The sequence below is a fragment of the Legionella sp. W05-934-2 genome (assembly GCF_964199965.1).
Classification (GTDB): Bacteria; Pseudomonadota; Gammaproteobacteria; order Legionellales; family Legionellaceae; genus JAFIFT01.
The window spans coordinates 173015-230685 of sequence record NZ_CAXMZT010000002.1 but is presented as its reverse complement, the minus strand read 5'-3'; the positions used below and the strand labels follow the sequence as shown (position 1 = coordinate 230685).

The window sequence follows — 57671 nt, the reverse complement described above, 5'->3', positions numbered from 1 at the left end:
CCCATTAAATCCTTTTCAATAAACGACTCCGCTTGCATTTCATTGGCAGAAAGAATACGGTAATCCATATAGACTTGATCGTCGATGCGAAAGTGTTGGCGCCTTTCATGTACTGGCATAATCTCTCCTTGATTTGTCATTGGCTGCATGAACAAAATATCCCTATTTATCCAAAAAACATGTTTTTATTATAAAATATAGCTTGTTTTCCATAATTTATACAAATTGCGTTAAAAAAATATTTTTCAATGTCTGACATTTATTCTTAGCCATAAATTGTCTACAATAGATATTTTATTAAATGAATCGTTAATAATGTTTAAGCCTCTACCAATATTTCTTGGCCTTCGTTATACCCGGGCAAAAAAAAAGAACCATTTTGTTTCTTTTATTTCGTTAAGTTCCATGCTTGGCATTGCAATGGGTGTGTTGGTATTGATAACCGTTTTATCGGTCATGAATGGCTTTGATGAAGAAATTCACAAACGGTTTTTTGGCATGGCTCCGGAAGTAACGATTAACAGTCCCAAAGGAACAATCGCCGGTTGGCAGAAGTTATCGACGGATCTGACTAAAATGCCAGATGTTGTCGCTGTTGCACCTTTTGTTGGCGGGCAGGGCATGATTACCTATAGTGGACAGGTTGTGCCTGTCGTCGTCACAGGAATTCAGCCGGACGCTGAGAATAAGGTTTCTAATCTTGAACAAAAAATGATTGCTGGCTCGTTAGCGAAATTACCCCATTTTGGCATGGTGATTGGACGTGGATTAGCCGATATGTTGGGGGTTAAAATTGGCGATAAAATCAGTTTAATGATTCCACAAGCCAGTGTGACACCGGCTGGCATGATTCCTCGATTCAAACGGTTTACCATCGAAGGGGTGTTTTCAGCTGGCTCAGGATTCAACTTCGATACGAAACTAGCCTTCATCAGTTTGCATGATGCCCAAGTTCTCTTCCAGACCGGGGAAGATGTGACAGGATTAAAATTAAAAATTAAAAAAATATACCAAGCCCCTGAACTGGCACAAGAAATCGCCAATCAGTTAAGTGATGAATATTCTGTTGGTGATTGGACCCAACAGTTTGGCGCTTTTTTTGAGGCAATTAAACTTGAAAAAACGATGATGTTTCTAATTTTACTTCTGATTATCGCTGTGGCGGCGTTTAATTTAGTTTCTTCGTTAGTGATGGTGGTTAATGATAAGCAATCTGAAATCGCTATTTTAAGAACCATCGGTGCCACACCACGTCAAATATTATCTATCTTCATTGTTCAAGGGATGATGGTAGGCATTATAGGGACACTGATTGGCTTAGGGAGTGGGATTATTATTGCTTACAACACCACTGAAATCGTGAATTGGATACAGTCGCTGTTCAATGTGAAAGTGTTATCTTCCAGTATATATTTTGTCGATTATTTGCCTTCAAAAATATTACTAAAGGATCTTATTCAAGTTACGATCGCGTCGCTGCTAATGAGCTTTCTAGCGACTATTTATCCTGCTTGGCGTGCTTCAAAAACAGTTATCGCGGAGGCCTTGCATTATGAGTAATACGATTTTGACTTGCACGGGGTTAGAAAAGAGCTATCACGATGGCCGTTATGAAGTCTCTGTGCTTCGAGGAATCGATTTAACGATTTCAAAAGGGGAACGAATTGCTATCGTTGGCCCTTCGGGGTCTGGAAAATCAACCCTTCTTCATTTATTAGGCGGATTAGATAATCCCACAGGTGGCGAGATTGCCATTTTCGGAAAAAAATGGCAAGCGTTGTCTGAAAAAAAGCGCTGCCAACAGCGTAACCGTCATTTAGGATTTATTTATCAGTTCCACCACTTGTTGCCGGAGCTCAGTGCTTTGGATAACATTGCCATTCCCCAGGTTATTGCCGGAAAAAGTGTGAAAGATAGTCAGCAACTCGCTAACCAAATTTTAACCGAGGTTGGACTTTCCCATCGCATTGATCATAAGCCAAGCCAACTATCGGGTGGTGAAAGACAGCGTGTGGCTATCGCGAGAGCATTAATCAATCAACCGGCTTGTGTATTAGCCGATGAACCGACGGGAAATTTAGATCACGCTACCGCAACCAAAGTATTTGACAAACTATTGGCATTAAACGAAACCCATAATACAGCGTTGGTAATTGTTACCCATGATAAATCGTTGGCCCAAAAAATGGACCGAGTTTTAACACTTGTTGATGGTATCATAAAAGAGTACAATGATTAGACTGAATGAGTACCTTTTTCGAAGCAGATAGTTTAAATACATGGATCATTCGAATTGGGTGTCCCATTCGCTAAAAAATGGATACAACACGATTGTTTTACCATAAGGAACGCATTATGCCAAACGAACTTAACAATGGCAAAACACCTGAACAACAACAAGATGAGATGACTAGCCAACCATCCCCTGTCGTCTCAACAAAATCAGTTTTTGCACAAAGCCCTGAATTTAAAAGGCTCAAAAAAGCCACATCAATCCATGAAGAACATATAAAAAATGAGTATGAGAAAGAGTGCCAATTCAATAGATCTCTTCGAGCTAACCCGCCAAGTCAAGAGGGTGATGAATCCGTGCGGCTACAAAATTTCCCTAATCTAATACCTGATATCGAAGAACAGCCGGAAAATCTCACCGGGGCTCTACCCTAAGACTTTGGATAAAATAGTTTCGCTGATGTTGACATCAATCAAAGCGATAATTTGCACCCCGTATTCGGCACAGCCAAAATACGGGATGCATTTCTATCAACTAGTTATATGCAATATGTCGCGTTCTAATAGCCTGCATGGCCTGGTGTTCTTGGGAATGGGATCACATCCCTGACATTACCTAGTCCTGTGACATAGCTAATTAGGCGTTCAAACCCCAGACCAAAACCCGCATGCGGAACCGTGCCATAGCGTCTCAAGTCTGCATACCAGCCATATTGCTCTTCACTTAATTGGTGCTCGGCCATCCGTTTTGTAAGAACGTCAAGTCGCTCTTCACGTTGAGAGCCACCGATGATTTCACCAATACCAGGCGCGAGCACATCCATTGCTGCAACGGTTTTGTCGTCATCATTTAAACGCATGTAAAAACCTTTGATGTCTTTGGGATAGTCGGTGATGATGACGGGCTTTTTGCAGTATTGTTCAGCGAGATAGCGCTCATGCTCGGATTGTAAATCTAATCCCCAATGTACCTCGAACTCGAATTTTTCTTTGGATTTTTTCAACACATCGATCGCATCCGTATATGTCATTCTGGCGAAGTCAGAATTAATAATATGCTCTAATCGCTCTATGCAACCTGGGGCGATATGTTGGTTAAAGAATTGCATGTCGTCATTTCGCTTTTCTAAGACTTGTGTGAGTAAAAACTTCAGCATATCTTGGCTAAGTTGGCACATGTCATTTAAGTCTGCAAAAGCAACTTCGGGTTCGATCATCCAAAATTCAGCTAAGTGTCGGGATGTATTGGAATTTTCTGCTCTGAACGTGGGCCCGAAGGTATATACTTTAGACATTGCCGAGCAATAGGTTTCAACATTGAGCTGGCCGGATACCGTTAGAAAGGTTTCTCGGCCAAAGAAGTCTTGTTTGAAATCAATGTTACCTTGTTCGTTTTTGGGCAAACTCATTAAGTCTAAGGTGCTCACTCGAAACAACTCACCCGCCCCTTCACAATCACTGGCAGTGATAATGGGGGTATGGATCCAATAAAACCCTTGTTGATCAAAAAATTGATGAATTGCTTGTGCAAGACAATGGCGCACACGGGTTACTGCGGAGATGGTATTGGTTCGAGGACGTAAGTGGGCGACTTCACGTAAATATTCGAGTGTATGGCGTTTTGGTGAAATCGGATAAGTATCGGGATTTTCAACCCAACCAACGACTTCAACTTGGGATGCTTGTACTTCATACGATTGTTCTTTTCCCGCTGATTCGACCAATTTTCCTTGGGCTCGGATAGAGCATCCACTGGTAATTTTCAAAATATCTGATTCGTAGTTTTCGATGGCCTGATCAACAACGAGCTGAATTGGGGAAAAGCATGAGCCATCATGCAAATGAATAAATGAAATACCCGCCTTAGAATCACGGCGAGTCTTAACCCAGCCTTGCAAAATTACATTACTACCGAGTGCAACTTCTCCAGATAGACATTGGCTAATTCGATAAATCTCTGTCATTATAAAGCTCTTGGTTGCTAAAAGGTTTGGTGCACATAGTTTATCAGGAGAAGGGATGTTTAGGGTAGTATTGAGTCTATTTTTTTTGGGGTTTAGTCTTAGTGGTATTGCAGCTGAAACTGAAAAGCGATTTTTTCAACCATTTACAGAAGGCGCAAATCAAGCCCCATTTAAAATCAAAGCAGTTTTACAAGGAAACTGTTTTAAACAGTCCAAATCGATGCGGCGCGAAGATGCATGGCAATGTCGAGCAAACAATCAGACATTCGATCCCTGTTTTAAAAAACCAGGCAGTGAAAAAACGTTGTATTGCCCTGAGTCACCTTGGAATGGTGATTCCACGGTGATTGAAGCAGATATCATTGTTGACAATCATTTATTTGATTTCATTAATATGGCTGAAAGCCTACCTTGGGTTTTGTTATTAGATAATGGTGTTCGATGTATGCGGACCCAACATCAATCAGTCTTTGACCAACAACCGATTGAATATGTTTGCCAAGATGAATCTATTTTGTTTGGTCGGCTGCAGCGTTGCCGAAATCAGTGGAGCATGCTACGTTATGATGGTTCATCAACAGATACGGTGAACATTCAACAGGTTTGGTTTTAATGAGGGACATTCCTGAGTGTTATAAGAAGGGATAAACGCTTAATTTGCTGAAAAGAAATACTTTTTATCGCTTTTCATTTGCTTTTTTACCATTTTCCAGCTTAAATTATTATATAAACAGGCTAAGGAGACAGTCATGCTCATGTCATATTTACATAGTTTTATGATTGCAAAGATTTTAGGTATATGGATGATTATCATGGCGCTTGCTTTAATTGGGAAGCGTGAATATTTCCGCCGTGTGATTAAAGGCATTGGCGAGGAAAAAGTAGCTGATTTTGCCTATGCATCCATGCTGATCTTTTTAGGGTTAGTGTTAGTGTGTTTCCATAATTATTGGGTCATGAACCAACTCCTATTAGTAACCGTTGCGTGCTGGTTGATTTTAATAAAGGGTCTTATATGGTTAACATTTCCAGAGTGGATGTTTCGCACATCAGCAAAATTAGTGGATAGCCCCTGGTATTGGGTAATGTCAATCATAACCTTAGCATATGGTATTGTTTTACTATCCTACTCAAGACATTTCTTAACTTTTTATGAGTTCCCTCAACAGATAGCTCAATAAGAAATACCCACGAAGATAAGCCATCTTTATGATGGCCTATTCCTACTAAATGGGCCAATTAGGGCTTCGTTGTTTCGAAATAAGGTAAAGTCATACAAGCCTCATAGATTGTTTCAATTCTTGGGTAGTTATTGAGCGGGAATTGAAATCGTTTTGCGTTGTAGACTTGGGGAACTAAGCAAATATCAGCAATACTAATATTCTTTCCAATGCAAACTAGTTCATTTGCTTGATGAGTTTCGAGCTTCTTTTCAATGGCATCAAACCCCAATGTTAACCAATGATGGTACCACTGCTGAACGTCATCCTCTTGCGCAGAAAAGTGAGATTTTAAGTAATTAAGTACTCTTAAATTATTGAGTGGATGCATATCGCAAGCGATTGTTAATGCAATGCTGTAGGCCAGACTTCGATCGAAAGCATTATCTGGAAAAACACTTGGGGTCGGGTACTTTTGCTCCAGATAATCAATAATTGCCAACGACTGATTAATACAATATTCCTCATCGATGAGTGTTGGTACTAATCCTTGGGGGTTTAGTTGTCGGTAAGCGGTCTGATGTTGTTGGCCGCCATCGTTTACTAGGTGAATTTCGTTTAACTTGACATCGATTCCTTTGAAGGCTAATGTAATCCGTGCCCGATAGCTGGCACTTGATCGAAAGTAATCATAAAGTTGCATCATATCGGACTACCTGTTGGTCAATCGCACCAAAAATGGATTGTTTTTTATCGTCAAACATCTCAATGCGAATTCGGTCCCCAAACTGCATAAAAGGTGTTTTTGCTTCACCGTTTTCAATGATCTCAAGCATTCTTCTTTCAGCGATACAAGAAGATCCTTTACTCCTATCTGTGTTGGAAACAGTGCCTGAACCAATAATCGTTCCTGCACCTAGATGACGAGTTTTGCATGCATGTGCAATCAGTTGTGCAAATGAAAATGTCATGTCAACACCCGCATTAGGTTGGCCAAATAGCGTATTGTTTAAGTAGCTCATTAATGGGTAATGCACTTTGCCATCCTGCCACGCTTTACCCAACTCATCAGGCGTTATTGCAACAGGGGAAAAGCTACTGGCTGGTTTTGAGAGAAAAAAGCCAAAGCCTTTATTCAACTCAGCAGGAATTAGCCCTCGCAGTGAAACATCATTGACTAACATGATAAGACGAACATGTTGTAATGCTTTTTCCGTAGGTGTTCCCATGGGGACATCATCGGTTATAACGGCTATTTCACTTTCAAAATCGATCCCATACGCCGTATCAATCACTTCAATATCGTCTCTTGGACCGATAAAGCTATCGGACCCACCTTGATACATTAACGGGTCGGTCCAAAAATTATCAGGCATGGTTGCCCCTCTTGCTTTTCGGACTAGCTCAACATGATTGACATAGGCACTTCCATCTGCCCACTGGTAGGCGCGTGGTAAAGGCGAGTGCACATCTTTTGGGTCGAAGGGAAAGCTATCTTTTAGCAAACCTAATTCGAGTTCGTTGGCAATTGCTAGGAGATCCGGATATATTTTAGGCCAGTTTTCAAGTGCATTCTGAAGATTGGGTGCGATCGCTGACACGATAACGGCATTCTCAAGTTGCTTATCAACGAGACAGAGTGTTCCATCTCGTGATGAGTCGTTTTTTAAACTTGCTAATTTCATCGATTTATCCTATTAGAGTTCTTGTAGAGTCCCTCGGCGAATTTGATCCCGTTCAATAGCTTCAAATAAGGCTTGAAAATTTCCTTCTCCAAATCCTTCATTTCCTTGACGTTCAATGATTTCAAAAAATACTGGGCCAAAAACATTTTCAGTAAATATTTGTAGGAGTAAACCGTGACGTTCGTCTTTTTCACCGTCAATTAAAATCTTTAATGCTTGTAGTGCGTCAACGGGCTTTTTATACCAAGGTAATCGGTCGGATATCATTTCATAATAAGTATCAGGGACATCTAAGAAATGACTACCATGCTCCACTAAATTTTGTACTGTGCTAACAATATTTTCGGTACTCAGTGCAATATGTTGAATGCCTTCACCGTTATAATCGTGTAAAAACTCTTCAATTTGAGATTGATTATCTTTGGACTCATTTAAAGGAATTTTTATTTTTCCGCAGGGAGAACCCATTGCTTTTGAAACTAATCCGGTTTGCTGTCCTTTAATATCAAAAAATCGAATTTGCTCAAAATTGAAAATGGATTGATAAAAATCAGCCCATTTTTCCATATTCCCTTGGTGGACATTATGGGTAAGATGATCAATAGTTGTTAACCCAAAGCCAAATGGGGTATCTGTTTTGCCTTTCAACGACATCCAGTCGTTGGCAAAGGGTTGATGGTGATCATCAACAAAGTAAATAACGCTGCCACCGATTGCTTTAATGGCGGGTAAATGATGATCATTATTTTTATTATCGATAAAGGCTTCAGCCCCATGATTGATAGCATATGAAAAAGCCTTTTCAACATCCTTTACCCGAAATCCCATTGCACAGGCGCCTGCGCCATGCATTTTTGCATGCGAGGATGCTTGGCAATTATCAATGTCATTAATTAAAAATTGAATATGACCTTGTCGATAGATTGAAACGGGTTGATGACTGTGTTCAGCCGTTTTTTGGAAGCCCATTTGTTGAAATTGGTTTTGGACAAAAGTGACATCAGGGCCTGAAAATTCTAAAAAGGCAAATCCATCAAGAAAACAAGGATTAAATTTCATATTGTACTCCTTACCATTGCATTTTAACGGGTTTCTAATGCTGATTGACCCGACACGTGGCATTTTTATTCAATTTTAATAACCACGCTGTCGTTTGTTAAATACAAAATCAACAAACACTAGATCGATGCGAGAGTCTAGACGCTTTTCGTTTAGGCATTTACCAGTCAGATGAATCATTCATCGGTCAATGCCTAAACTGTATTGAGCTATTTTTGTTTTGCGGCAGCTATTTTTTCACGTGCATATTGATCAGCAATCTCATTGACTGGCTTTTCTTTTCGCTCGCTGCGTTCGAAAAACTCCAATAAAGACGTTTTAATATTATTGACACGTTGTTCAACATGGCTTACTTCACGTTCATTATTATAGTGGCTATAGGCATATATTAACCCACCCGCATTAATGACGTAGTCCACAGCAAATAGAATTCCTCGCTCAAACAACGATTGACCATGATAGGAGTGAGCTAGCTGATTATTGGCAGCACCAGCAATAATGCCCGTGTTTAGCTCAGGAATAGTCTTGTCATTTAACCCCGCTCCTAACGCGCAAGGCGAAAAGACATCACAAGCGACTTGATGAATGCTATGGGTGTCAACCACCGTTGCTCCGAATTCTTTTTGTGCCTGCATTAACCTTGATTCCTTAATATCGGATACAGTTAATTTCGCACCTCGTTCATGGAGAAATTTAGCCAATTGGTAGCCGACATGTCCTAGGCCTTGAATGGCAATATGCAACCCTGATAGATTAGTTTGTCCTAACTTAAACTCAACAGCTGCTTCTATCCCTCTCAGAACACCAAGAGCGGTGTAAGGGGAAGGGTCGCCATTATGTTCTGATAAACTGGCCACATAGCGTGTATGCTTGCCGATTGTGTCCATATCAGCAAGCTCAGTACCGCTATCGAGCGCAGTAATATAACGACCATTTAATGATTCAATGAATTGACCAAATTCGTTAAAGTATGCTTCGCGATCAAAGGCATGAGGGGGTTTTATGATAACTGACTTTCCGCCGCCTAAAGGTAAATTAACGCAAGCGGCTTTATAACTCATACCTCTCGCTAACCGCATTGCATCATAAATCGCTGCATTTGAATTAGGGTATTCGATGAAACGACATCCGCCTAGCGCTGGTCCAAGGGTGGTATCATGAATAGCGATAATCGCCATCATGCCGGTTTTAGTATCAGTTTTTAAGTGAATGTCCCCAAAATCATGAGAAAGGGCATAGTCCATGATGTCAATTTGGGTTGAATTGTCAGAGTGATTTGTTTGGGAGAGATGCTGGCTAGCCATCATTTGGATTACTCCGGTTATTTTTTCTTTCCCTGTTATAGTCCTTTTTGCAAATGAAATCAACGGTCATGTTAAGAATATCTTTACATGGGATAAAAAATAAACGCCTATAAATCCTCGCATTTTGATTGATCACGAGTATATAATCTAATGAATTCAAAATCATGGGATGGAAGAATGAAAAAAGTTCTAGCGCTCCTAGCGATGGTCTTTGTTGGTCAACAGACCTTGGCTGGTGTTATTGAAAAGCCCGCTTTAGACAAAGTGTATTTAACCTTATCGGCAAAGCAATGGGTGAAAACAGAAACAGCGCTTTTGCAAGTGGTTGTCAGTGCAACTTTGAATGATGCTGACATGGTTAAAACGCGTGGCCAAATTATGACTCAGTTACAAACGATCGCAAAGGGTGAATGGAATATTACTCAATTCGATCGTTCACAAGATAGCTCGGGATTAGAAAAATTGACCGTTCAAGCACAAGCGCGGATCGAACAAACACAACTGAACCAAGTCTATCAACGTGCCAAATCAGTCAGTAAGCCAGGGCTTGCCTACCTCATTAGTCAGATTAATTTTGAGCCAGGGTTGGCTGATATCGAAAAAGGAAAAGTGAGTTTAAGACAGAAACTTTATCAACAGGTAACAATTGAAATTGACCAATTAAACAAACAATTTCCGGATCAGCATTATTCTTTAAACCAGTTAATATTTACTGAACCAGGCCAAGTTCAACCATTCCCAATGGCGCAACGGGCGAGAGAAAATACAATGGTGTTAACGGCACTGGCAAAAGCGCCTAGTATTGCTGTTTCTAACAAAATAACCATGCAAGCGCTCGTCGTTTTAGCGTCTAATCGTTCAGATTCTAGCGACAACAATAAATGATTGAGACCCTTATCGCGCATCGCGGGGCGTCAGGTTATGCCCCCGAGAATACGATTGCAGCGTTTGATAAAGCTTTGGCTTTGGGCTGTTTGATGATTGAGTTTGATGTCATGCTTAGTCAAGATGGCGAACCGTTTGTATTCCATGACGACAAATTAAAACGAACGACCAATGGTCGTGGTGAAATTGGTCAAGTGACAGCTGAATATTTACAATCGTTGGATGCTGGAAAATGGTTTCATCGTCAATTCAAAGGTGAAAAAATACCGCATTTGAAAGATGCGCTCAAATGGCTTAGTTTAACCAACATGAAAGCCAATATTGAGATTAAGCCCTATCCTGGTACAACAGAAGAAACAACGATGGTGGTATTAACCCACATCAATCGACATTGGCCGCATAACCGCTCGTTACCTTTAGTTTCAAGTTTTGATTATGAAGCGTTATTGTGCGCACGCTCCATTTCCCCTGAATTACCGTTAGGGCTTTTAATGCACGAATGGGATGATAATTGGCAGCAAAAAGCAGACTATCTATCGGCTTATTCTGTCCATCTGCATTATAAAATTGCCACCCGTGCTCACGTGACATCGATTAAGGAAAAAGGATACGCTGTGGCTGTTTATACCGTAAACCGTAAACGCCTCGCCAACAAACTCTTAAGTTGGGGAGTAGATGGCTTGTTTACCGATTACCCTGATCTATTATGACTATGATTCGTTTACTATCGATAATCCTCCTATGCCAATTTACCCCATATGTTTCTGCCCAAGAAACCCTGACAATATGGCATTCTTTTGCTGGTTCATTAGCACATCAGTTTCAGAGTATGGCCGATCAATTTAATAATTCTCAATCAGATTATCGTGTTAATTTGGTCTATAAAGGCAATTATATTGAGTCGTTGACCAGCTTTGCAGCGGCCTTTCATGCAGGCCATCCTCCTGATATGGTTCAAGTGTTTGAAGTAGGGCGTGATGCCATGGTTGCTGCACAAGATAGTTTGTCACCCGTGGACACACTTCTAACCCCTGAGCAAGTATCACGATTATTGCCAGCTGTGAAGCAGTACTACAGTCGTAACCAGATTTTAATGGCATACCCTTTAAATGTGTCAGTTCCGGTGATGTATTATAATAAAGAAGCTTTGCAAAAAGTTGCACCAAATCAACCTTTTCCCACAACTTGGCAAGCCTTTGAATTGGTGTTAACAAAGCTTAAAAAAGCGGGGTATGGCTGTGGTTATACCACCGCTTTCCCAGCATGGCTTCATTTTGAGTCATTTGCGAGTTTGCATGGGTTGTCCCTGATTGCGCCGGATAATCCAAAAGCTGTTCGCTATAAACAACCTGCTATTATCCATCATTTGTACCGATTAAAACGATGGCAGCAACAGCGTTTTTTCCGTTATGGTGGACGTGATAGTGATGCGACCCATTTGTTTACCAGTCAGACATGTGTGATATTCAGCCAATCTTCAGGGGCCTGGCAGAGCTTGCAGAAAATGGTTAAGTTTCCAGTTGGCATCGCGCCGCTTCCTGTTGATAAGGATATTAGCCACACGCGTTATGCGAATACGTTTGGCGGAGCGGCTTTATGGGTGGTCAAGCCAAAGAGTCCACAAAAAAAATCAGGCGTTCAGGCCTGGCTTTCTTTTTTAGCTCAACCTAATACCCAGTGGGATTGGTACCTAAACACCGGTTATTTGCCAATGGTGGATATCGAACATGTTCAACCCCAATCGGAATTACTTAAAATCGCCTCTCAAGACTTAATCCATGCGCAAACGTCTGCACCGATTACCTGGGGACCACAAAACCAGTTAAGAATTATACTTGACCAAGCGATGGAATCATTTTTCTCACAATCCGAATCGGTTGAGTCTGCGTTGGACTATGCTGAAAAGCAGGCAAATTACCGATTGCATCGATTTGATAAAAACTATCATCATTCATGAGCAGGAATGTTTCACTGCTAGGGTCTTTGACTGGGGGACGTTTTTAGTGGCACTCATAATTCTTATTACCAAATAGAAGGGTATTTCCATGAAACTATCCACATTCCTGTTAGGATGTAGCCTTTTTGCGCTATCCTTCTTTGCCTCTGCAGAAAACCCGAGCCCAAGTGCGCCAGAAAGCTTAAAAAACGCAGTTCGCCAGTATTATGGCTTTTCGCCAAACGACCAATTCATCTTATTGAATGTGAAAGGCTATCAACAAACAGAAGACTATACTTGCGGGCCATCAACGGCCATGCAATTAATGCGGTTCTATGGCATGTTATCTGACTCGCAAATGACTCGAAAAACAGAGCTAACCATTGCAAAAGAGATGGGGTCTAATAGTAATTCGGGAACGTCCCCAAAGCAAATCGTTACCTGGTTAAAATCGCACGGATTTAACGTCACCTATGGTGAAAACGGCAACCCAAAAATGCTGCATGATAATCTTAAAAAAGGGATCCCCGTCATTGTTGAGTGGATTGATTGGGGAGGGCACTGGGAGGTTGTGAGCGGGATAAATATGCCAGGAGGGAAGTTTGATCCCGCATTTGACAGCCTTATACTTGCCGATCCCGCGGCTCATTTTTTGAATCCTGCAAAACCCTTTATTGAAGGTCTCACCATGACCAATGTGGATCGATTTGACAGTATGTGGTTTGATGCCCAGTACTTTAAACCGGGGCATCTCGTCAAGGGAATATATATTATTGCAACGCCAAAATAAGGACTTATCGTTTTTCAAACTGATGTGCAAGTTGGATTAAACTGCGATAGCGGCTGGGATGGATATCGCCTTTTTCAACCGCTTCCATGACTGCACATCCACGGCTCGTTTCATGATTGCAATCTCGAAATTGGCACTTTTGGGTAATCGGGGCTATGTCAATAAATCCTTGGCATAATGTTCTTAAGTCCGTTCCCCAAAGACCAAATTCGCGAATACCTGGGGAGTCAATTAGAGCACCCCCTTGGGGTAAATGATAGTATCGAGATTGACTGGTGGTGTGTTTACCCAGTTGTGCGATGGTTGAGATGTTGGCTGTTTGTAGCGTTTCATGGGGTAATAATCGATTGATGATAGAGGATTTTCCAACACCGGATTGGCCGACAAACACGCTGACTTCATGGTTAAGGAAAGGGGTGAGTTCCGTATCAGCCTGCTGTTGATCAAGGGAGGTTTTCGTAAAGTTATAACCAAGGGGGCGATAAATATCCGAAATTTCTTGCAAGAGCACATCACAAGGCAAATCCGTTTTATTAATCACAATCGTGGGTTTTATATGATTAAGTTCTGCGACCACGAGATAACTATCTAACAACATGGCGGAGTAGGCTGGTTCCGGGGCAATAACAATCATTAATTGTGTCACATTCGCCGCAATTAATTTCTTCCGCCTAGGGCTTGAACGATATAAACTCGAATAGCGTGGCAGGCAACTGACAACGACGCCTTGATCGACTCCTTCGCTAACCCAGGAAATTCGATCGCCTGCAACAATATCCGGGATATTGGGTCGAATAGCACAAATGATGCGCTCAGCGCTTTCTGACTCAATTTCAGCAAGTTGCCCAAATCGAGCGATAACAAGTCCTGGTAGAACGCGCTCATTATCGAAGGATAATTTGTTTTCTTGAGCTTTGATACGCTCACGTTGTTGTTTTGAAAGTTTTCGTTTGCTCATAAAATTGTTATTATGCCAGTGGGTATATGCTTGATAGGCTGTGATAGATTATTAGTAAGTTTACATGATGAATGAAAGAAAGGTAAGGGCGTGAAAATTTATTTGGTCGGCGGTGCTGTTCGTGATTCGTTGTTAGGATATCCCTATACCGAAAAAGATTATGTTGTCACGGGTGCAACTCGTCAACAAATGCTTGATTTAGGGTATGAACAAGTGGGAAAAGATTTCCCCGTATTTTTGCACCCTAAAAGTAAAGAAGAATATGCCTTAGCTCGGTTAGAACGAAAAAAGGGCAAGGGATATTATGGATTTGAGGTCGATTTTTCACCCGATGTCACATTAGAAGAGGATTTAAAGCGACGTGATTTAACCATCAATGCCATGGCGATGGATGAACAAGGGAATCTCATCGACCCTTACGGTGGTCAGGCTGACTTAGAAGCAAAGCTAATCCGACATGTCTCAAACGCATTTATTGAAGACCCAGTGAGGGTATTACGTGTCGCACGGTTTATCGCCCGTTATTACCATATGGGCTTTCGTCTGGCAGACGAAACAAGGATTCTCATGGCGCAAATGACCCGCTCAGGGGAATTAGAAAACCTGGTTCCTGAACGAGTTTGGCAAGAATGTGAACGTGCTTTGAGCGAAAATAACCCAGAACAGTTTTTTGTGACGTTGCGTCAAATAGGCGCTTTAGCCATCATTTTTCCAGAGTTGGATAAGCTCTTCGGTGTTCCTAACAAAGTGACATATCACCCCGAAATTGATAGCGGCATCCACTCGCTCTACTCGCTACAAGCTTGCACCACGAAAACCAACAATAGTTGCATGCGATTTGCAGCACTGGTTCATGATTTAGGAAAGGCAGAAACCCAAATGTCTGATTGGCCAAGCCACCCAGGGCATGACGAGGCGGGAGAGCCTATTATTAGACAACTTTGCAAACGGCTTAAGATTCCCAATGATTATCAATCATTTGCCTTATTAGTCTGCCGTTTTCATTTATTGATTCACCGAGTGGATAAGTTATCCTCGGACGAGATTTTATTTGTTCTTAATCATGCGGATGCCTTTCGTCGCTCGCACCGGTTTGAGCAATTATTAGTTGTCAGTGAAGCCGATATTAATGGCACAGGGAGAAAGATGCCTTTTCCACAAGGGGATAAATGGCGGTATTTATTGTCAGAATGTGCTAAAGTGCAGGCCCAAGATGTGATAAAGCAGGGATTTAAAGACCAGCAGATTAAACTGGAACTGGATGCTAGACGATTAGCATGCATCGATATAATTCAAAAAATGTGGAAAGAGAATGAAAAAAAGTAGCAATTTAATTTGGATCGATCTGGAAATGACAGGCCTTGAGCCTGACACTGACCGTATTATTGAAATTGCAACGGTGGTAACGGATGCCCAACTGACTATCCTCGCAGAAGGCCCTGTGCTTGCAATCCATCAAAGTGATGTTGTCTTGGATGGAATGGATGACTGGAATACCAGACAACATAATGCTTCTGGTTTGGTAGCAAGGGTAAAAAGCAGTGATATTGATGAGAAGCGTGCAGAAAAGCAGACCATTGCCTTCTTAGAAAAATATATTGATAAAGGTAAATCTCCCATGTGCGGGAATAGTATCTGTCAGGATAGACGGTTTTTATATCGCTACATGCCGGAGTTAGCGAGTTTCTTTCATTATCGTAACTTAGATGTGAGCACCTTAAAGGAGCTGGTGAAGCGTTGGAAACCCACGTTAATGAATGGCATTACCAAAGAATCCAAACATTTAGCCCTCGATGATATTAAAGATTCGATTGATGAGCTAAAATATTACCGAGAACATTTTATTATTCCCTAAGGTCTGTTATGGCTGTTGAAAGAGAGAAATTAACCCTTCCTAATGATGCCGATAAATTATTACTGCATTCTTGTTGTGCCCCTTGTTCCGGTGAAGTGATGGAAGCTATCTTAGCCTCAGGAATCGACTTTGCGATATTTTTTTATAATCCGAACATCCACCCTGTTCAGGAATATGAAATGCGAAAGGAAGAAAATATTCGCTTTGCCAATAAGCATCAAATTCCCTTTATCGATGCTGATTATGATAAAGATAATTGGTTTGAAAGAATTAAAGGACTAGAGTGGGAACCTGAAAGGGGAAAACGTTGTTCTGCGTGTTTTGATATGCGCTTTGAGCGAACCGCTTTATATGCCTATGAGCATGGTTATCCTGTGATAAGCAGCTCACTTGGTATATCTCGCTGGAAAGATATGAATCAAATTAATACCTCGGGTGAAAAAGCCGCCGCTCGGTACCCCAACATGGTGTATTGGACCTATAATTGGCGAAAGCAAGGCGGCTCAGAACGAATGTATGAAATTGCTAAACGCGAAAATTTTTATAAACAAGAATATTGTGGGTGCGTGTATTCATTAAGGGATACCAATCGCTGGCGGAAGGAAAATGGCCGAGATAGAATCAAACTCGGTGTGAGCTACTACAATGTGGAAGATATTGTCCGTCAAAGTCAGGAAAATTCTTGATTTTTGTTGGCCTTATGTTGCACATAATCAGCGTTCTTGATAATCGCCTTTTTTTCTCTCTTTGAATCATTTCCTAATAGTCTAAAAACTGATTAAATAGTATTTTTATCATTTGTAGAAAGGAAAAAATGATACCGATTCGCTTACGACCTGTTACCGATAAAAGTATTGGGACAACCGCTTTTTTTCGAAACAGAATACTGTTAGAAACTGTCTGTGAAATGATATCCAGCATAGAAAAAAAAGAGATTCGTGTTTTATTTCATGCTTGTTCAATTGGCTCTGAAGTCTATTCTTTTATGATAACAACGGCTTTGGATCAACGATTAGCGGAAAAACGAATCAAAGTAGCTTGTTGTGATCAAGAAACTAGTTTTCTTGATTTTGGAAAAAGTGCAATTTATCCGTGCGAAGTATTGAAAGGGATGTACCCTAAAGAGCAGAATTTTTTTGAAAGGATTGATGAAAATTTAATACGAGTAAAACAAGAAATTCGAAACAATGTGACTTTTTTGCCTGCAAGTTCATTTCGAGACTTCATGTATCCTGAGCCATTTGATGTGGTCTTTTTGTTAAATGCGTTACTCTATTTACCAAAAGAAGATCAAGCAGTGGCTATCGATAATATAGCCAAATATAATAATAGCTTGTTCATCACAACGGGATTTCATTTTGATTGCATTAAGCAAGATTTACAGCGCAATCACTATCAACCTTATCTAGAAAATGCCAAACAAATACATGATGGTTGGGTAGACCGGCGCAAAGCGATAATGGATGCTAATGAAGTGATCCCGGGTAAAATATACCACCCATGGAGTCTAGCACCTTATTCAACAATCAAAGATTATGACTATCTCTATAGTGCTATCTTTTTAAAGCAGGGAAATGAGCGGCTAGGTTCTTGAGCGCCCTGATTATCAAGCAGCCATGGGAATAAGTGAATCATCAGCTTGCCATTAGGTTCCTTGCTTAAAATAAATTTACCTTGCCTTTTATAGCCTAAGGTGTTAATTTAATAAGCATAATTAACCTTGCATCTCTTAAATTGATTCACGTTGCCTCAACATAATGAGATAAATCATCGATGAAAATTACTCGCTCAAGTGATAAACCTTTGAGTGTCTTTACCTTGGTAATGATAAACATCATTGCCGTCGATAGCCTAAGAACGTTACCTATCAGTGCTGCTTACGGTTTTTCTCTAGTTTTCTATTATCTCATTGCGGCTTTCTTGTTTTTTATCCCTGTTGCCCTTGTTTCAGCAGAATTAGCCACGGCCATGCCGAAAACAGGCGGCATTTATATTTGGGTAAAGCAGGCATTTGGCCAGCGTGCCGCCTTTATTACCATATGGTTGCAGTGGATCTATAATGTTGTCTGGTACCCCACCATCATGGTTTTTGTTGTGGTTACCCTTGCCACATTAACCTCACCAATGCTGGTTAGTAATAAAGGTTGGATGTTGTTAACGGTGAACCTATTATTTTGGCTATTTACTCTACTCAATTGCTTTGGCATGCGCATATCCGGGTTTGTGAGTATCTTGGGTGCCATTGTAGGCACGCTGTTACCGATGGTGATAATTATCAGTCTTGGTATTATTTGGTTATTACAGGGGCATCCAGTTAGTATCCAAATGGATTGGCAGCACTTTTTTCCCCATCTGATGGATAATGATAACAATGAACTAATCCTATTAGGGGGAATTTTATTTGGTCTAGTTGGCATGGAAATGTCGGCGGTTCATGCTGGCGATGTCGAAAACCCTCAAAAAGATTATCCCAAAGCGTTATTGTGGTCGACGATAATTATCATCTTGACCCTAGTGATGGGTTCGCTTGCTATCGCAATGGTTGTGCCAAATGCCAAACTAAGCTTGGTATCGGGATTAATGGAGGCATTTGCTATCTTTTTTAATAGCTACCATCTGCCCTGGATGACGCAAGTGGTTGCTTGTTTTATTATTATCGGGGCATTGAGTAGTGTGAGTGCTTGGATTATTGGACCAACTCGAGGGCTGATGGTTGCTGCTGAGGATGGTTGTTTACCTCATTTGTTAGCTAAGACGAATCGCTTTGGTGCTCCGGTTAATCTATTAATGGTTCAAGCGGGGTTATTAACGCTATTAAGTTCGGTGTATGTCTTATTTGATGATATTAATGTTTCCTATTGGCTGTTATCCGATTTAACCGCACAGATGGCATTGCTGGTGTATGTCATGATGTTTTTTGCTTTCATTGAACTCCGGCAAAAACATTTATGTCAGCCGGGCCGTTTTACCATACCCGGCAATCTTTTTGCAAAATTCATCGCCCTATGCGGATTAATCATTTGCTTGCTTGTCATCAGCACAGGATTCATTCCACCCAAAAATTTATCAAGTCAAGCTATCTGGTTTTATGAGGCATTCTTAATTGTTGGTTTAAGTGGCTTTATATTGATACCTCTTTCTTGGCAACATCGAGGATAACTAGGTATTTTGGAAGTTTTCTAGTCCATGTAGCCCGGATGCAGGCGCAGCCGTAATCCGGGATTTTGGACTTCGAACATCCCGGATTTCGTTTCACTTCATCCCGGCTACGATCACTACGATCACTTCATGCCTGCCAAATACTTGATTGGTTAAACCATCTCTACGGCCACGGCAACCGCTTCGCCACCGCCGATACATAACGAGGCGATTCCTTTTTTGAGTTGGTTTTGTTTTAAAGCGTGTAACAAAGTCACTAAAATTCGAGCACCTGATGCCCCGATTGGATGACCTAATGCGCATGCGCCGCCATGGATGTTCACGCAGTCTGCTGATAAATCTAATTGCATCATTGCTGCCATAGTTACAACGGCAAATGCTTCATTGATTTCATATAAATCAACATCGTTAGCACGCCAGCCAGCGCGGTTTAAAACTTTGTTAATTGCATCAATCGGGGCGGTAGTAAACCATTCGGGGGCTTGGGCGTGAGAGCTATGGGCCACAATCCTCGCTAATGGTTGAATGCCATGTTTCTCTGCATCAATAGCGCGCATGAGTATAAGGCTTGCAGCACCATCAGAAATCGAGCTACTGTTTGCAGCTGTTACCGTACCATTTTCTTTAAAAGCGGGCTTTAATCGACCTATTTTTTCTAATTTAGCCGCATCGGGCCCCTCATCCTTATCAACCTTTGTTTCCCCTTTGCTTGATTTGATAGTGACGTGGGTCATTTCGGCATTGAATTTCCCTTTTTCAGTTGCTTCTAATGCGCGCTTCATCGAACGACTTGCAAACTCATCTTGCATCTCCCGCGTGAAATTAAATTTTTCGGCGGTTTGTTCAGCGAAAACACCCATCAATTGGCCTGGATTGTAGGCATCTTCTAGGCCATCCAGAAACATATGGTCGTAGACTTTGTCATGGCCAAGGCGATAGCCTGCTCGACCTTTTTTGAGTAGGTAGGGAGCATTACTCATGCTTTCCATGCCTGAAGCCAGAACAATGTTTGCTGAGCCGGCTTTGATCATATCATGGGCTAACATGACGGCCTTCAAGCCAGAGCCACACATTTTATTGATAGTTGTTGCGCCGACTGTTGTTGGAATTCCCGCTTTCAATGCCGCTTGGCGCGCAGGTGCTTGACCAATTCCTGCTTGTAATACGCATCCTGAGATAACTTCTTGTATATCCGAAATGGAAATATTAATTTCTTCCATGGCTGCTTGATGGGCAATCGCGCCTAAATCGGGTGCACTCAGTTGAGATAATGTGCCAAGCATCCCCCCCATGGGGGTTCTTTTAGCTGCAACAATTACAATATCATTTTTGTCCATAATATTTATCCTGTCGTTACTTAGTTTGTTGAAAAATTTCTCTGCCAATTAGCATTCGTCGTATTTCCGATGTACCAGCACCAATTTCATAGAGTTTTGCATCACGTAATAGCCGACCCGTTGGGTATTCGTTAATATAACCATTCCCGCCTAGAATTTGAATGGCTTGCAAGGCCATTTGCGTTGCTTTTTCTGCCGTATACAAAATGACACTGGCAGCATCTTTGCGATTCACATGGCCGCGGTCACAGGCGCTGGCCACAGCATGTAAATAGGCACGGGAGGCATTTAGCTCGGTATACATATCAGCAATTTTTCCTTGGATAAATTGAAACTCCCCAATGGCTTGGCCGAATTGCTTTCTTTCGTGCACATAAGGAATAACGACATCCAAACAGGCATGCATAATACCAACAGGGCCCGCTGCTAAAACAGTCCGTTCATAGTCTAGCCCAGACATTAACACCGCGACGCCACCGTTTAATTTGCCTAAGATATTTTCTTTAGGGACAAGACAATCTTCAAATACGAGTTCACACGTATTTGAGCCACGCATGCCAAGCTTATCCAACTTTTGAGCTGTTTTAAAGCCAGCAAATCCTTTTTCAATGATAAAGGCAGTTATGCCGCGGCTTCCAGCGGATTTATCCGTCTTAGCGTATACGACCAACACATTGGCATCGGGACCATTGGTAATCCACATTTTGGTGCCATTTAAACAAAAATGATCGCCTCTATCTTCCGCCGATAATTGCATACTGACCACATCTGAACCGGAATTCGATTCACTCATTGCCAGCGCACCAATATGTTCACCACTGATTAATTTAGGCAAATATTTATCTTTTTGGCCATCATTACCATTCAGAAAGATTTGATTAACACATAAATTGGAGTGGGCACCGTAGCTTAATCCAACAGATGCTGAGGCTCTGGAAATCTCTTCCATGACAATGCAATGCGCAAGATACCCCATGCCTGCACCGCCATATGATTCACTGACGGTAATGCCGAGCAGGCCAAGTTCACCCAATTTTGGCCATAACTCGTTGGGGAATTGATTGTCTCGATCAATATCGGCTGCTCTGGGGGCTATCTCATTTTTTGCAAATTGATAAACCGTTTCACGCAGTAATGACAAGGATTCATCGTTGATTAGATTGAGTCCATGATACATGTTTTTTTCCTCACAGTTTCGTTGCCTATTAAGGTATTTCTTTTTCTATCTTAAGTCAAAAGACAAATCATGGATGGTATTGAATTTTTTGCATTGGAAACTTCAAGGATCAGGCGATGTTTATTCCATTAATCGATCCAGTAAGCACCCAACGATTAAATTTTATTATGCAAAATATTTTAAAACGTTACCGAACCATGGTATTTTATTTTTAAACAGTAGCATTAATGTTTTATTATTATTTATATTGTTTTCTTATTTGCTTTACTGTTTATTTATAATATAAGTATAAGCGAATCTTGAACCTTGTTGTAGACAGTGTAAAGGGGACTTTTATGCGAAAATTGGTTTTATGGGGCCATCGTCCAGTAGATTATCAGCTTATGTTCGATTTAAAAGAAGATGATCTGAAAAAACCTATCCTAGAATTTGGTTGCGGTCCGAGCGCTGTCAATACCTCCTTGCCGAATGTAACCAGTTGCGATCCACTGTTTGTCCTTGATAAGGATACGCTGACTGCTAAATCTAGCCTTATCTTTGCTGACATGCTAAGTGAGATCGAAAAGGAAAAGAATCGCTTTGATTTTCATTCTTGTGGGGGGTTGGAAAGATTGGTGTGGCAGAGAAAGCAGGGGATGAATCAGTTTTTGGCTGATTATGAGCTTGGTCTTGAAGAAAATCGGTACGTGCCGGCCACAGAACTTCAGTTACCATTCGATCATTTTCAATTTGAATTTGCTTTGGTGTCCCATTATTTATTTGGCTTAGAAGATCAAGATATTGACTTCCATGTCGAATTGCTAAAGGAATTAGCACGCGTTGCTAAAGATGTCAGAGTTTTTCCCTTGATCGATCGGTATGGCAAAGCGTCTGACATGTTGGGGCCTGTATTATTACACCTCCAGCAAGAAAATTACGGAACAGAGGTTCGTGACGTGGCCTACCCCTACCAAAAGGATGGGAATGCCATGCTGAGAGTTTGGGCTCATCAGTGCTCGGTTGAATAATGCTATATAAATTGATTCGCCCGGTATTGTTCCAGCTAGAAGCAGAGACAGCTCATAATTGGACGTTAAATCAACTGGATCACTTACCGGGATGGCTATTTCCTAATGTTGCAGACAAACCTGTTCAAGTCATGGGGCTTAATTTCAGACACCCAGTGGGGATTGCGGCTGGGCTAGACAAAGATGGCCAGCACTTAAAAGGGTTGGCGAAATTGCATCCAGCATTTATCGAAATCGGGACAGTAACACCACTATCCCAGCCTGGCAACGACAAACCCCGTTTGTTTCGCCTCCCCAAAGCAAACGCGTTGATTAACCGGATGGGATTTAATAACGAAGGCGTTGATGCACTCATTAAACGCCTTAAGCAAACTCAATATGATGGTGTCTTAGGTATTAACATCGGTAAAAATAAGGCGACGCCTATCGAAAATGCAAGTGACGATTATAAAATCGCCATGACCAAGGTTTATCCTTATGCCGATTATATTACTATCAATATCTCATCGCCAAATACCCCTGATTTACGCAAATTACAAGGTCCTGATTTTTTCCCAGATTTGTTAAAAGAATTGCAAAATCTTCGCGAATCCTTGACAGAAAGCCAACAAAAGCGAATACCTATTTTGATTAAAATATCCCCGGATGAGGCGGATGAATCATTGCAACAGATGGCAAAATGGGTGTGTGATTTTGAAATGGATGGCATGATAGCAACCAATACGACAGCCGATCATCAATCGGTGGAGTCGCTGCTGAATTCTTCAATGCAAGGGGGGCTGAGTGGTCGTCCTCTTGCGCAAAAATCCCAGCATTGCCTGAGTGTTTTGCGAAAGGCTCTTGGTCCGCAAAAATGCTTAATTAGCGTTGGCGGCATTGATAGTGTTGATATTGCCAATGAACGGCTTGCGGCAGGCGCTAATTTACTGCAAGTCTATACGGGATTAATCTATCAAGGTCCTGGTCTAATCAAGACCCTTGTAAACGGGTTAAAGTAAGGGCTTAGGTATAAACGGTCGTTGCCTGGAAAAAAATTTCCCTTCATGGGTAAGAAGCGCTACAATACTCGCTAATTCAAATACCTACCTCAGTTATGACCAAACGAGAACACCGGAATACAACCTATCTCTATCGCCGATTATTTACATTTATAAAACCATTCTGGCCTGTTTTAGTGCTAGGTATTTTTGCTAATATCGCCTACGCTGGCATTGATGCCGGGTTCACTTACCTAATGAAACCTTTTATGGACAAGGGGTTTATCGATGTGGATATGACCTTTGTCCATTATATCCCCTGGATTGTATTAATCGGAATTACGTCGCGAGGCATTTTAAGTGCTTTGGGCGGCTATTGCATGACGTGGGTGGCACGTTCGGTTGTGAAAGCGTTGCGACACCATGTTTTCACCCAAGTGGTTCGATTGCCCGCAGACTATTATGATCAATCCACATCAGGACAGTTGTTATCCAAAATTCTCTATGATGTTGAACAAGTGGCAAAAGTCAGTGCCGATGCTTTAACCGATTTAGTCCAAAATGGTTGCTTAGTGATTGGTTTGTTTGCAGTGATGTTCATCATCTGTTGGCAATTGGCATTAATGTTTGTGATTACGGTCCCGTTCGTTGGCATCATTGTCAATATCACCAATAAACGCATTCGCCGAGTGTCTCACCGATTGCAAAAAACCATGGGTCATGTGACGGAAATTGCCAGTGAGGCGATCGAAGGCTACCAAGTTGTGCGTGTGTTTGGTGGGGAAGATTATGAAATCAACAAGTTTAACCAAGCCAATGAACATTCACGTATTCAGGATATGAAGGTTGCTATGAGCAAAGCAATCAACACGTCTGGCGTTCAAATCATCATTGCCATTGGCATAGCATTAATTGTCACTGCCTCCATACAATTATCGACGGTGATAACCATTACAGCAGGATCGTTTTTAGCGGTTATTGCAGCGATGCTGCAATTGATAAAACCTTTAAAAACGCTGTCTTCGATTAGTGCGGTCATTCAACGTGGATTGGCAGGCGCTGAATCCGTGTTTGAATTGCTGGATAGTCCCATTGAAAATCAATCGGGCGATTATTTTCCCCATGCTATTAAGGGCGATATTTGCTTTGAAAACGTTTCATATGCTTATCGAAATGGTCCAAGGGTGTTGAATGATATTAATTTAAGTATCAAAGCAGGGCAAACAGTCGCATTGGTTGGTCATTCAGGCAGCGGTAAAACAACCCTGGCAAGTTTAATCCCTCGATTCTACCAGGTTGCTGAGGGGAAAATTAGCATCGATGGTCATGATATCAATCGCATATCGTTACGCAGTCTACGACAACAATTGTCCTTAGTAAGCCAACATGTGACTTTGTTTAATGACACGTTAGCCAATAATATTGCATATGCAAATGCAGATGCGAGTCGTACAGCAATCATTGCCGCTGCGAAGATGGCTTATGCCCATGATTTCATTAGTGAATTACCAAATGGATATGATACGCTAGTGGGTGAAAATGGGTTATTATTATCCGGTGGTCAGCGACAACGGTTAGCCATTGCCCGAGCAATCTTAAAGGACTCACCCATCTTGATTTTGGATGAAGCAACCTCAGCACTGGATAGTGAATCAGAAAAATATATCCAAAAAGCGCTTGAGAAAATTATGCAAAATCGTACTACAATAGTGATTGCACATCGATTATCGACGATACAACAGGCAGATAATATTGTGGTTATGCACAAAGGCCAAATTGTTGAACAAGGCACCCATGAGCAATTGCTTAAATTCAATGGCTATTATAAGAAATTGATTTTGAACCAAGATAAACTGTCAACCTCTGTGAATGAGTTGAGTAATGAGCTAGAAAAAGCATGATTGAAAAGTGGTTAATGACGCTTTGGTATGGTCCTAAACGGTTAGTAACTTATGCGTTACTGCCCCTCACCTGGCTTTATCAACTCGTCAATATTGGTAAACAAGCGTTCGGACGTTATATTCTGCGTCGACCAACGCCTTGCCCTGTGATTGTCGTCGGCAATATTAGCGTTGGTGGTGTTGGTAAAACACCCTTGGTGATTGCTATGGTTCAATTTTGCCAGCAACAAGGATTAAACGTGGGCGTGGTTAGTCGAGGTTATGGCAGTAGAAGCCGAATTTATCCAAGAGATGTATTAAGCAATGATCTTGCTTCGGAAGTGGGTGATGAGCCATTACTGATAGTTAAGAAAACCGGGGCGCCGGTTGTGATTGCGCCGAACCGAGCAGCTGCTGTTATGCATTGTTATCAAAAATACCAATGCGATGTGATAATTAGTGATGATGGCCTTCAGCACCAATCGATGGATCGAGCCATCGAGATCATTGTCATTGATGGTGAAAGGGGACTAGGAAATGGATTTTGTTTGCCAGCGGGGCCTCTACGTGATACGCCTAATCGGCTAAAAAAGGCGCATTTATTAGTCAGTCACAATGGCGATTGGCCTGGTGCATATCCGATGCATTTAAAAATGACGGGATTATATCATTTGCCTTCCCATCGTCCTTATAGTTGGCAATTGCTGCCTCAACCTATCACCGCTGTGGCTGGAATTGGCAATCCACAGCGCTTTTATCAACAACTAAGAGGGCTTGGCTTGATGATTCATGAGACGCAATTTTCTGATCATCAAGTATACAATCAACAACTCTATCGGAGTTTAGCCAAACCGGTAGTGATGACGGAAAAAGATGCTGTGAAATGTTATCCCTATGCAACGGGGGAAGATTATTTTGTGGTTGTCACGGCACAACTTTCTGGCAATTTTTGGCAGTCATTAGCACAGTGCATGCACGATAAGGGTATCCTATGATGGCGAAACGACATTATCTGTTTCTAATTTGGCTTTTGCTAGCAGCAACGCAGGTTTTTGCTGATAATAACCATTTGCATCCCATGAACCCTTGGCAGCAATGGACGTTTACTGGAAATGCTAACGATGAAGATGGCAACGTTTATTATTATTATTTTGCCTATCAACAGCATGATGATCAAAGAAAAGTCGATGTGGTGGTTTTGTCTGAGCAATTGCAACCGATTATCAGCTATCACAAAGTGAATGATAAGGCGCCCAAGAATAGGCCAAAACATAATTCATGGAAGGTGGGTCGATCTTTTTTTCGATATAACCCTATTACCAAAAATTGGGTTTTTGGGTTAAAAGCAAAAGAGGACAAGGGGTTTGATTTTAAAGTAGATATTCGTCCTGCTGATGGTGATATGGGTGAACGCCAACGAGTATCTGATGAGTTAACTTTCGAAATGAGTCAATTTCATCAATTAACCGGCCACTTATTCTTTTTCAACGGAAATCAAGAGTTATTTGTTTCAGCCAACAGAGGATGGCTGCGTTATATTGAAGATAAAAAACCACCCAAAAAACTCACTGCCTTAATCTGTAATCGCCGAGATGGTTCGGGTTTATATAGTCTTCAACTCGACTCGCCGAAAGCAAAGAAGGCGGCAATTGTTGGCATGCGCAATAGTGTGGGTGAGCGGGAAAAAGTATCGCAATTTCTTCGCATCAAATCACTCGATGAAAAGCGATGGCAGTTAACAATACCCAGTCCTAGAACTAATTGGACGCTTAATTTGGTTACCCGATTTATGAATAGACCTTTCGAAACATTGGTTATTGGCGATCGAGAAGAATCCGTTCCGATTGTTTGTTTTTATCAAAAGCATTATACGACAAATTATCAATTTGAAAGTCAAATTACACCGATTATCATGCCTACTTAAACACACCTAATCTTCAGTGATTTCAATCATCTTCTGTAGTGCTAGCTTAGCATTGTCAATCACCCATTGTTGATTAGTTTGCGTCAACCGATTCCTTTGCCCGGTAAATTCATTGACCACGTCTCCGGCTTTAACTTGGTTATAGGCGAGATCATTTCCTTGCCGCAATAAATCCAACAGGGCAACAAGATGCGGCGGATCATTACGCGACATGGTGGCGCACCCACATCCAAGGCCAGGCTCGCCGGCTTTTTTAGGCGCCTCGGCAACATTCACCACATCAATGCCTAACGGTTTGCAGTATTGTTTCATGTTAGCAACTAAATGGTTTTCAGTGGCAATGGCATAACGTTTTGTATGACTTCGATCATTGACGACATGATCCCAGATGAATGCTGTGGAGCCAGTAAAATTAGCTTGCTTGTACACAGGATGTGAACATTCCGGATGGACAACAACGGTATAACCATGCTCTTGCCAATAACGGCACATGTCGACGGTGTAATAAGTATGAACGGCACATTCACTGGAAAAGACAATCATGTCAGCTTTATCAAATTCAGCCAACGTTTTAGCATCTTGATTGGACAGTGAATATTGCGCTCCAGCCGTACCCCCAGGCCAGTAGGCTAACTGTTGTATCCCAAGCTCATAAGCAATATTTTCACCCATATGCCTATCTGGGATGAATAGAATTTTCTTTTTTTGTCTCAAAGCCCAACGCGCTATTTTTACAGCGTTCGAACTCGTACATACGGCGCCCCCTTGAGCACCGGTTAATGCCTTAACGCGGCCCGATGTATTCATATAACAAATGGGTAAAATATTTGCTTGCCCATAGCGTTCATTTAAATCGATTAATGCAGGTTCGACCATGTAATCCTTTGCCATCATTTCCATGGTGCAACCGGATTTAGGGTTGGTTATGAATACTTGTTGGTGTGGGTGTGCGAGAACCGATATGGATTCTGCCATAAAATGGACAGCTGATTCGACGATCACTTCTTTTTCAGGATGGTTCGCTGCCATCAGCGCAAGCTGGTAGGAATCTCCAACTTTACCGCCAAATTGTTCAACTAAACGAACAATGTCGCCCCCCATATAATAATGAGCCAATAGCAGAAGTTTGTCCCCGAAGTGCTTTTGTGCTTTCGTAATATAAGGTCTCATCCAGTCAATGACAGTGGTTAATTTCCTGTCGGGTAATGCTAAATATTCCTCTGCATAAGGGATAAAATCTTGTTGGTACCAATCCAGCGGGTAGTCTGCTTGACAAATAGTCATCTGTGGATGCAATGGCATGACTGTTTTGGGTGGTTGATAATCTGTATGCTGTTCAAACATCTTGGAACCTCAATTATAAACTAGCGCTTACTCAATATAAGAATCATGGGGTGCTTGCCTACGCAAGATACTTTCTCGGGCTGTGGCAAGTTGATTTGGGTAATCCTCTCGGTAATGCCCTCCCCGAGATTCACGACGATATAACGCCGAACGAACAATCAATTCTGCATTGAGAACAATGTTCCTTAGTTCGATGAAATCTCGGGTGATGCAATGATTCCAGTAATACTCCTCAATGATTTTTTTTCGTTTCATAATTAATTGTAGTATATCGCTTAATCCCGCTTCAGTCCTGACAATACCTGCATAAGAGGTCATTTCGCCTCGGAGACCTCGCCAATGAGCATTAATTTGGCTAGCGCGTCTGGTATTAACAGTTGAAGGCGAATTCCAGGCTGGGATATTATCGACTCCCTTTAAGGGAGATGTGATATCTTTGAAGCAGGCAAATGCCGCATTTCGGGCCATAATTGCCCCTTCAAGTAGGGAGTTGCTTGCTAATCGATTCGCGCCGTGCAACCCGGTAAAGGCTGTTTCACCAATGGCAAACAAGCGTTTTAAATCGGTTCTTCCATCGATATCCGTTAAAATACCGCCACATTGATAGTGAGCTGCGGGGACAACTGGAATGGGGTCTTTTGACATATCAATGCCAATCTCGTTGAGAGTTTGATAAATCTGAGGAAAGCGTGTTTGTAAAAAGGATTTATTATGGTGAGTAATATCTAAATAGACAAAGCCATGCTGGTTGGCCTCAATTTCATTGAAAATGGCTCTTGAAACAACATCACGAGTGGCAAGCTCCATCGCTTCTGGTGCATAGCTGCTCATAAATCGTTTGTTTGTTTCAGGACAAATTAGCTTGGCGCCTTCCCCACGAACGGCCTCCGAAATTAAGAAATTATTGATTTGGGGATGGTGAAGTAACGTTGGGTGGAATTGATAGAATTCCATATTGCCAACTCGAGCGCCGGCACGATATGCCATAGCGACCCCATCACCGGTAGCAACCATGGGGTTAGAAGTGTACCGATAGGTTTTGCCAGCGCCACCTGTTGCTAGTATCGTACATTTTGCAGCAAATGTATGAATATAACCGGTCGACGTATCTAAAACATAGGCGCCACAAATTTCACCTTGTATATCCGTTCGATGTGGATGATAGTGGCTAATTAGGTTGACGGCAATATGATCTTCATAGAGAGTGATTTGATGTTGTTGTCGGGTAGCCTGCTCTAGGGCATCGATGATGGTAAGGCCTGTTTTATCACCGCAATTAAAAATTCGTCGGTGACTATGGCCGCCTTCCTTTGCTAAAGTGTATTCGCCTGATGGTTCGTGATGGAAGTCTATGCCATAGTTTTCAAGTGCACCGATAGCATCAGGTGCTTGGCGGATGATAAATTCGACCGCGGGTTGATAACATAATCCATCCCCCGCTTGTAGGGTGTCTTCGATATGGCTTTCAAGGGAATCGTCTTTACTATTGACAGCAGCAATCCCTCCTTGTGCCCAACGGCTGCTTCCTTCGGTCAGAGCTCCTTTGCTGACAATGGCAATAGACAGGTTGGGTTGTAAGGCTAGTAGCTGATGGCAAAAATGCATACCCGCTATACCACTACCAATCACTAAAACGTCAAATTCGAGGCATTTACCCTGCTGGGAATGCTGAGCTTTTGCCATTAACTAAATGCCTTTGCTAATACCGCTGCCAGACCGATGTAGCTGCTAGGGGTTAGTTGCCGTAAACGTTCTTTGGCTTCTTCTGGAATGGGCTGTTCATCGATAAAAGCAGCAAGGCGTTCCGCGGTGATGCCCTGTCCACGGGTTAAGTGTTTGAGCTTCTCATAGGCATCGGCCACACGGTAGCGACGCATCACTGTTTGTACCGCTTCGGCAAGGACTTGCCAATTATCGTCAAGATCTTTTTGAAGCATGGCTTCATTGATTTCCAATTTATCGTTGCCTTTTGCCAATGCCTGAAAAGCGATAAGGGAATAGGCAAAGGCAACGCCTAAATTGCGAAGAACGGTCGAATCGGATAAGTCTCGTTGACCACGGGACTGGGTTAATTTGTTAGCGAAATGGGTGAATAGCGCATTGGCAAGGCCTAAGTTGCCTTCTGCATTTTCAAAATCAATGGGGTTGATTTTGTGAGGCATGGTTGAAGATCCCACTTCATTGGCGATTGCCTTTTGTTTAAAATAGTTTAGGCTAATGTATTGCCACATGTCTTTTGCATAATCTAACAGGATATTGTTAATGCGTGTCATGATAAAAGACACTTCTGCAATGCCATCGTGCGGTTCTATTTGGGTGGTATAAGCATTAAAGGATAAGCCTAAGGATTTAATAAATGCCTGACAATGTGCTCGCCAGTTTATGTCAGGATAAGCAATCATGTGGGCATTGTAATTGCCAACGGCTCCATTGAACTTAGCCGGAATAAGCACTTCTAATAATTGTTGTTGGGGGCGTTTCATTCGAGCCACAAAATTGAGCAATTCTTTGCCGATGGTGGTAGGGGTGGCTGGTTGGCCGTGCGTGCGGCTTAACATGGGGATTGCGCCATACTGTTTGCCCAAGAGCATAATCCCACCCATTATCTCTGCCAACGAAGGTTCAATCACATGTTGCAGGGCATCTTTGAGCATGAGGGCGTAAGCCACGTTATTAATGTCTTCAGATGTACAAGCAAAATGAATAAATGGGATATAGGATTTCAACTCTTCGTGATTTTCAATACAATCTCTCAAATAATATTCAACCGCTTTGACATCGTGGTTTGTTCTTTTTTCGTGGTTTTTCACTTTTTCGGCGGCGGCAGTGTCAAATTGCTCAACTAATTTCGTTAAATAGTCCTGACCTTGTTTTGAAATCGGGGGAATGTCATGAATCTGATCATTATGACTCAAGGCTAATAGCCACTTGACTTCAACTTGTAATCGATAATGAATGAGGGCAAACTCGCTAAAATAGCGATGCAGTATATAGGTTTTGGACGAATATCGTCCATCAATGGGCCCCACTGACGTTAATGCGCATTCAATCATGTCGATTACCTAAGATAAAAGTATTTTATTTTATTAAAAATCGGTGACAATGTTAAGGGTTAAACTAGATCTATGCATAAAATAACCAATAAATTTACCTGAGCGTTCGCGTTACCGTCTGCGTTACCGGAATATATTGGTTCCAGTAATAAGACACTATGAATACACTATCATAATCCTTCGTGCATGGATGAAGTGCTTTTATTATGCTTAGCATGAACGATCATTAATTATTTTGATTTTTAATCCATATTTTAATCGCTAGGCAAATAGCGTTTCGGTAACGCGGACGGTAACGCAAACGATTACGTAAAAACTAATAACTCTACTGATAAATTAAGATCTGGCGTAGCTTAAAATTGAACAGAAGGGCGCATTGGTGTATTATGTCGTTAAAATATGTCCAACATGGTTTTGTTATGAAAAAAATAGTTGTTTTTATCTCCTTGATTTATTGGTTTAATTTTGCCTTTGCCAAGAACAACAATGATGCCTCTCACCACTATCAATTAATCGAAAAACACTACACCATTAATCGTGATTTAACCTATTCCCTCGATGTAAAAAAGATAATTCGTATTCACGATGCATCCATGATCAAATTTGCGTTTCAAGACAGTGTTCAATTTAACCCGCAAATCGAATCCGTTCGCCTTAATCAGGCATTTGTCACTCATGCTGACAAATCCAAAGAATTTATTAATAAAAAATTAATCCATACACGGAACCTGTTTTCATCTCAATCAACCCCAGGCATCAGCAGCCAACTGGAACAAATTTTATTATTTCCAAAAATACAAACCGATGACCTTGTTCAATCGAATTGGCATATCAAAAGTAATATTCCGTCGACGCTTGGGTTAAATATCTTGTCGGATATTGATATGCCCGAGCAAATTGATGAAGAAGTCATATATTTGGACATGCCTCAGAAAATGACAATGCATTGGCAAAAGCGCGGTGATGTTTCCTTTAAACAATCTGTCAACCATAACAGGCGGCTGGTAGAAGTCCATATTAAACATATCCCCGCTTTAAAACACGATGACCCGTTGGCGACAGCAAAGCAAGATAGAACGCCATTATTTGTCGCGAGCACATTACCGGGATGGGAGGCCATTGGAAAATTATATTATCAAACAGCTCATGATAAAGCCAAGATCACCCCTAAAGTGCGCCAGTTGGCAGCGCAAATTGTGGGTAAAAAGAAGGGTAAAGAAGCGGCCAAAGCCATTTACAATTGGGTTGCCCAGAATATTAAATATGTTTATTTACCCTTGAATGCACAGGCAGGCTTTGTGCCACATTATGCTGATGAAGTGCTTCAAAATGGGTTTGGTGATTGTAAGGATCATGTCACGTTGATGCAAGCATTGTTGGCTGCTAGAGGGATAAAATCAGAACCGGTTTTAATTGGCTGGAATAACAGTTTTAAGAAATATCCGATGACCAACCCTTCGCAATTTAATCATGTCATTATTTATCTTCCAGACTATGATATTTATGCGAATCCTACGTCAGATGCCAGCCCATTTGAAACATTGGATATCTTTTTGTCAGGGAAATTTGTTGTTCATGCAGGGACGAAACCAAAAACCAGCATCACACCAGCACATCAAGTAAAAGATAACCAATATGTCATCGATACGCATATTAATTTGGGCGAGGATGGTTCTCTGAATGCAACAGGCAGTATTAATATTACCGGGTTTGCCGATGGAATGGTTCGCAAACTGATTTCAGGTTCTCAAGATAAATTGGATGACGTCATTAAGCAAATGTTAGCGGAAGGGTATGAAGGAGGGCAAGGGCACATATCACCTAAAGCTGATGTGATTGAAAAAAACCTTCAAATTGATTTCGATTGGCACAGCCCGCAAGCCGTTGAGATGGCCGATAAGCTGTATTTTAATATTCCCCGAGGCATTGATTTTAGTGCCATTAAGTATATCAACGGGATGTTGCAAGACGAAAACCATTCAGACAGAGTGTTAGTTGCCTCTAAATTTACCTGGTATTACCACATCCAAGTGCCTAAAGGCTACCATCTCACCTCATTACCCAAAGATAGAACCGTAAAAAACCAATACGGCTCATTCGAAGTTAATTACAGCGATGATGGCAATCAGATCGTTGTGAAGCGTCAGCTAGTGATTAACCAGGATGTTTATTCGGATAAGGAATACGAGGCACTCAAAGATATCTTGCTCGCCGTCAAATTTGATTCGGCTGCAACGATTGTGTTGGCGAGTTAGAAAGGTAAAACGTTTATAAATCTCAACTAATACTAACTCAATACAATTGAAGATAAATAACATAACTAAAACATTAGATAGCGCTTAATTTCGGTTAACTACCTTTTCTTAATACTTTAGTGTACACTTGACAGGTACACCTATATAGGTGTATGCTATAAATAATACTTTAGGTAAAGAAATTTAGCAGTGATTAATAAAGTAACAATAACAAAAAGTGCTTTAAAAGATTTAAAGAAAACGCCGCATTATTTACAAGAAAAATTTCGCGCGTGGTTAGAAGCTGTTAGCAGAGTAGGGCTTGAAGAGACAAGAAAACGTCCTGGCTGGCATGATGAGTCATTGATAGGGAATAGGAAAGGTCAAAGATCCATTCGTTTAAATAAGCAGTGGCGTGCTATTTATGTTATTAGAAGCGACGGAACAATTGAATTTATTGAGGTAATGGAGGTTACACCCCATGAGTACTAAATCAAATGAATTATTAGATGCGTTGGATGCAACAAAAAGTATATGGAAAAATATGACCTTTGGTGGTCTTGTTCGCTCATTAAGGTTAAGTGATGAGCTAACGCAAGTAGAGTTAGCTAAGAAATTAGAAGTATCTAAACAGTTCCTTAGTGATGTGGAAAACGGTAGAAAGGATGTTGGTATACCATTCGCAAAAAAAGTTGCTGATGCTCTTGAGTATTCTGTTGAGCCCTTAGTTGAGCTTCTCATAAGGGACCAGTTAAGAAAGCAAAATCTTGATTATATTGTCGAGCTTAGAAGAGCTTCTTAAATTTTATTTCTTTAAGTTGGCTAAATTGATTTGATAGCCAACCAAATCTAGAACGATGGTGATGGTCCCCGTGACACAGTTGTTTGAACACTATCCAAGGCACTCTTAACCAAATCATTCAACTGCTGCGGGTTTGCTTTGCCTTTGGTTTCCTTCATAACCTGGCCAACGAAAAATCCGAGCAATTTGTCTTTTCCGGATTTGTATTGAGCCACTTGCTCGGGGTGGTTGGCGATGACGTTTTCAATTAACTTGGATAGCTCCGATTCATCGACTTGCTCACTTTGTAACTCCGCGATTAAATCCTGGAGGTTGAGGGATTGATTGGCGGCCATCTGTTGAAAAATATTCTTAGCTTGGCCGTGGTTAATGGCTTTTGTATCTAATTTTTCTAACAAGTCTGCCAGTGTTTCGGCTGCGACTAAGGGTTGTTCAAATGAGGATTGTGTTTCGTTGATGAGGGTTGCATAGGGGCCTTTTAACCAATTGACAATGGTTTTGGGGGACGCTTTTGTTAAGGCTTTGACCGCGCTGAAATATTGCCAGTGTGCTGCCGATTGCATAATACAATCGATATCATCTTGCGCAAATTCTGGGTATTGGAGGAGCTGTGATTCAATCTCCCAAGGCAATTCAGGCATCGTTTTTTCACAGTCGGATAATAACGTTTGATCAATCGCTATGGGCAGCAAATCGGGGTCTGGAAAATAGCGATAATCATTTTCGCTTTCTTTAGTTCGCATCGGATAGGTGGCATCTTTATCCGGGTTATACAGCCTGGTTTCTTGAATAATCGGCTCCCCCGATTCCAATAGTTGTCGGTGGCGTTTCTCTTCAAAACGAATGGCTCTTTCGATAAAGCGAAAGGAATTTAAATTTTTTAACTCAGTACGAACACCTAATTGCTCGCTAGCACTGTCTTTCACGGATATATTCACATCGCAACGAAAGGAGCCTTCTTGCATGTTGCCGTCACATAAATCAATAAATCGAACGAGCTGGTGCAACGCTTTTAAATAAGCAATGGCTTCTTCTGCGGAATACAGGCACGGCTCGGTCACAATTTCGAGCAAGGGTGTGCCCGCACGGTTTAGATCGATGCCGGTTTGGTTAAAAAACGCATCATGCACGGATTTTCCTGCATCTTCTTCTATATGGGCTCGGTTAATCAGAACAAGCTTTTCTTGTGCGTCATTTAATTGAATACGTAGTTGGCCGTTTTTAACAATAGGGCGTTGAAATTGACTTATCTGATAGCCTTTGGGGAGATCCGGATAAAAGTAGTTTTTACGTTCAAATTGGGAGTCCTGAACAATCTCCGCGTTGATAGCAAGGCCAAATTGAATGGCTTTTTTAACAACGGCTTGGTTGAGCACAGGCAATGTGCCAGGTAGACCGGCGTCAATAAAATGCGTTTGACTGTTAGCATGAGCGCCATACGCTGTGCTGGCTTCGGAGAATAGTTTAGAATTGGTTTTGATTTGCGCATGTACTTCTAAACCAATGACGGTTTGCCATGTCATAGGACTGCTCCTTTACTATCCGGTTGTTGCTGATGCCAATCGGTTCTTAGCTGATATTGATGGGCAACTTGTAACAAGGTGGCTTCTTGCAGTGGTCGACCCATCAACTGCATGCCAATGGGTAACCCTTGAGAAAATCCGACAGGAATCGAGATGGCAGGCAATCCAGCTAAGTTGGCAGCCACTGTAAAAAGGTCCGCTAAGTAATTTTTCACCGGATCCTCATCGCGTTTACCAATTTCGAAGGGAAGCGTCGGGCTAGTAGGGCCTGCAATCACATCAACTTTGTTTAATGCATCAATCAATTCATCACGGATTAGCCGTCTGACTTTCAGGGCTTGGTTAAAATAGGCATCAAAATAACCGGCAGATAGCACATAAGTTCCTGTTAGAATGCGTCGTTTCACTTCAAGGCCAAAGCCTTCACTTCGCGTGCGCGTAATCAGTTGTTGTAGTGAGCTCACATCACTTGCTCGGTGGCCAAAGCGAACGCCATCAAATCGCGATAAATTGGAAGAGGCCTCTGCTGAGGTTAACACATAGTAGCAAGGTACCCAGTGGGGCTGAAGTGTTAAGGGAATTGCCTTAATTTTAGCCCCAGCTTTTTTAAATTCATCAATGGCTGCTTCGATTTGCTTTGTCACTGCAGGACTGGTCTTTTCATCAAAAAAACAATCCGGTAAGCCAATGGTGATGCCATCCAGGCTTTGAGTCAGTTGACTAGTAAAATCCGTCCGATTGTGTCTTAAACAGGTTGAGTCTTTATCGTCGGCTGAAGCCATCGCGTTAAGCACTAAGGCACAGTCTTCTGCCGAAGGGGCAATAGGACCCGCTTGATCAAAGCTTGAAGCAAACGCAACAATACCCCATCGGGATACTTGGCCATAGGTTGGCTTTATTCCAGTTACTCCGCACCAGGCCGCTGGTTGGCGTATCGAACCACCCGTGTCTGTGCCGGTAGCGAAAGGGGCTAGTCGTGCTGCAACGGCCGCCGCAGAACCACCAGACGATCCACCGGGTGAATGCGAGAGATGCCAGGGATTTTTTACCGCACCAAAATAGCTATTTTCATTGGTGGATCCCATGGCAAACTCATCCATGTTGGCCTTGCCAAGAAGGACGGTGCCTTGTTGTTGCAGATTATCAACGACCGTTGCATTAAAGGGGGAACCATAATTCTCTAACATTTTTGAACTACAGGTCGTGAGCCCTTCTTTGCTGCAAAAGATATCCTTGTGGATTAAGGGGATCCCTGTGAGGGGCGGGTGTTCATCGGTAAGAAGGCGCTTTTCCGCGAGTTTAGCCTCGGCCAAAGCCCGTTGTTCGTATACTTGGTTCAGTGCATTGAGGTGTGAATGGTCTTTTATCCGTTGCAAATAATGTTGGGTCAGTTCCGTTGCAGAAAATTTTTTTTCCTTCAAGCCGTCTTGCAATTGCTTAATCGATAAGTGATGCATGCTTATGACTCCGACTCAATTACTTTAGGGACCAAATAGTAACCTTTTTCAAAATCAGGGGCTTGTTGGGCCATTTCCGCTTGCCAATTTTGGTCTTTTGCTCTATCGGGTCGTAGCGGTTGATGCGATATATCACTGGGATGGCAAAGCGGGGCGACCCCTTGGGTATCAACCTGAATTAAGGCATCCATAAATCCAATAATGGATTGCAGATCATCGGTTAAGTGGTCTTCTAACGTTTCTTGAATTTCTAACCCAGCCAGTTGGGCAAGGTGATGTAACTGTTCTTTTGAAATTTTCATAGTGGTATATTGGTTAGCTGGGCCTTGGCCCGACAAGCTTTCTTATCAGTGGAAAAGTATACCGCTATGTGGCATTAGAAACAATGTCAATTGCAGAAGCAATAGGGACCTAGGTATGAATAAAGTCGTAAACGGTATTTTTAGCGTCTAAATCATTTCGCTAAGAAGTTTGAGATGGAATTTCTTTCAATGAAAATAGCAAGTCTAATTCGGCACCACTGCATACTTAATTGCAATTGACAAGCTCTGATGACAATTAATGCAACTTCATTCCATTCTGTACAGGCTTATCTACTGAGCATAAGACAATGTCACCGTGGTCATCTGAAAATCCAACGAGTAAAAACTGTGACATAAAGCCCGCAATGTTACGCTCACCTAAGTTGATACAGCCAACGACCTGTTTACCGACTAATTGTTCAGGGGTGTAATGGGCAGTCACTTGTGCTGATGTTTGTAAAGTGCCAATTGCTTCACCAAAGTCTACCCATATTTTATAAGAAGGATTGCGAGCTTTAGGAAAGCGCTCTGCTTTAATGACTGTACCAGTTCTAAGTTCAACTTTTTCAAAATCTTCTAAGCTAATAGTCATAATGATTACTCCAAAAACTGCAATATATACAAAGAGCTGGTCTCTTCCTCAGTGTCGGGCTCTGGTCCTCGAGTGTCTTCACTTTTTGAATATAGCTAAACTTGCTGTCATTCCGAGCCTTTATACAGGACCTGTAAAACGTCTCGAACGGACTTCCTCGTCGCTGTGAGCAAAGCGAAGCAGTCCAGAAGACCGGGGTACTCAAATATAAAACAGAATGCGACGTTCGTTAAGAGCTAAGTGAATCAATTTGAAAGTGGCACTTTACCAATAATACAAATCCATGTGCTCCAGTGCAAATGTTAATCAAGATTTTCTTTTTCATGTTCGAGCCATTCCAAGAATGCTTGTCGATCGGATTTAGACAAATTGAAAAATTTACTCTTAACAGCTTCAATAGGTTGTACTTGTTTCCTGGGCGTTTTCACCCTGGCTTCGTTTATAATTAACTTCCCTTGTAAGAAATTTTCATACGCATCGGGGTTTTTCTTTTTTAACGTCAACAGTTTTCCAACCAAAGAACTTGAACGGGAGGGTAAATAGGTAATCGTGTTTTCAGGATGAATGTCATCATGATCTTTGAGGTCATTACTTAACGTTTTAACGTGGATATAATTTTCCTTTGCAAACACTCTAACACTGCTATCTACTTTAGCAAGAACATCTCCCCAATGAATTAGAAGTGCTTATCTTAAGCTGATTAGCCGACCAAACTCAATATAAGGCTAAATTAATAGCAGATTACAATTTAAAAAGGCCCAAACTAAAAAAAATGTAAATAGATTGGAAACAGTTGTTGGCTTTTACGGATTGCATATTTTGCTATCGTATTTAATTTATGTGTTCATTAACATTCAGACAAAGCTGAATTTAAACAATTGGTAGCACAGTTTCTTTGTCTTGAATGGAAGCAGGTTACCTCTACGCACTGCCTTAGTTTTTGGTTTAGACAAAAATCGCGAACACTGATTTGACTATTGGAGGCACAGTTCGATTTTGCCTCCGTGATACAGTCTTGTTCACACCTTCTTGTTGATGAGGAACGACATTTTAAATATCGACAATTTTCAGATTTAATCATTTGACACTGATGTTGGTTTCCTTGGCTTGAAACAGTTGTTGCCAGGAACACATTTTCCGCAGTTGCTAGTTTGTTGAAGCAAACTAGCATCAAAATAAACATAACCCATTTCATCAGTGTCCTTGATTGTGGTCATAGATATATTATAGAACAGAACTTTATTGCCACAATGGTGTAATTTATTAGGGTCGGGTAATTGTGGCGGAGTAAATATCAACACAATGATGTTTTGTTAATACCCAACGAAGGTAAATATATATACATCTGTTATTCCGCACTAGAAACCAGGATTTATTTATGAAATCTTTTTGGTTATCAAATCCTAGTAATAACCCAAGAACGTCGCCCTCCGCTTTATGAGGAGGGTCCAGGAACTGAGGTGTTGAACAACATTTTAATAGTAACTTTAGTATTTAATGGATGGTACGATGTCCATTGAGGGAGAGACACTTTTTTTTAAACTTAGGCTTATCCTCAAACGCCGACGTACCGCGGCTTGTCCGCGGTATCCAGAACTTTTTGTCTACACTAAATAACAACATATTGGTCGAAATCCTTGGATCCCGCGGACAAGCCGAGGGACGTCGGATTAAATATTATGCCAATAGATGATACGAATACTATGTTTTAAAAAAAAGTGTCTATCCCTCAGGGTCGGGCTCTCACCCTATTGTTCGAATGAGTAAATCCTTATCAGATAAATACCTAAATCACTTCAGCCAGATCGCCTTTGTCTTCTAACCATTGTTTGCGGTCGCCCGCTCGCTTTTTGGCAAGCATCATATCCATGATTTGCGAACAACTATCAAAATCATCGAGGGTGAGTTGTACCAGTCTTCTTGTATCGGGATCCATGGTTGTTTCGCGTAATTGCATGGGGTTCATTTCACCTAACCCTTTAAAGCGTTGGACATTAATTTTGGCTTTACCATTTTTCAGCTGGTCAAGGATCGCTTCTTTTTCGGTATCATCAAGCGCATAATGAACTGCTTTACCGGCATCAATTCGGTATAAGGGTGGCATGGCAACATAAATGTGTCCCCGTTCTACCAAGATGCGGAAGTGTTTCATAAATAATGCACAAATAAGGGTGGCGATGTGAGCACCATCGGAATCGGCATCAGCCAAGATACAAATTTTTCCATAACGTAAGCCTTCGATGTTATCGGAAGCTGGATCAACACCAATGGCAACGGCGATGTCATGAATTTCCTGTGACGATAATACGTGGGCTGAATCAACTTCCCAAGCATTAAGAATCTTTCCTCGTAAGGGAAGGATGGCTTGAAAATCTTTATTTCTTGCTTGTTTTGCAGACCCTCCCGCAGAATCACCTTCTACTAAAAATAACTCGGTGGAGGATAAGTCTTGCTGCATACAATCGGCTAATTTGCCTGGGAGAGCAGGGCCTTGGCTTACTCGTTTACGAGCAACTTGTTTGGCTTGTCGAAGGCGTTTTTGGGCGCGCTCAATGGCCATTTGCGCTATTTCTTCTGCTTGTGTTCGGTGCTGATTAAGCCATAAAGCAAAGGCATCTTTCACCGCGATGTTAACCACCGAGGCGATTTGTCGCGAACTTAATCGCTCTTTCGTTTGACCTGCGAATTGGGGCTCTTTCATCTTGACGGATAAGATGTACTGACAGGGTTCCCATAAATCATCAGCGGTTAGTTTGACGCCTCGAGGCAATAGACTATGCAATTCACAAAATGACGATAACGCGTCATGCAAACCACTTCGTAGTCCGTTGACATGCGTTCCTCCTTGAATGGTGGGAATTAAGTTGACATAACTCTCATTCACGTTGGCATTGGTATTGGTTGACCACAAACAAACCCAATCAACTGTTGCATCGTCGCTTGTATAGGAACCTGAAAGTGGTTCGGCTGGAATGAACTCGCTCTCGAGAGACTGCAGCAAATACTCGGTTAGTCCTGACTCATAACACCAATGATGTTCTTCTTCTGTTGCCTTATTAATGAATGTCATTGACAACCCAGGACAAAGAACCGCTTTGGCACGCAAATTATGAATCAAGGCTTTGACGGCAATTTTGGGACTATCAAAATAACTGGGATCGGGCCAAAAACGTATGGTTGTGCCGGTGTCTCGTTTAGCAGTTGTGCCTATCTCATTGAGTTCAAGAAGCTTATCTCCATTGGCAAACGCCATTTGATAGACAACACCATTGCGCCGTATGGTCACTTCCAGTCGTTGCGAAAGGGCATTCACAACAGAAACACCCACGCCATGCAGACCACCTGAGAAGGTATAGTTTTTGCCGGAGAACTTTCCACCCGCATGTAATTTCGTCATAATGACTTCAACGCCGCTGACGCCCAATTCTGGATGGATATCCACCGGCATCCCACGTCCATCATCCTCAACTTCAATGGAACCATCATCATGTAAGACAACAACGATATGTTGCGCATGACCAGCTATCACTTCATCAACACTGTTATCGATGACTTCTTGAGCTAAGTGGTTGGGCCGAGTGGTGTCGGTATACATGCCGGGGCGTCGTTTTACCGGTTCGAGGCCACTCAGAACCTCAATTGCTTCGGCATTATATGTCTCGGTCATCGTGTTTATGCTCCATCGAAAAAAAACTGTATAACATTATACCATGTAGTTTGATTTGTTGACCATTTAACATTGATTTAATTTTTGAAACTCACTAATGACTTCATGCATAGATAGTATCACTTTTTCATAGATTGTCGTGAGTTGTTCAAGCTTTTTAGCTTTGGCAGCTGCATTTTCGAGTTCAACAATATAATTTTGTAGCTTCGGCACCCCGCAAAAACAGCAAGCGCCATGAATCTTATGCGCTAATTGCCCGATTCCTTTAATATCCTGTTTTTTATAGAGTTCGCTAAACTCGTCTACTTGCAACGCTAATTCTTCAATAAATTTTTTAAGAAAATCTTCAGCGAGATTTTGGTTACCAGAGACTTTTTGTAGGCATAATTGCCAATCAATGACTACATGGGGTTCACTTTCTAAGTTATCAAGGACTGCCTGAAGAAGATGTGCCTCATCCACTGGTTTTTGCAAGCAATCGGCAATGCCAATTTGGCGGAGGTTTTCGGAAGCGATGTCATTGGTATTGGCGCTAATAATGATGATGGGTGTTTGACGGTTAAGTAGGCAAGTTTGCCGAATCTGTTGGGCGGCTTCTAACCCGTTTAACTTGGGCATTTGTAAGTCCAACAGAATCATATCATACCGTTTGGTTTGACATAGCTTCACCGCATGACCACCGTCATTAACCGGTTCGATGGACGCTTTATCTTGTAATAACGAATTGAGTAGCATTCGATTAACCGGGTTATCCTCAGCGATAAGAATGTTGGGTTGAATGGTTTGTAATGTGTCACGTAATGTTTGTAATTGGTTTTTGTTATCTTCGATGGGTTTGGGTTGTTGTTTGTAAATCACCTCATCAATGACATCATGCAACTTTTGAATGCCAATTGGTTTGAATAAGAAAGCTCTCGCACCTAATGATTCAGGGTTATGGATTAAGGTCTTAGAGATCAATATCACCGGAATCTCTGATGCTTTAATCATTGCTGCGAGTGTTCTTTCTTGGCCTAAGCCGAGATTGATTAAAGCGAGATGGTAGTGATTGCTTTGTGTAAGCATTTTTTCTAGATTTTTAATATCTTTAATCGGCTTTGATTCGATTCCCCATAACCCCAATCCATTAATCATTGATTCTAAGTAGAGTGGGTTTTCATCAAAACAAATCGCTTTAAGACTGCTAAATCGATGGGATTGTTGTTTTTCAATTTCATAAGCAGCAAATTTTTCACATTTGATAGAAACATCAAAGGTAGAGCCATGGTTAAGGCGGCTGGTTATCGAAATTTTGCCTTGCATGGCTTCAGCAAGTTTTTTGCATATGACCAGACCTAATCCGGTGCCGCCAAATCGTCTGGTAATGCTGGTGTCTGCTTGATTGAAGGCATTAAACAGCCTGGTTTGATCTTCTTTGGATATGCCAATGCCTGTATCTTCTACGGAGATTTGGATATGGTAGTGGGTATCATCTTCACCAATGACTTTAGTGCGGACAATCACATAACCACTTTCAGTAAATTTAACCGCGTTGCTAATTAAATTACTGAGAATTTGTTTGATTCTGAAGGGGTCGCCCAGCACTTTCATGGGAACATTTTGTTCAGTTGAAGGAATCAAATCAATGCTTTTCTTATTGGCATTGGGGGATATCAAGGTCAGAACATCATCAATACAACCGCGTAGATCAACAGGGATACAGTCTAACAATAGTTTTCCTGCATCAATTTTTGTGAAATCAAGGATGTCATTGATAATGCTGAGTAAATCTTGCGATGATGATCGAATGGTTTTCACATAATCCAGTTGCAAGGCATCTAATCGTGTTTCTAATAGCACGTTAGTAAAGCCAATGACGCCATTCATGGGAGTACGGATTTCATGGCTCATGTTGGCGATGAATTCCGATTTTTGGCGACATTTTTCTTCCCAACGTTTTTTCTCGAGGGATAGTTCGATATTTTTTTCTTCTAATAATTCGAGACTTTGTTGTAGATCGGACGTTTCTTGCTCAATATTTTGCGTCATTTCTCGGACCGACTTGATATATTGCTGCTGCAGGTGCTTACATCCTTGTTCGATGATGCCAAATTCCCCGGGGCTATCTGCAATAATTTTTGTTTCAAATTCATTACTCAAAATCTGCTTCATGCTTCGGCGCAAACGGTTAACTGGTAAATAAATACGTTTGGATAAGAAGTAATGAATGGACAAGCTTAATAATAGACCTAGCAAGATAATAAAAATCGTCACAATGATCATTTGATAACGCTTTATCAGCATACCTTGCGTGTCTAAATCAATCGATAACCAACCTAAAATATCATCCGCCTGATAGTAGATGGCACTGGCTGGTGATGGAAAGATCGATTCAGTAAAGCTAAATTTGGGCATAGTAATTGGCGCCACAAAGTTAATGGCAGTTGCACTAATTTGTTTTTGAGCCACATTAACGCCGGTAAAGGCAGGTGTTTCAAAAGGGGTTTGCAAGGAATGTTTGCCGCCCCGATAAGCGATGAGGTGACCATTGGCGTTATAAAACGCAAGGGCTTTTATTTCCGGGTTAACAATGGAGGCATTGATCAATGCTTGTAATGTCTTAAAGTCATGGCTTGAAATAGCAAGCTGGGCAGCCGGTAGGAGCTGGCGAATATAAGCCTCCCCTAAGCGGGAGACATGTTGCTTTAGATCTTTGTAAAATTGGCCATTAAAGACCACAGCAAAAATGATCGCCACTAAGAGCACTGGGATCAAGGTTGTTAGTCGTAGAAGATACTTAATGCTCATTCTTCTCACGGGTTTACCTCATTGGTATGTATATTAGCCATTGTATTCTCAAGCGGTCAAAATCTCAATCGGGACTTACGCAAAACTCCCAATCTCTTCGTTAAAAAAAGTTTTTAATTCGGTCATTGAGTTGTTCTAAATTCCCTCATTAAAAACATTTTTTGCCTCGATTTTGGGGTTTTTCGTAAGTCCTGTCAGAAAAATCGAAACGGCGGCATGCTTACCTTAGCATCTTTTTCACGTTTGTTGAAATGTGCTTGGAATACCTGATGCTGATGGCTCCAAATAATAACAGTGCTATGAAAAACACGCTCAATAACTTAGAGGTTGATTCGTTGATAAGTTCTGATGAATCGTAACTAGTAATAAGTGTCATGCCCCCTGGCAACTGGATGGAGTCAACGACCTTGTGTACATGGCGATTAACATCGAGTGTTTTTGCTGTTGTTTTTTTGATGATGCCAAGGCCAACCATGGCTTTAGGATGACCATGTAACCCATTACGTAACAATTCATCATCTTTATTCACGGTGGCGACATCATTTAAATGAATGACATGACCATTGCCTTTTTTGCGTATAACTAGGTTGGCAAAATCATTGATGGAGTTAAACTGGTGATTGAGCCAAACAGGAAATTCATATTGATAAGATTCAATTCGCTCGCCTGGAAGCTCAATATTATTTCTTTTTAAAGCATCGTAAATTTCTTTGAGGCTAACGTTTTGTCTATCCATTGCTTTACTGTCGAGTTTAATTTGCATGGCATATCGTCTTTCACCCCCAATTCGGACATGAGAAACTCCCTCGATGGAGGCAAGTCTGTCAACGAGAAACTTGTCAGCATAATCCATTAATTGCAAAGAGCTCCATTGCTGGCTAATCAGGTTAAACCACATAATAACATCATCATTTGAATTCACTTTAAAAACATCCGGTGGCTCAGCCCCATCAGGTAACTCATCTAATAAGCCAGAAACCTTTTCTCTTATCTCATTGGCAGCCTCTTCGATATCTCTGGATAGGCGAAATTCAATTTTGAGGGTTGATAGTCCATTGATGCTTTTGGAATCAACAAAGCGAATGCCTTTTACCCCGCTGATTTTTTTCTCAATTACCTTGGTTATGTCATTTTCGACGGTTTGAGCACCGGCACCGGGATAGGCGGTTTCAATGGCAATGATAGGGGGATCAATGTCAGTGGGGACACTCTGGTGAAGCCAGTTTACAGCGATTATGCCAAATAAGACCAATAACAAGCTCATCGCAACCGCAAGTATAGGGCGTTTAACTGAAAATTCACGGATACGCATGGTAAAAGCAAACCTCCTGAAGGTCACTCATGACGGAAACGCAACATAAGATAGGGTTTGGTTTCATTGCTTTTTGGATTCAAGTTGTTCGTTGGCTCGTTGGATGCAACCATCTTGAGAGAGCAGGATAGCAATGGGTTTTGTGCTTTCAAAATGGGCAAAAATAATCATTAAAATAACGGTGATGGGAACTGATAAAAACATCCCTAATATCCCCCAGATACTGCCCCATACCCCTAACGCTAGCAAAATCACCAAGGGACTTAAATTCAACGATCGTCCCATCAATTTAGGCTCAATGATATTTCCAATGAAAAATTGTAAGAAAATGATACCGCTGGTAAGGATAATAAAAGGTGACCAGGTACTAAATTGAATCAAGGCTAAAGCGGCTGGAAATACTGTTGCAATAATGGCACCAATGTTGGGGATAAAATTTAAAAAGAAGATTAATAATGCCCAGAATTCAGCAAAATCAAGGCCAACCCCTTTCATGATGAGATAACTAAAAAACGCTGTTGCCAAACTAACAAATGTCTTCAAGCCAATATAGGTTTGGGTATCTCGAGCAATATGCTCAAAAATATTATGCACTAACTGTTGGGACTTAGGTTGCGCGAAGATGGCTTTAATTTTTCGTTGGAAAAAATGCTGCTCAATGAAGAGAAATACCACATACAAGGCGATGAGAACGGCTGAACTGGTTATGGAGGTAAACATGCCGGCAATATTAACGAGAACTCTTTGGAAACTTAAGTTTTGCACAAATGTTTTTACTTTATCGATTAATTCTAATTGAAAGCTATTATCAACATGAGCAATGATTTTCATGAAGTTTTCTTGATAGCGTGAGGAGGCAGCAATGACCTCATTGACGTTATTGGCAATGATGTTAATGAGGATTTGAACGAAAATTACGAATAATCCCAGTGAAATAATCATGCTTAACCATTGTGGGATGATAGTGCCAATCCAGGGAAGTCGCTGGATGGCGTTATTTGCTGTATTGAGAAGGTTCCAGACAAATAAAGCAATGATGAATGGGATAATCAGATTACTTCCCGCAATCAAAAGGTAGCCTGTAATCCAGAGAATAATTAACCCAGATGCAAAATTAATGGTTCGGTTCATGACCTTCTTCTTAATTCTTATTTGTTATCGTTATACCGCAAATTGTTTGAAAATCTTGTTACCGTTACATGCCATAACTTAATTAAAGAAGTAAAAACTCTCGTTATCGAATGATCACAGGTATAGCATTTTTGACTCGTATCAGTATATTATTACAGGACATCGGCAAAAAACCAATGAATCATCCATAAATATATTTTTCGTTTTGCCATAGCTCAAATTAACCTGATGATGATTGTCAATGACATTAAATGATTCTTGCGAAACGCTACCTGGGGTAGGGCCATCGTTAGCCAAAAAATTAAGCCAATGTGGTATAGCAACGATTGCAGATATGATTTTCCATTTGCCGTTTCGATATCAAGACCGTACGCGAGTGACGCCTATTGCAGATTGCATCGAACACGATTATGCGGTGGTTGCAGGGGAGGTAATAAGTACGGATGTTTCAATTAAACGAAAGCGAATATTAAACTGTTATATCCAAGACATGACAGACTCCATGCGCTTACGTTTTTTTCATTTTAATCAGAGTCAGATTCAGGGAATGAACACGTGTTATCGTATTGTGGCGTTTGGGGAAGTTCGACGTTTCGGTGGGCAGTTAGAAATGATTCATCCCGAATATCAACTGCTTAAAGAAGGGGATCCATTGCACGTTGAAGAGCATTTAACGCCAATTTATCATACAACCCAAGGATTAGCCCAACGTCGATTAAGACAATTAATTGAATCAGCATTAACCACAGCCAAGCCATTTTTGTCGCAACTAGAATGGATGACCGAAAAGCAGTTACAAGAATTGCAATTTCCATCCATGGATGAAGCCATTATGCTGCTTCACCATCCTCCGCCTGATATTGCCTTACATGATATGGAAGAAAACACACATCCTGCGTTTCAAAGGCTAGCGTTTGACGAGTTACTTGCTCAACAAGTTAGCATGCGATTTGCTCGTCAGCATATGCAAGCCATTCAAGCTCATCCAATTCCCGAAAACGCAGATGCAAAGTCTCGCTTATTAGCGCAATTGCCATTTCAATTAACCAAAGCACAAATGCGAGTGATTGAAGATATTGAGTTGGATATGAATTTGCCTGTGCCGATGCTTCGTTTAGTTCAAGGCGATGTGGGATCGGGTAAAACCGTGGTGGCAGCAGCCGCTGCCATGCAGGCAATTAGCCAAGGGTTTCAAGTGGCAATCATGGCACCCACGGATATCTTAAGTGAACAACATAGTAAAAACATGCAGCAATGGTTTGAGCCTTTGGGTATCCCTTGTTTACGTTTAAGTGGGAAAATGAAAGTCAGTGAACGACGACCTGTTTTAGCTGCCCTTGCCAGTGGTGAAGGGCAATTAGTTGTCGGTACGCATGCGTTGTTTCAAGAAGAAGTGGTATTTCAGCGGTTGGGCTTGGTCATCATTGACGAACAGCATCGATTTGGGGTAACACAGCGGTTAAAACTGCAACAAAAAGGGGCAGAAAATGATTATATGCCTCACCAATTATTAATGACGGCCACGCCAATTCCTAGAACCTTAGCCATGACGCAATTTGCCCACCTTGATCTATCAATTATTGATGAGATGCCCCCTGGACGAACACCAATAACCACGTCTGTTTTGAATCAGGATAAGCGGGATCAAATCGTTGCGCGACTTGATGACGCCTTAGCCAACAATCGTCAGGCCTATTGGGTATGCACTTTAATTGAAGAATCGGAAAAGCTGCAATGTCAAGCGGCAAGTGATACGGCTGAGTCTTTACAACAGCTACTGCCCAGTCATCGAGTGGGGTTGGTTCATGGCCGCTTGAAAGTCGAAGAAAAAGAAGCGGTGATGGCTGCCTTTAAAGCGGGTGATATCCAGCTTTTAGTGGCAACCACCGTGATTGAAGTTGGGGTAGATGTTCCTAATGCCAGTCTTATGATTATAGAAAATGCTGAACGACTAGGCTTATCTCAGCTACATCAATTACGCGGCCGAGTGGGTCGGGGGGCGACGGAGTCTTATTGTATGTTGTTATATCAACCCCCTTTGTCCGATGTGGGCCACGAACGTTTGAAGACCATGCGAGCGACCTGTGATGGTTTCGAAATTGCTGAAACGGATTTAAAGTTACGAGGGGGTGGCGAGTTTTTAGGGGCCCGTCAAACAGGGTATCGACAATTTAAATTAGTGGACTTACAGCGAGACGGCTACTTACTCCCTAAAGTGAAACAGATGGCATATCAGTTGATGGAAAGTAATCCCGCTTTAGCCAAACGAATTGCCCATCGCTGGATGGGCGATTTTGAACGATATATTCAAGCTTAAAGGAGCAAAAAATAGAAAAGCAGCTATAATTTAATACGGCTTTATTGAATTTTAAGGAAATGCAATGGGCTTAAAAGATAATGAAATTGCAATGACAGTAAATGGTGTGCTTTGGATGCATCTTGCAGAGAACAATGAGTGGTCTGTTATAAGTAACAAAGTAACTAAATTTGCTAATGAATTCACCGCTCATGGTGATACGTACACAAATTTCTATGGCAGAACGTTTAATACCGGTGCTTTTTCTGGCGATTTAAAGGCGCGCGTTAATAGGCTTGATGCTGCCGTGTTAAACAATCAGGCAGCTTACCCTGAGATGATGATGGATTTTATTAAAGTTTATGAAGCGCTTCAGGTCGCTGTTGCTTTTTATGGTGATAATAAAGAGCCGGATCTTGCGAAGGGTTTTGGTGACACCAGTTTAAAAGCTGGCGAGTTGATTGGTAAGAGTGCGTCTGTCGCCAATACGTTCGAAACATCTAATACACAAGAAAAACAAACCGAATATAGAAATAAAATGTTTGCTAGTAGAGCAAAACCAGAGGATGATCAAGGACAATCTAAAGCACCAAATGGATCAAAACGAAGTCCTTAGGCATGGAATGAATGATATGCCAATGCTTAGGGCTGCCCATTGCGCGAAGCGCTGAATGATTCAGATATTCCCTTGTTCCATAAACAAAAAGGAGCAACCGTAGCCCGCATGAAGCGAAGCACAGAGTGATCCTGATATATTTTTGTTCAATAAGAAAAATATATCAGGATTCCTCAGAGCGAAGCATAATGCGGGGACCAAGGTAATGCAAGAATCAAAATAATGCGGTCAAAGCCCCCTTTACTGCCTCACATAAGTCAAGTAATGATCCAAACTAGGATAATTCCCATGCACTAATTTCTTATAGAGATCATCTAATTGGGATGTCACAGGGCCTTTGGTGCCATCGCCAATGAGGGTATCATCAATCGAGCGAATGGCGGTGACCTCTGCAGCAGTTCCGGTAAAAAATGCTTCATCGGCCTGCAATAAATCATCAACAGTTAACTGGCACTCTTTAATGGCATAGCCCTGCTCCTTCGCTAATATCATCAGCGTATCACGGGTAATGCCGGGCAAAATGTTGCCGAGTTTGGGGGTAAGTAGTTGATTATCTTTGACAATAAAGATATTTTCACCGGGGCCCTCAGCGACAAATCCTTCTGTATCTAACAACAGTGCCTCATGGTATTTTGTTCCTCTTAAGGCGAGAGAAGCCAGTTGGCTATTGACATAATTTCCGCAAATTTTCGCATCAGGCACCGTTGTTTTAGGGTGAATTCGCCGAAACGGGCTGATGGTAATGTCGATGGCCTCAAAGGGGAGGTAAGCACCCCAAGGCCAGCAGGCGACTGAAAATTCAACGGGGTTTTTCAAGGGATTTAAGCCCATGACGTTATACCCATAATACATTAAAGGGCGGATATATCCTTTCTTCATTCGATTTCTATCCACTAATTCAATGATGATATCTTTGACCTTTTGGTTTGATAACGAAGATGACATCGCCAGTTGTCTGGCTGAATAAAATAGTCTGTCGATGTGCTCATCCAGTCGAAATATAGCGGGTCCTTTGTCCGTTTCATAAACACGGATCCCTTCAAAAACAGCACCGCCATAATGCAAGGAATGCGTTAGAATATGTACTTTTGCTTGATGCCATGGTACAAATTCGCCTTGATGCCAAATAAATTCCATTTCGTCCATAACTATCCTTAAGAGCGACTGTAAATCTCGATTAATTGAAAAAATAGATATTATTTATTATAAAAATGGCGCTTTTTGTTAAAAACCAACGCCCTTTTCTTTACTTAAGTATACGATAAAATGAGAAAAATTGGGAATTTCGCTACAAGATTATCACATGCAGCATGAATCAGTTTTTATGCTATGAATTAATTAGGGGAGTTCCCTAAGCAAGATAAAGGTTTACTATGTTATTCCATAATCAGCGTGTTGTTATCAAAGTGGGCTCTGCTTTACTCATCAATTCAGCCGATGGCACGTTAAACATCGATTGGATGCGAAGTCTTGCGGAAGAAATTATTACTTTAAGACACGATGGCTGCCAAGTCGTGGTCGTGACGTCTGGTGCAGTGGGTCTTGGCTGTTATCGGTTAAAATTTTTACGAAGAGTGTGTACCCTCGAGCATAAGCAAGCGGCGGCTGCAGTTGGGCAAATTGAACTAATTCAAACATACCAAAAGGAACTTGCAAGTCACGGATTACTAACAGCACAGGTATTGCTCACCTTGGATGATAGTGAGAATAGAAGACGTTTTTTGAATGCGCGCAATACCTTAACCACGCTTTTAGATGAAGGCATTATTCCGATTGTCAATGAAAACGATACCGTCGCGACGGATGAAATAAAATATGGTGACAATGATCGTTTAGCAGCACGAGTTTCTCAAATGATTGAAGCCGATACGCTGATTTTGCTATCGGATGTGGATGGACTCTATGATACCGATCCACACAAAAACCCCAAGGCAAAACGCATTGAAGAAGTGAACACAATTGATGAAAAACTTTTAGCTATTGCCGGTGATTCGGTTTCGGACTATGGGAGTGGCGGGATGAAAACCAAATTAGCCGCCGCACAAATAGTCATGAGCTATGGGATTAAGATGTTAATTACCGAAGGTAAACCGCTATACCCCATTCGCCATTTTAAACAGCATGGTAAGGGGACTTGGTTTAAACCATTGGAAAGCAGTTTGAAATCTAAAAAAGCATGGCTGAAAAATCATTTAAAACCAAAAGGCCAATTAATCATTGATGACGGGGCAAAACAGGCTTTATTAAAGGGGAAAAGTTTGCTGCCAGTTGGCATAGTCAAAGTTTTAGGCCATTTCCAAAAGGGTGATGTGGTCAGCATTGTCAGTGAAAACGGTCAAGAATTAGCAAGGGGCTTAAGTAACTATCCGTTCGATGAAGTTAAACTCATTCGCGGGAGATCCTCACTCACTATCTATGACGTATTGGGCTATAGTGGCATGCAAGAAGTTGTTCATTGTGATAATTTGGTGGTGATAAAAAATGAATCTTAAATTAGAAATGGAATCCATTGGGCAACGCGCAAAGATAGCGGCTGATTGGATAGCACAAGCAAGCGCAACACAGAAAAATCAGGCTTTAACCGCAATGGCAGAAGCGATTGCTAACAACCAGGCTATGATCCTTGACGCTAACCGTCAGGACGTCGAACAAGCAAAGAAACAGCAATATCCCGAAGCATTCATCGACCGATTGATCTTAGATCCTAAGCGGATTGATGCGATGGTAAGCGCAATCCATGCGATTTCCGATTTGCCGGATCCTGTAAACCGAATACTGTCAGAATGGCAAGTTCCTAGCGGCCTTATTATCAAAAGGGTATCGATGCCATTAGGTGTGATTGGTGTTATTTATGAATCGAGGCCAAATGTCACAGCGGATGCTGCAGCCCTTTGTTTCAAAGCAGGAAACGCGGTGATTTTACGCGGGGGCTCAGAATGTGCGCATTCCAATCAAGCGATTATTGCGAGTTTACACCAAGGGCTACGCAATGTGGGTATGACAATTGATATCATCCAGTATGTTCCAACCCAGGATCGAGAGGCTGTGGGGGTTCTATTACAGATGAGCGATTACATCGATGTCATTATTCCCCGAGGGGGCGCCTCATTGGTTAAACGTGTTATTGCAGAGAGCCGAATCCCACTATTCCAACATTTGCAAGGCTTATGTCATACCTATATTCATCAAGCAGCCGATAAATCGATGGCCATCGATATTGTTGTCAATGCTAAAATGAGGCGTACGGGTATTTGTGGTGCGACGGAAACGCTGTTGATTGATGAAGCGGTTGCAGCGACTATTCTGCCTGACCTAATCGATGTGTTAATCAAAAAAGGATGTGAGATTCGAGGTTGTGACAAAACGAAAGAGATTGATTCTCGGGTTAAGTTGGCCAGTCAATCCGATTGGGAAACCGAATACCTGGATGCCATTTTATCCATCAAAATTGTGAAAAACCTGGATGAAGCGGTCGCTCATATTAGACAGTATGGTTCGTCGCATACAGAAAGTATTGTCACCAATGATAACGAATCCGCTGCAAAATTTATGAATCAAATGCGTTCTGCTATCGTAATGCATAATGCATCGACACAATTTGCGGATGGTGGTGAATTTGGTATGGGGGCTGAGATCGGTATTTCGACGGGTAAATTGCATGCCCGTGGCCCGGTAGGCGTCGAGCAACTAACTACCTTCCATTATTATGTTACTGGGAATGGCCAAACCCGTCCATGATAGCGAGATATGTCTGTGGATAACTTAAAGGTATTTGTGTTAACGGATTGGATAAGGAAAAGGCATGAATACGTTAACTAACGGAATTTAAAGGATTATTTTTAATGGCATTGTGATCAACTATTTTCTTTATCCACATAATCTGTGGATAAGCTTGTATATAAGAAAGCAAAATCATTGTGAGACATGGGTTTCCTCAAATGTTCTTAATCCAACCAATTTGTTACGCAACAGCCTGCCTTTCATGTCCCTCAAATTTGCATAATTGATAAAGTCCTTCTATGGTTAAAGTATAGATGTTTGATTTTTTACATGGCCGTAAAAATAACGAATAAACAGGAAGTTATGCGTCTGGGGGATACAACCATGGATATCATGTTAAAAGGTGTGCATAACGAAAGGGAAATTGTTGAAAGTCTGGCCCATGTTTTTGAGTTATTCAAACAACGTTATGGCATTGAAACCTATCGCGAATTGTATCTAACCTTGACCTTGGTGGATTCCCAAGGCGATGATGTTGAATTAGTGGATACAAAAACCAATGAAGTATTCAATCGCTTTGATATCATCGATAGCCATTCAAGCAATGAGCCGCACTACAAGAAACCCCATTTAAAGCTGGTTGTTGATAATAGCCGATAATCATTCGAGTTTCCTGATATTTCTGTTATCGATGTATAATTATTTTATACTATAATTTATACATCATGATTACAGGAATTATATGAACGTATATTCTATCCGTGAAGTATGTATGCATACGGGGGTCAATCCCATTACTTTAAGGGCTTGGGAGTCAAGATATGGCATTATTAATCCAGCTAGAACAGAGGGTGGTCACAGGCTTTACTCCAAAGATGATATTAAACGCATTAAAGCTATTCAGTTTTTTAAATCACGCGGGTATGCGCTTAAAGAAATTCCCTCAATGCTGACCAAATTAGCACAGATCCAATCAGATTTATATCACTATACTATTCCTAATTTAATCGAAGGTATCAAGTCATTCAACGCTTTGAAAGTTCAGAAAGAATTACAACTCATATTATCCAAGCAGTATGTTGAAATTTTCGCTGACCAAACGCTACCAGATATCCTGAAATCGTTGAAAGATTCTCTCTGGGCAAAAAGCATCTATTTTACTCAAGAGCGATGCTTTTTTTATGATCAGCTAAGATTTCAATTGCAATCAAGCCTCTATCAGAGCATAGTGAGTGAGCGTCCAATACAGATTAAAATTGTCGGCTATCAAGCGCCTCGGGAAATATCAGAGTTTTATGTACATATTTATTTATTGGCTCTATTATGCAGTCAATACAACTTCTCAGTGTGTGTAATCAGCCATATCGATTCTTTTGAAGAATTACAGGTTAGTTGCACGACTCATGAAAATATTCTCCATATTGTACCAGTTGGTTGTGATGCTTATAAACTGCAACAATTAGCAGCACGTTGCCTACATAACGCAATCCCTAATTTATTGTTCTCTCACCCTGCCTTGGGGGAAATCAATACACACGCTAATGAGATGCGATGTTTATTACCTAGAAAATTTGAAAATATAGCATTTCGTATTAACCAACAAATGAGTTATACAAAATAAAAAAAAACATGCTTCTGTATAACTTTTCTGGATGTAAACTTAATATCAGGCTACATATTAACCATTACCCACGTTTTAGAGTGCTGATTTATGGAGCGAATAATCGTAATAGGGGATGGTGGCATTGGTCAATCATTTGCCCACTTTTGTGAAGAGTCTGGTAAAAATACCTTTCTCCTTGGGAGAAATTACTCAATAGGAGAAATACCGAAGAGTCTAAACCTTAATTTGGACAACTCAACTAGTTTTCAGCAAATCGCAGAATTTGTTGCAAGCAACAAAATTGATACTTTAGTCAATACATTAGGTATTTTACATCATGATAATCATTTTCCTGAAAAAACGATTAGTCAATTGGAGCCTGATTGGCTATTTGAAAATCTTAAGATAAATTGTTTTAGTTCACTGCTAATTTTAAAATATCTTAATCAATATCTTCCCGCTGCCAGTCAATTTAAATTTGTTGCATTATCAGCTCGAGTTGGAAGCATAGCCGATAACCATCTTGGAGGTTGGATTAGCTATCGGGTATCTAAAGCCGCCTTAAATATGGGCCTCAAAACAGCAGCAATCGAGTGGAAACACAAGTTTAGAAATGCCGTTATTGCAGCCTATCATCCAGGCACAGTGGACACTAAACTTAGCAAACCATTTCAGGCAAATATCAAATCGATTTTTACCCCTCAACAAGCATCGGCCTACCTCTATGATTTTATCGATCACTTACATCCAGCTATGAGTGGAGGGTTTTACGCTTGGAACAAAGAGAGAATTCCATATTGAGGTAACCTATGTTAGTAGAACTGTTATCCAGAATTCAGTTTGGTTTTAGTATCGGATTTCATATCCTCTTTCCAACACTCAACCTGGGACTAGCGATATTTCTTGTAATCATGGAGCTTACTTGGCTCATCACTGGCAATCGCTATTATCGTTCAATTTGCCAATTTTGGACCAAAATATTTGCACTCACATTTGGTATGGGTGTTGTTTCTGGGATCGTTTTGGCTTATCAGATAGGAACAAACTTCGGACCATTCATTACGCTTTTTGGCGATGTTCTTGGCGCATTATTTGCCTATGAAACGCTCACCGCCTTTTTTTTGGAAGCTGGTTTTCTTGGAATTATGCTTTTTGGATGGAATAAGGTGCCAAAATGGCTCCATTTTATAGCAACACTCATGGTCGCTTTGGGTACAACCATATCCGCCTTTTGGATAATGTCTGCAAATTCCTGGATGCAAACCCCTGCTGGTTATGAAATTCTAAGTGGAAAATATTTAGTATTAAGCTGGTGGGATGTGGTCTTTAATCCTTCTTTTATTCCCAGATTAATCCATATGGTGCTTGCATCTTATGTTACATGTGGATTTGTAATAGCAGCCGTTAGCGCCTATTACCTTATGGCGGGTAGGCATAAAATCATTGCAAGATACTGTTTATCCTTTGTCATGTGGGCATTACTAGCATTGGTGCCATTACAAATTTTTATTGGGGATCTTGTTGGCTTAAAGGTTTACGAATATCAACCGATGAAAACCGCTGCCATTGAAGCCAATTGGGAAACGCAAAATGGCGCTCCCTTGTTGCTATTTGCGCTTCCTAATCAAAAAGAGCAAAAAAATTATTATGAAATTGGTATTCCTAAGCTAGCTAGCATAATTAATACACACTCCATGGAAGGCAAGCTATTAGGCTTAAAATCGGTATCACCGGATGAGCAACCCAGGGTAGCGATGGTATTTTTTTCATTTCGGATAATGGTGGGTATTGGCTTTCTATTTCTATTCACAGTGCTCATAGCATTGTGGAAGCGATACCGTGGAAATTTATATTCGTCACCTTATTTCCATAAATGGTTGATTTTGATGGCGCCGATGGGCTTCATTGCCACCATTATGGGATGGCTTACTGCAGAACTTGGA

General features: G+C 41.4%; 52 protein-coding genes (2 of these 52 running past the window's edge). 30 read left to right on the top strand and 22 right to left on the bottom strand.

Annotated features, from left to right (window positions below):
* A protein-coding gene (locus tag AB3348_RS03025; RefSeq protein WP_367606071.1) for a PilZ domain-containing protein crosses the window boundary here: on the bottom strand, window positions 1–119 show its 5' end (the start). Its footprint begins 442 nt before the window's first position; 119 of the gene's 561 nt are visible here — the first part of the coding sequence; it begins with the start codon at window positions 117–119; its stop codon lies beyond the left edge, outside the window.
* Window positions 120–315: 196 nt separating this feature from the next.
* Between AB3348_RS03025 and AB3348_RS03020 the strand changes: the two genes are divergently transcribed.
* From AB3348_RS03020 to AB3348_RS03010, 3 genes are all read left to right on the top strand, one after another.
* Complete coding sequence (locus AB3348_RS03020) at window positions 316–1560, top strand: lipoprotein-releasing ABC transporter permease subunit (RefSeq protein WP_367606070.1); 1245 nt, start codon at window positions 316–318, stop codon at window positions 1558–1560.
* Window positions 1553–2239 carry a lipoprotein-releasing ABC transporter ATP-binding protein LolD gene (lolD, locus tag AB3348_RS03015; protein WP_367606069.1) on the top strand — a complete coding sequence of 229 codons (687 nt, stop codon included), beginning with the start codon at window positions 1553–1555 and terminating at the stop codon, window positions 2237–2239. Before AB3348_RS03020 ends, lolD begins: the two co-directional genes overlap by 8 nt.
* Window positions 2240–2355: 116 nt before the next feature.
* Window positions 2356–2667 carry a hypothetical protein gene (locus AB3348_RS03010; protein WP_367606068.1) on the top strand — a complete coding sequence of 104 codons (312 nt, stop codon included), beginning with the start codon at window positions 2356–2358 and terminating at the stop codon, window positions 2665–2667.
* 125 nt (window positions 2668–2792) lie between these two features.
* Here the strand turns inward: AB3348_RS03010 and asnS are convergent, their stop codons facing one another.
* Window positions 2793–4196, bottom strand: a complete 1404-nt coding sequence (gene asnS, locus AB3348_RS03005; RefSeq protein ID WP_367606067.1) for an asparagine--tRNA ligase — start codon at window positions 4194–4196, stop codon at window positions 2793–2795.
* Window positions 4197–4251: 55 nt separating this feature from the next.
* On the opposite strand from asnS, the gene AB3348_RS03000 reads away from it, so the two are divergent.
* Together AB3348_RS03000 and AB3348_RS02995 are read left to right on the top strand one after the other, a co-directional pair.
* Window positions 4252–4809: a hypothetical protein gene (locus tag AB3348_RS03000; protein WP_367606066.1), complete on the top strand. Its 558-nt coding sequence runs from the start codon at window positions 4252–4254 to the stop codon at window positions 4807–4809.
* 136 nt (window positions 4810–4945) lie between these two features.
* Window positions 4946–5377 (top strand): hypothetical protein, encoded by a 432-nt coding sequence (locus AB3348_RS02995; RefSeq protein ID WP_367606065.1) that lies wholly within the window; start codon window positions 4946–4948, stop codon window positions 5375–5377.
* A 58-nt stretch (window positions 5378–5435) separates the two neighbouring features.
* Here the strand turns inward: AB3348_RS02995 and maiA are convergent, their stop codons facing one another.
* The 4 genes from maiA to AB3348_RS02975 form a co-directional block, all read right to left on the bottom strand.
* On the bottom strand, window positions 5436–6062 hold the full coding sequence (gene maiA / locus AB3348_RS02990; RefSeq protein WP_367606064.1) for a maleylacetoacetate isomerase: 627 nt from the start codon (window positions 6060–6062) through the stop codon (window positions 5436–5438).
* The gene (locus AB3348_RS02985) at window positions 6046–7041 is read right to left on the bottom strand and encodes a fumarylacetoacetate hydrolase family protein (protein ID WP_367606063.1); all 996 of its coding nucleotides are present in this window, start codon (window positions 7039–7041) and stop codon (window positions 6046–6048) included. Before AB3348_RS02985 ends, maiA begins: the two co-directional genes overlap by 17 nt.
* 12 nt (window positions 7042–7053) lie before the next feature.
* Complete coding sequence (gene hppD, locus AB3348_RS02980) at window positions 7054–8100, bottom strand: 4-hydroxyphenylpyruvate dioxygenase (protein ID WP_367606062.1); 1047 nt, start codon at window positions 8098–8100, stop codon at window positions 7054–7056.
* Between the two features lie 209 nt (window positions 8101–8309).
* Window positions 8310–9407, bottom strand: coding sequence for a Leu/Phe/Val dehydrogenase (locus AB3348_RS02975; protein ID WP_367606061.1), 1098 nt, complete (start codon window positions 9405–9407; stop codon window positions 8310–8312).
* 174 nt (window positions 9408–9581) lie between these two features.
* Between AB3348_RS02975 and AB3348_RS02970 the strand changes: the two genes are divergently transcribed.
* The 4 genes from AB3348_RS02970 to AB3348_RS02955 all read left to right on the top strand — a co-directional run bounded on the left by AB3348_RS02970 (window position 9582) and on the right by AB3348_RS02955 (window position 13015).
* Window positions 9582–10289, top strand: a complete 708-nt coding sequence (locus tag AB3348_RS02970; protein ID WP_367606060.1) for a hypothetical protein — start codon at window positions 9582–9584, stop codon at window positions 10287–10289.
* Complete coding sequence (gene ugpQ / locus AB3348_RS02965; protein WP_367606059.1) at window positions 10286–10999, top strand: glycerophosphodiester phosphodiesterase; 714 nt, start codon at window positions 10286–10288, stop codon at window positions 10997–10999. The genes AB3348_RS02970 and ugpQ overlap by 4 nt, the downstream gene beginning before the upstream one ends.
* Window positions 10996–12246, top strand: a complete 1251-nt coding sequence (locus AB3348_RS02960; protein ID WP_367606058.1) for an extracellular solute-binding protein — start codon at window positions 10996–10998, stop codon at window positions 12244–12246. Before ugpQ ends, AB3348_RS02960 begins: the two co-directional genes overlap by 4 nt.
* Window positions 12247–12334: 88 nt before the next feature.
* Complete coding sequence (locus tag AB3348_RS02955) at window positions 12335–13015, top strand: C39 family peptidase (RefSeq protein WP_367606057.1); 681 nt, start codon at window positions 12335–12337, stop codon at window positions 13013–13015.
* Window positions 13016–13019: 4 nt separating this feature from the next.
* Here the strand turns inward: AB3348_RS02955 and rsgA are convergent, their stop codons facing one another.
* On the bottom strand, window positions 13020–13973 hold the full coding sequence (rsgA, locus tag AB3348_RS02950) for a ribosome small subunit-dependent GTPase A (protein ID WP_367606056.1): 954 nt from the start codon (window positions 13971–13973) through the stop codon (window positions 13020–13022).
* Window positions 13974–14063: 90 nt separating this feature from the next.
* Between rsgA and AB3348_RS02945 the strand changes: the two genes are divergently transcribed.
* The 5 genes from AB3348_RS02945 (at window position 14064) to AB3348_RS02925 (ending at window position 18987) form a co-directional block, all read left to right on the top strand.
* A complete protein-coding gene (locus AB3348_RS02945) occupies window positions 14064–15299 on the top strand; it encodes a multifunctional CCA addition/repair protein (protein WP_367606055.1) in 1236 nt (411 codons plus the stop codon).
* A complete protein-coding gene (gene orn / locus AB3348_RS02940) occupies window positions 15286–15828 on the top strand; it encodes an oligoribonuclease (protein WP_367606054.1) in 543 nt (180 codons plus the stop codon). Before AB3348_RS02945 ends, orn begins: the two co-directional genes overlap by 14 nt.
* A gap of 8 nt (window positions 15829–15836) precedes the next feature.
* Entirely contained in the window at window positions 15837–16514 is a 678-nt protein-coding gene (locus AB3348_RS02935; RefSeq protein ID WP_367606053.1) for an epoxyqueuosine reductase QueH, read from the top strand.
* A 128-nt stretch (window positions 16515–16642) separates the two neighbouring features.
* A complete protein-coding gene (locus tag AB3348_RS02930) occupies window positions 16643–17422 on the top strand; it encodes a CheR family methyltransferase (protein WP_367606052.1) in 780 nt (259 codons plus the stop codon).
* Between the two features lie 179 nt (window positions 17423–17601).
* Entirely contained in the window at window positions 17602–18987 is a 1386-nt protein-coding gene (locus AB3348_RS02925; RefSeq protein ID WP_367606051.1) for an APC family permease, read from the top strand.
* 152 nt (window positions 18988–19139) lie between these two features.
* On the opposite strand, the gene AB3348_RS02920 is transcribed toward AB3348_RS02925, so the two are convergent.
* Together AB3348_RS02920 and AB3348_RS02915 are read right to left on the bottom strand one after the other, a co-directional pair.
* Complete coding sequence (locus AB3348_RS02920; RefSeq protein WP_367606050.1) at window positions 19140–20324, bottom strand: acetyl-CoA C-acyltransferase; 1185 nt, start codon at window positions 20322–20324, stop codon at window positions 19140–19142.
* A 16-nt stretch (window positions 20325–20340) separates the two neighbouring features.
* The gene (locus AB3348_RS02915) at window positions 20341–21501 is read right to left on the bottom strand and encodes an isovaleryl-CoA dehydrogenase (protein ID WP_367606049.1); all 1161 of its coding nucleotides are present in this window, start codon (window positions 21499–21501) and stop codon (window positions 20341–20343) included.
* 335 nt (window positions 21502–21836) lie between these two features.
* Between AB3348_RS02915 and AB3348_RS02910 the strand changes: the two genes are divergently transcribed.
* From AB3348_RS02910 to AB3348_RS02890, 5 genes are all read left to right on the top strand, one after another.
* Window positions 21837–22508, top strand: coding sequence for a hypothetical protein (locus AB3348_RS02910; protein WP_367606048.1), 672 nt, complete (start codon window positions 21837–21839; stop codon window positions 22506–22508).
* Window positions 22508–23506, top strand: a complete 999-nt coding sequence (locus AB3348_RS02905) for a quinone-dependent dihydroorotate dehydrogenase (RefSeq protein WP_367606047.1) — start codon at window positions 22508–22510, stop codon at window positions 23504–23506. The genes AB3348_RS02910 and AB3348_RS02905 overlap by 1 nt, the downstream gene beginning before the upstream one ends.
* 95 nt (window positions 23507–23601) lie before the next feature.
* Window positions 23602–25386, top strand: a complete 1785-nt coding sequence (gene msbA / locus AB3348_RS02900) for a lipid A export permease/ATP-binding protein MsbA (protein WP_367606046.1) — start codon at window positions 23602–23604, stop codon at window positions 25384–25386.
* Window positions 25383–26360 carry a tetraacyldisaccharide 4'-kinase gene (gene lpxK, locus AB3348_RS02895; protein ID WP_367606045.1) on the top strand — a complete coding sequence of 326 codons (978 nt, stop codon included), beginning with the start codon at window positions 25383–25385 and terminating at the stop codon, window positions 26358–26360. The genes msbA and lpxK overlap by 4 nt, the downstream gene beginning before the upstream one ends.
* The gene (locus AB3348_RS02890) at window positions 26357–27289 is read left to right on the top strand and encodes a hypothetical protein (RefSeq protein WP_367606044.1); all 933 of its coding nucleotides are present in this window, start codon (window positions 26357–26359) and stop codon (window positions 27287–27289) included. The genes lpxK and AB3348_RS02890 overlap by 4 nt, the downstream gene beginning before the upstream one ends.
* A 6-nt stretch (window positions 27290–27295) precedes the next feature.
* Here AB3348_RS02890 and nadA read toward each other — a convergent pair whose 3' ends face one another.
* The 3 genes from nadA to purB are packed head-to-tail and all read right to left on the bottom strand — an operon-like array spanning window position 27296 to window position 31686.
* Complete coding sequence (gene nadA, locus AB3348_RS02885; protein ID WP_367606043.1) at window positions 27296–28633, bottom strand: quinolinate synthase NadA; 1338 nt, start codon at window positions 28631–28633, stop codon at window positions 27296–27298.
* Between the two features lie 27 nt (window positions 28634–28660).
* Window positions 28661–30316 (bottom strand): L-aspartate oxidase, encoded by a 1656-nt coding sequence (gene nadB / locus AB3348_RS02880; protein ID WP_367606042.1) that lies wholly within the window; start codon window positions 30314–30316, stop codon window positions 28661–28663.
* On the bottom strand, window positions 30316–31686 hold the full coding sequence (purB, locus tag AB3348_RS02875) for an adenylosuccinate lyase (protein ID WP_367606041.1): 1371 nt from the start codon (window positions 31684–31686) through the stop codon (window positions 30316–30318). The genes nadB and purB overlap by 1 nt, the downstream gene beginning before the upstream one ends.
* 419 nt (window positions 31687–32105) lie before the next feature.
* Between purB and AB3348_RS02870 the strand changes: the two genes are divergently transcribed.
* The 3 genes from AB3348_RS02870 (at window position 32106) to AB3348_RS02860 (ending at window position 34722) form a co-directional block, all read left to right on the top strand.
* Entirely contained in the window at window positions 32106–33941 is a 1836-nt protein-coding gene (locus AB3348_RS02870; RefSeq protein ID WP_367606040.1) for a DUF3858 domain-containing protein, read from the top strand.
* Window positions 33942–34130: 189 nt separating this feature from the next.
* Window positions 34131–34412, top strand: a complete 282-nt coding sequence (locus tag AB3348_RS02865; RefSeq protein ID WP_367606039.1) for a type II toxin-antitoxin system mRNA interferase toxin, RelE/StbE family — start codon at window positions 34131–34133, stop codon at window positions 34410–34412.
* A complete protein-coding gene (locus tag AB3348_RS02860) occupies window positions 34402–34722 on the top strand; it encodes a helix-turn-helix transcriptional regulator (protein WP_367606038.1) in 321 nt (106 codons plus the stop codon). Before AB3348_RS02865 ends, AB3348_RS02860 begins: the two co-directional genes overlap by 11 nt.
* Before the next feature lie 47 nt (window positions 34723–34769).
* Here AB3348_RS02860 and gatB read toward each other — a convergent pair whose 3' ends face one another.
* From gatB to AB3348_RS02815, 9 genes are all read right to left on the bottom strand, one after another.
* Window positions 34770–36245, bottom strand: a complete 1476-nt coding sequence (gene gatB / locus AB3348_RS02855) for an Asp-tRNA(Asn)/Glu-tRNA(Gln) amidotransferase subunit GatB (protein ID WP_367606037.1) — start codon at window positions 36243–36245, stop codon at window positions 34770–34772.
* Window positions 36242–37702: an Asp-tRNA(Asn)/Glu-tRNA(Gln) amidotransferase subunit GatA gene (gene gatA / locus AB3348_RS02850; RefSeq protein WP_367606036.1), complete on the bottom strand. Its 1461-nt coding sequence runs from the start codon at window positions 37700–37702 to the stop codon at window positions 36242–36244. Before gatA ends, gatB begins: the two co-directional genes overlap by 4 nt.
* A 2-nt stretch (window positions 37703–37704) precedes the next feature.
* Window positions 37705–38004, bottom strand: a complete 300-nt coding sequence (gene gatC, locus AB3348_RS02845) for an Asp-tRNA(Asn)/Glu-tRNA(Gln) amidotransferase subunit GatC (protein ID WP_367606035.1) — start codon at window positions 38002–38004, stop codon at window positions 37705–37707.
* A gap of 256 nt (window positions 38005–38260) precedes the next feature.
* Complete coding sequence (locus AB3348_RS02840; RefSeq protein WP_367606034.1) at window positions 38261–38596, bottom strand: tRNA-binding protein; 336 nt, start codon at window positions 38594–38596, stop codon at window positions 38261–38263.
* 302 nt (window positions 38597–38898) lie between these two features.
* On the bottom strand, window positions 38899–39228 hold the full coding sequence (locus tag AB3348_RS02835; protein WP_367606033.1) for a hypothetical protein: 330 nt from the start codon (window positions 39226–39228) through the stop codon (window positions 38899–38901).
* A gap of 1154 nt (window positions 39229–40382) precedes the next feature.
* A complete protein-coding gene (gene parE / locus AB3348_RS02830) occupies window positions 40383–42263 on the bottom strand; it encodes a DNA topoisomerase IV subunit B (protein ID WP_367606032.1) in 1881 nt (626 codons plus the stop codon).
* A gap of 66 nt (window positions 42264–42329) precedes the next feature.
* A complete protein-coding gene (locus AB3348_RS02825; RefSeq protein WP_367606031.1) occupies window positions 42330–45050 on the bottom strand; it encodes a response regulator in 2721 nt (906 codons plus the stop codon).
* Window positions 45051–45270: 220 nt separating this feature from the next.
* A complete protein-coding gene (locus tag AB3348_RS02820; protein ID WP_367606030.1) occupies window positions 45271–46362 on the bottom strand; it encodes an efflux RND transporter permease subunit in 1092 nt (363 codons plus the stop codon).
* Window positions 46363–46425: 63 nt separating this feature from the next.
* The gene (locus AB3348_RS02815) at window positions 46426–47493 is read right to left on the bottom strand and encodes an AI-2E family transporter (protein WP_367606029.1); all 1068 of its coding nucleotides are present in this window, start codon (window positions 47491–47493) and stop codon (window positions 46426–46428) included.
* A 241-nt stretch (window positions 47494–47734) separates the two neighbouring features.
* Between AB3348_RS02815 and recG the strand changes: the two genes are divergently transcribed.
* Window positions 47735–49810, top strand: a complete 2076-nt coding sequence (gene recG, locus AB3348_RS02810) for an ATP-dependent DNA helicase RecG (protein WP_367606028.1) — start codon at window positions 47735–47737, stop codon at window positions 49808–49810.
* A 64-nt stretch (window positions 49811–49874) separates the two neighbouring features.
* Window positions 49875–50405, top strand: coding sequence for a hypothetical protein (locus AB3348_RS02805; RefSeq protein WP_367606027.1), 531 nt, complete (start codon window positions 49875–49877; stop codon window positions 50403–50405).
* A 240-nt stretch (window positions 50406–50645) separates the two neighbouring features.
* On the opposite strand, the gene AB3348_RS02800 is transcribed toward AB3348_RS02805, so the two are convergent.
* Window positions 50646–51551 (bottom strand): branched-chain amino acid transaminase, encoded by a 906-nt coding sequence (locus AB3348_RS02800; protein ID WP_367606026.1) that lies wholly within the window; start codon window positions 51549–51551, stop codon window positions 50646–50648.
* Between the two features lie 227 nt (window positions 51552–51778).
* Here AB3348_RS02800 and proB point away from each other — a divergent pair, with 227 nt between their 5' ends.
* From proB to AB3348_RS02770, 6 genes are all read left to right on the top strand, one after another.
* Window positions 51779–52897 carry a glutamate 5-kinase gene (proB, locus tag AB3348_RS02795; protein WP_367606025.1) on the top strand — a complete coding sequence of 373 codons (1119 nt, stop codon included), beginning with the start codon at window positions 51779–51781 and terminating at the stop codon, window positions 52895–52897.
* Window positions 52887–54143, top strand: a complete 1257-nt coding sequence (locus AB3348_RS02790) for a glutamate-5-semialdehyde dehydrogenase (RefSeq protein WP_367606024.1) — start codon at window positions 52887–52889, stop codon at window positions 54141–54143. The genes proB and AB3348_RS02790 overlap by 11 nt, the downstream gene beginning before the upstream one ends.
* Window positions 54144–54455: 312 nt before the next feature.
* Entirely contained in the window at window positions 54456–54785 is a 330-nt protein-coding gene (locus AB3348_RS02785) for a hypothetical protein (RefSeq protein WP_367606023.1), read from the top strand.
* 82 nt (window positions 54786–54867) lie between these two features.
* Window positions 54868–55746, top strand: coding sequence for a MerR family transcriptional regulator (locus tag AB3348_RS02780; protein ID WP_367606022.1), 879 nt, complete (start codon window positions 54868–54870; stop codon window positions 55744–55746).
* 90 nt (window positions 55747–55836) lie between these two features.
* Window positions 55837–56529 (top strand): SDR family NAD(P)-dependent oxidoreductase, encoded by a 693-nt coding sequence (locus AB3348_RS02775; protein ID WP_367606021.1) that lies wholly within the window; start codon window positions 55837–55839, stop codon window positions 56527–56529.
* Between the two features lie 8 nt (window positions 56530–56537).
* Window positions 56538–57671 carry the 5' portion of a cytochrome ubiquinol oxidase subunit I gene (locus AB3348_RS02770; RefSeq protein WP_367606020.1) on the top strand. It continues 237 nt past the right edge of the window, so 1134 of the gene's 1371 nt are visible here — the first part of the coding sequence; it begins with the start codon at window positions 56538–56540; the stop codon falls past the right edge of the window.

Coding starts and splice junctions, on each gene's coding strand:
- AB3348_RS02915 (WP_367606049.1), bottom strand. CDS start 21,501: ATGTATCATGGACTCAATCTAATCAACGATGAATCCTTGTCATTACTG.
- nadB (WP_367606042.1), bottom strand. CDS start 30,316: ATGGCAAAAGCTCAGCATTCCCAGCAGGGTAAATGCCTCGAATTTGAC.
- ugpQ (WP_367606059.1), top strand. CDS start 10,286: ATGATTGAGACCCTTATCGCGCATCGCGGGGCGTCAGGTTATGCCCCC.
- AB3348_RS02995 (WP_367606065.1), top strand. CDS start 4,946: ATGCTCATGTCATATTTACATAGTTTTATGATTGCAAAGATTTTAGGT.
- proB (WP_367606025.1), top strand. CDS start 51,779: ATGTTATTCCATAATCAGCGTGTTGTTATCAAAGTGGGCTCTGCTTTA.
- AB3348_RS02955 (WP_367606057.1), top strand. CDS start 12,335: ATGAAACTATCCACATTCCTGTTAGGATGTAGCCTTTTTGCGCTATCC.
- msbA (WP_367606046.1), top strand. CDS start 23,602: ATGACCAAACGAGAACACCGGAATACAACCTATCTCTATCGCCGATTA.
- AB3348_RS02935 (WP_367606053.1), top strand. CDS start 15,837: ATGGCTGTTGAAAGAGAGAAATTAACCCTTCCTAATGATGCCGATAAA.
- AB3348_RS02790 (WP_367606024.1), top strand. CDS start 52,887: ATGAATCTTAAATTAGAAATGGAATCCATTGGGCAACGCGCAAAGATA.
- AB3348_RS02960 (WP_367606058.1), top strand. CDS start 10,996: ATGACTATGATTCGTTTACTATCGATAATCCTCCTATGCCAATTTACC.
- AB3348_RS02780 (WP_367606022.1), top strand. CDS start 54,868: ATGAACGTATATTCTATCCGTGAAGTATGTATGCATACGGGGGTCAAT.
- AB3348_RS02815 (WP_367606029.1), bottom strand. CDS start 47,493: ATGAACCGAACCATTAATTTTGCATCTGGGTTAATTATTCTCTGGATT.
- maiA (WP_367606064.1), bottom strand. CDS start 6,062: ATGATGCAACTTTATGATTACTTTCGATCAAGTGCCAGCTATCGGGCA.
- AB3348_RS02840 (WP_367606034.1), bottom strand. CDS start 38,596: ATGACTATTAGCTTAGAAGATTTTGAAAAAGTTGAACTTAGAACTGGT.
- AB3348_RS02825 (WP_367606031.1), bottom strand. CDS start 45,050: ATGAGCATTAAGTATCTTCTACGACTAACAACCTTGATCCCAGTGCTC.
- AB3348_RS02925 (WP_367606051.1), top strand. CDS start 17,602: ATGAAAATTACTCGCTCAAGTGATAAACCTTTGAGTGTCTTTACCTTG.
- AB3348_RS02775 (WP_367606021.1), top strand. CDS start 55,837: ATGGAGCGAATAATCGTAATAGGGGATGGTGGCATTGGTCAATCATTT.
- AB3348_RS02905 (WP_367606047.1), top strand. CDS start 22,508: ATGCTATATAAATTGATTCGCCCGGTATTGTTCCAGCTAGAAGCAGAG.
- rsgA (WP_367606056.1), bottom strand. CDS start 13,973: ATGAGCAAACGAAAACTTTCAAAACAACAACGTGAGCGTATCAAAGCT.
- nadA (WP_367606043.1), bottom strand. CDS start 28,633: ATGTTTGAACAGCATACAGATTATCAACCACCCAAAACAGTCATGCCA.
- AB3348_RS02805 (WP_367606027.1), top strand. CDS start 49,875: ATGGGCTTAAAAGATAATGAAATTGCAATGACAGTAAATGGTGTGCTT.
- AB3348_RS03020 (WP_367606070.1), top strand. CDS start 316: ATGTTTAAGCCTCTACCAATATTTCTTGGCCTTCGTTATACCCGGGCA.
- AB3348_RS02920 (WP_367606050.1), bottom strand. CDS start 20,324: ATGGACAAAAATGATATTGTAATTGTTGCAGCTAAAAGAACCCCCATG.
- AB3348_RS02860 (WP_367606038.1), top strand. CDS start 34,402: ATGAGTACTAAATCAAATGAATTATTAGATGCGTTGGATGCAACAAAA.
- orn (WP_367606054.1), top strand. CDS start 15,286: ATGAAAAAAAGTAGCAATTTAATTTGGATCGATCTGGAAATGACAGGC.
- AB3348_RS02820 (WP_367606030.1), bottom strand. CDS start 46,362: ATGCGTATCCGTGAATTTTCAGTTAAACGCCCTATACTTGCGGTTGCG.
- AB3348_RS02870 (WP_367606040.1), top strand. CDS start 32,106: ATGAAAAAAATAGTTGTTTTTATCTCCTTGATTTATTGGTTTAATTTT.
- AB3348_RS02985 (WP_367606063.1), bottom strand. CDS start 7,041: ATGAAATTAGCAAGTTTAAAAAACGACTCATCACGAGATGGAACACTC.
- recG (WP_367606028.1), top strand. CDS start 47,735: ATGACATTAAATGATTCTTGCGAAACGCTACCTGGGGTAGGGCCATCG.
- hppD (WP_367606062.1), bottom strand. CDS start 8,100: ATGAAATTTAATCCTTGTTTTCTTGATGGATTTGCCTTTTTAGAATTT.
- AB3348_RS03010 (WP_367606068.1), top strand. CDS start 2,356: ATGCCAAACGAACTTAACAATGGCAAAACACCTGAACAACAACAAGAT.
- AB3348_RS02930 (WP_367606052.1), top strand. CDS start 16,643: ATGATACCGATTCGCTTACGACCTGTTACCGATAAAAGTATTGGGACA.
- AB3348_RS02970 (WP_367606060.1), top strand. CDS start 9,582: ATGAAAAAAGTTCTAGCGCTCCTAGCGATGGTCTTTGTTGGTCAACAG.
- AB3348_RS02890 (WP_367606044.1), top strand. CDS start 26,357: ATGATGGCGAAACGACATTATCTGTTTCTAATTTGGCTTTTGCTAGCA.
- asnS (WP_367606067.1), bottom strand. CDS start 4,196: ATGACAGAGATTTATCGAATTAGCCAATGTCTATCTGGAGAAGTTGCA.
- AB3348_RS02975 (WP_367606061.1), bottom strand. CDS start 9,407: ATGATGGCTAGCCAGCATCTCTCCCAAACAAATCACTCTGACAATTCA.
- gatB (WP_367606037.1), bottom strand. CDS start 36,245: ATGACATGGCAAACCGTCATTGGTTTAGAAGTACATGCGCAAATCAAA.
- AB3348_RS02800 (WP_367606026.1), bottom strand. CDS start 51,551: ATGGACGAAATGGAATTTATTTGGCATCAAGGCGAATTTGTACCATGG.
- gatA (WP_367606036.1), bottom strand. CDS start 37,702: ATGCATCACTTATCGATTAAGCAATTGCAAGACGGCTTGAAGGAAAAA.
- purB (WP_367606041.1), bottom strand. CDS start 31,686: ATGATTGAATGCGCATTAACGTCAGTGGGGCCCATTGATGGACGATAT.
- AB3348_RS02910 (WP_367606048.1), top strand. CDS start 21,837: ATGCGAAAATTGGTTTTATGGGGCCATCGTCCAGTAGATTATCAGCTT.
- AB3348_RS03000 (WP_367606066.1), top strand. CDS start 4,252: ATGTTTAGGGTAGTATTGAGTCTATTTTTTTTGGGGTTTAGTCTTAGT.
- lpxK (WP_367606045.1), top strand. CDS start 25,383: ATGATTGAAAAGTGGTTAATGACGCTTTGGTATGGTCCTAAACGGTTA.
- lolD (WP_367606069.1), top strand. CDS start 1,553: ATGAGTAATACGATTTTGACTTGCACGGGGTTAGAAAAGAGCTATCAC.
- AB3348_RS02785 (WP_367606023.1), top strand. CDS start 54,456: ATGGCCGTAAAAATAACGAATAAACAGGAAGTTATGCGTCTGGGGGAT.
- parE (WP_367606032.1), bottom strand. CDS start 42,263: ATGACCGAGACATATAATGCCGAAGCAATTGAGGTTCTGAGTGGCCTC.
- gatC (WP_367606035.1), bottom strand. CDS start 38,004: ATGAAAATTTCAAAAGAACAGTTACATCACCTTGCCCAACTGGCTGGG.